The sequence below is a fragment of the uncultured Phascolarctobacterium sp. genome (assembly GCF_937920985.1).
Classification (GTDB): domain Bacteria; phylum Bacillota; class Negativicutes; order Acidaminococcales; family Acidaminococcaceae; genus Phascolarctobacterium_A.
The window spans coordinates 1-57,671 of the sequence record NZ_CALDXR010000019.1; the positions used below are offsets into that span (position 1 = coordinate 1).

General features: G+C 49.2%; 56 protein-coding genes and 1 tRNA gene. 18 read left to right on the top strand and 39 right to left on the bottom strand.

Going from position 1 to position 57,671, the window contains the following annotated elements:
- Positions 1-157 precede the first annotated feature (157 nt).
- From Q0612_RS02960 to Q0612_RS02980, 5 genes are all read right to left on the bottom strand, one after another.
- Positions 158-1,183, bottom strand: coding sequence for a rod shape-determining protein (locus tag Q0612_RS02960; protein ID WP_298880564.1), 1,026 nt, complete (start codon positions 1,181-1,183; stop codon positions 158-160).
- Positions 1,184-1,196: 13 nt separating this feature from the next.
- Positions 1,197-2,462: a UDP-N-acetylglucosamine 1-carboxyvinyltransferase gene (gene murA / locus Q0612_RS02965; RefSeq protein ID WP_021719224.1), complete on the bottom strand. Its 1,266-nt coding sequence runs from the start codon at positions 2,460-2,462 to the stop codon at positions 1,197-1,199.
- Positions 2,463-2,621: 159 nt separating this feature from the next.
- Positions 2,622-2,807, bottom strand: a complete 186-nt coding sequence (locus tag Q0612_RS02970) for a hypothetical protein (RefSeq protein ID WP_021719225.1) — start codon at positions 2,805-2,807, stop codon at positions 2,622-2,624.
- A gap of 171 nt (positions 2,808-2,978) precedes the next feature.
- The gene (locus Q0612_RS02975) at positions 2,979-3,662 is read right to left on the bottom strand and encodes a hypothetical protein (protein ID WP_298880567.1); all 684 of its coding nucleotides are present in this window, start codon (positions 3,660-3,662) and stop codon (positions 2,979-2,981) included.
- On the bottom strand, positions 3,659-5,065 hold the full coding sequence (locus Q0612_RS02980; RefSeq protein ID WP_298880570.1) for an aminopeptidase: 1,407 nt from the start codon (positions 5,063-5,065) through the stop codon (positions 3,659-3,661). Before Q0612_RS02980 ends, Q0612_RS02975 begins: the two co-directional genes overlap by 4 nt.
- A gap of 269 nt (positions 5,066-5,334) precedes the next feature.
- Here Q0612_RS02980 and Q0612_RS02985 point away from each other — a divergent pair, with 269 nt between their 5' ends.
- Both Q0612_RS02985 and Q0612_RS02990 read left to right on the top strand, forming a co-directional pair.
- Positions 5,335-6,345: an alpha/beta hydrolase gene (locus tag Q0612_RS02985; protein ID WP_298880572.1), complete on the top strand. Its 1,011-nt coding sequence runs from the start codon at positions 5,335-5,337 to the stop codon at positions 6,343-6,345.
- Positions 6,342-6,764, top strand: coding sequence for a MarR family winged helix-turn-helix transcriptional regulator (locus Q0612_RS02990; protein WP_298880575.1), 423 nt, complete (start codon positions 6,342-6,344; stop codon positions 6,762-6,764). The genes Q0612_RS02985 and Q0612_RS02990 overlap by 4 nt, the downstream gene beginning before the upstream one ends.
- A 72-nt stretch (positions 6,765-6,836) precedes the next feature.
- Here Q0612_RS02990 and atpC read toward each other — a convergent pair whose 3' ends face one another.
- From atpC to Q0612_RS03050, 12 genes are all read right to left on the bottom strand, one after another.
- Positions 6,837-7,247, bottom strand: coding sequence for an ATP synthase F1 subunit epsilon (gene atpC, locus Q0612_RS02995; RefSeq protein WP_298880578.1), 411 nt, complete (start codon positions 7,245-7,247; stop codon positions 6,837-6,839).
- A 3-nt stretch (positions 7,248-7,250) separates the two neighbouring features.
- Positions 7,251-8,663: a F0F1 ATP synthase subunit beta gene (gene atpD, locus Q0612_RS03000; RefSeq protein ID WP_021719232.1), complete on the bottom strand. Its 1,413-nt coding sequence runs from the start codon at positions 8,661-8,663 to the stop codon at positions 7,251-7,253.
- A 28-nt stretch (positions 8,664-8,691) separates the two neighbouring features.
- Positions 8,692-9,576: an ATP synthase F1 subunit gamma gene (gene atpG, locus Q0612_RS03005; protein ID WP_298880582.1), complete on the bottom strand. Its 885-nt coding sequence runs from the start codon at positions 9,574-9,576 to the stop codon at positions 8,692-8,694.
- Between the two features lie 7 nt (positions 9,577-9,583).
- On the bottom strand, positions 9,584-11,407 hold the full coding sequence (gene atpA / locus Q0612_RS03010) for a F0F1 ATP synthase subunit alpha (protein WP_293390598.1): 1,824 nt from the start codon (positions 11,405-11,407) through the stop codon (positions 9,584-9,586).
- A gap of 90 nt (positions 11,408-11,497) precedes the next feature.
- Positions 11,498-11,977 carry a F0F1 ATP synthase subunit B gene (atpF, locus tag Q0612_RS03015; protein WP_021719235.1) on the bottom strand — a complete coding sequence of 160 codons (480 nt, stop codon included), beginning with the start codon at positions 11,975-11,977 and terminating at the stop codon, positions 11,498-11,500.
- A 40-nt stretch (positions 11,978-12,017) separates the two neighbouring features.
- Complete coding sequence (atpE, locus tag Q0612_RS03020; protein WP_363186368.1) at positions 12,018-12,281, bottom strand: F0F1 ATP synthase subunit C; 264 nt, start codon at positions 12,279-12,281, stop codon at positions 12,018-12,020.
- A gap of 42 nt (positions 12,282-12,323) precedes the next feature.
- Positions 12,324-13,040 carry a F0F1 ATP synthase subunit A gene (gene atpB / locus Q0612_RS03025; RefSeq protein ID WP_021719237.1) on the bottom strand — a complete coding sequence of 239 codons (717 nt, stop codon included), beginning with the start codon at positions 13,038-13,040 and terminating at the stop codon, positions 12,324-12,326.
- 18 nt (positions 13,041-13,058) lie between these two features.
- On the bottom strand, positions 13,059-13,466 hold the full coding sequence (locus Q0612_RS03030; RefSeq protein WP_021719238.1) for a hypothetical protein: 408 nt from the start codon (positions 13,464-13,466) through the stop codon (positions 13,059-13,061).
- Complete coding sequence (locus Q0612_RS03035; protein ID WP_210685052.1) at positions 13,456-13,722, bottom strand: hypothetical protein; 267 nt, start codon at positions 13,720-13,722, stop codon at positions 13,456-13,458. The genes Q0612_RS03030 and Q0612_RS03035 overlap by 11 nt, the downstream gene beginning before the upstream one ends.
- A gap of 77 nt (positions 13,723-13,799) precedes the next feature.
- Positions 13,800-14,960, bottom strand: a complete 1,161-nt coding sequence (wecB, locus tag Q0612_RS03040; RefSeq protein ID WP_337397191.1) for a non-hydrolyzing UDP-N-acetylglucosamine 2-epimerase — start codon at positions 14,958-14,960, stop codon at positions 13,800-13,802.
- A 15-nt stretch (positions 14,961-14,975) separates the two neighbouring features.
- Complete coding sequence (locus Q0612_RS03045; protein ID WP_367181684.1) at positions 14,976-15,995, bottom strand: glycosyltransferase family 4 protein; 1,020 nt, start codon at positions 15,993-15,995, stop codon at positions 14,976-14,978.
- 412 nt (positions 15,996-16,407) lie between these two features.
- Complete coding sequence (locus Q0612_RS03050; RefSeq protein WP_298880591.1) at positions 16,408-17,304, bottom strand: YitT family protein; 897 nt, start codon at positions 17,302-17,304, stop codon at positions 16,408-16,410.
- 190 nt (positions 17,305-17,494) lie between these two features.
- Between Q0612_RS03050 and ispE the strand changes: the two genes are divergently transcribed.
- From ispE to pth, 8 genes are all read left to right on the top strand, one after another.
- A complete protein-coding gene (gene ispE / locus Q0612_RS03055; protein WP_298880592.1) occupies positions 17,495-18,355 on the top strand; it encodes a 4-(cytidine 5'-diphospho)-2-C-methyl-D-erythritol kinase in 861 nt (286 codons plus the stop codon).
- A 2-nt stretch (positions 18,356-18,357) separates the two neighbouring features.
- The gene (locus Q0612_RS03060; protein WP_009144941.1) at positions 18,358-19,050 is read left to right on the top strand and encodes a GntR family transcriptional regulator; all 693 of its coding nucleotides are present in this window, start codon (positions 18,358-18,360) and stop codon (positions 19,048-19,050) included.
- Positions 19,051-19,052: 2 nt separating this feature from the next.
- A complete protein-coding gene (locus Q0612_RS03065; RefSeq protein ID WP_298880598.1) occupies positions 19,053-19,847 on the top strand; it encodes an NTP transferase domain-containing protein in 795 nt (264 codons plus the stop codon).
- Entirely contained in the window at positions 19,825-20,634 is an 810-nt protein-coding gene (gene purR, locus Q0612_RS03070; protein WP_021719245.1) for a pur operon repressor, read from the top strand. Before Q0612_RS03065 ends, purR begins: the two co-directional genes overlap by 23 nt.
- Positions 20,635-20,895: 261 nt before the next feature.
- Positions 20,896-22,272, top strand: a complete 1,377-nt coding sequence (glmU, locus tag Q0612_RS03075; protein ID WP_298880601.1) for a bifunctional UDP-N-acetylglucosamine diphosphorylase/glucosamine-1-phosphate N-acetyltransferase GlmU — start codon at positions 20,896-20,898, stop codon at positions 22,270-22,272.
- A gap of 139 nt (positions 22,273-22,411) precedes the next feature.
- The gene (locus tag Q0612_RS03080) at positions 22,412-23,371 is read left to right on the top strand and encodes a ribose-phosphate pyrophosphokinase (RefSeq protein ID WP_298880604.1); all 960 of its coding nucleotides are present in this window, start codon (positions 22,412-22,414) and stop codon (positions 23,369-23,371) included.
- Between the two features lie 87 nt (positions 23,372-23,458).
- Positions 23,459-24,268, top strand: a complete 810-nt coding sequence (locus Q0612_RS03085) for a polysaccharide deacetylase family protein (protein WP_298880607.1) — start codon at positions 23,459-23,461, stop codon at positions 24,266-24,268.
- Positions 24,265-24,861 carry an aminoacyl-tRNA hydrolase gene (pth, locus tag Q0612_RS03090; protein ID WP_298880611.1) on the top strand — a complete coding sequence of 199 codons (597 nt, stop codon included), beginning with the start codon at positions 24,265-24,267 and terminating at the stop codon, positions 24,859-24,861. Before Q0612_RS03085 ends, pth begins: the two co-directional genes overlap by 4 nt.
- 77 nt (positions 24,862-24,938) lie before the next feature.
- Here the strand turns inward: pth and Q0612_RS03095 are convergent, their stop codons facing one another.
- From Q0612_RS03095 to Q0612_RS03125, 7 genes are all read right to left on the bottom strand, one after another.
- Entirely contained in the window at positions 24,939-25,838 is a 900-nt protein-coding gene (locus Q0612_RS03095) for a hypothetical protein (protein ID WP_298880614.1), read from the bottom strand.
- Positions 25,828-26,292 (bottom strand): hypothetical protein, encoded by a 465-nt coding sequence (locus Q0612_RS03100; RefSeq protein WP_298880617.1) that lies wholly within the window; start codon positions 26,290-26,292, stop codon positions 25,828-25,830. The genes Q0612_RS03095 and Q0612_RS03100 overlap by 11 nt, the downstream gene beginning before the upstream one ends.
- Positions 26,234-26,605, bottom strand: coding sequence for a hypothetical protein (locus Q0612_RS03105; protein ID WP_298880620.1), 372 nt, complete (start codon positions 26,603-26,605; stop codon positions 26,234-26,236). The genes Q0612_RS03100 and Q0612_RS03105 overlap by 59 nt, the downstream gene beginning before the upstream one ends.
- Positions 26,595-27,056, bottom strand: coding sequence for a hypothetical protein (locus Q0612_RS03110; protein ID WP_298880623.1), 462 nt, complete (start codon positions 27,054-27,056; stop codon positions 26,595-26,597). Before Q0612_RS03110 ends, Q0612_RS03105 begins: the two co-directional genes overlap by 11 nt.
- Positions 27,049-27,432 carry a type II secretion system protein gene (locus tag Q0612_RS03115; RefSeq protein ID WP_298880626.1) on the bottom strand — a complete coding sequence of 128 codons (384 nt, stop codon included), beginning with the start codon at positions 27,430-27,432 and terminating at the stop codon, positions 27,049-27,051. The genes Q0612_RS03110 and Q0612_RS03115 overlap by 8 nt, the downstream gene beginning before the upstream one ends.
- Positions 27,433-27,449: 17 nt before the next feature.
- A complete protein-coding gene (locus tag Q0612_RS03120) occupies positions 27,450-28,490 on the bottom strand; it encodes a type II secretion system F family protein (protein WP_298880629.1) in 1,041 nt (346 codons plus the stop codon).
- Between the two features lie 205 nt (positions 28,491-28,695).
- Positions 28,696-29,883, bottom strand: a complete 1,188-nt coding sequence (locus Q0612_RS03125; RefSeq protein ID WP_298880631.1) for an MFS transporter — start codon at positions 29,881-29,883, stop codon at positions 28,696-28,698.
- Positions 29,884-30,141: 258 nt separating this feature from the next.
- Between Q0612_RS03125 and Q0612_RS03130 the strand changes: the two genes are divergently transcribed.
- A complete protein-coding gene (locus Q0612_RS03130; protein WP_298880633.1) occupies positions 30,142-30,330 on the top strand; it encodes a hypothetical protein in 189 nt (62 codons plus the stop codon).
- Positions 30,331-30,437: 107 nt separating this feature from the next.
- Here the strand turns inward: Q0612_RS03130 and ftsH are convergent, their stop codons facing one another.
- Entirely contained in the window at positions 30,438-32,288 is a 1,851-nt protein-coding gene (gene ftsH / locus Q0612_RS03135) for an ATP-dependent zinc metalloprotease FtsH (protein ID WP_367181686.1), read from the bottom strand.
- Positions 32,289-32,514: 226 nt separating this feature from the next.
- Here ftsH and pyc point away from each other — a divergent pair, with 226 nt between their 5' ends.
- Together pyc and Q0612_RS03145 are read left to right on the top strand one after the other, a co-directional pair.
- Entirely contained in the window at positions 32,515-35,955 is a 3,441-nt protein-coding gene (gene pyc, locus Q0612_RS03140) for a pyruvate carboxylase (protein ID WP_298880637.1), read from the top strand.
- A 171-nt stretch (positions 35,956-36,126) separates the two neighbouring features.
- Positions 36,127-37,656: a hypothetical protein gene (locus Q0612_RS03145; RefSeq protein WP_298880642.1), complete on the top strand. Its 1,530-nt coding sequence runs from the start codon at positions 36,127-36,129 to the stop codon at positions 37,654-37,656.
- 120 nt (positions 37,657-37,776) lie between these two features.
- Here the strand turns inward: Q0612_RS03145 and galE are convergent, their stop codons facing one another.
- The 5 genes from galE to Q0612_RS03170 form a co-directional block, all read right to left on the bottom strand.
- Positions 37,777-38,766, bottom strand: coding sequence for a UDP-glucose 4-epimerase GalE (gene galE, locus Q0612_RS03150; RefSeq protein ID WP_298880645.1), 990 nt, complete (start codon positions 38,764-38,766; stop codon positions 37,777-37,779).
- Between the two features lie 3 nt (positions 38,767-38,769).
- Positions 38,770-39,651, bottom strand: coding sequence for a UTP--glucose-1-phosphate uridylyltransferase GalU (galU, locus tag Q0612_RS03155; RefSeq protein WP_298880647.1), 882 nt, complete (start codon positions 39,649-39,651; stop codon positions 38,770-38,772).
- Between the two features lie 95 nt (positions 39,652-39,746).
- Complete coding sequence (locus tag Q0612_RS03160) at positions 39,747-41,117, bottom strand: phosphomannomutase (RefSeq protein ID WP_298880650.1); 1,371 nt, start codon at positions 41,115-41,117, stop codon at positions 39,747-39,749.
- A gap of 117 nt (positions 41,118-41,234) precedes the next feature.
- Positions 41,235-42,014 carry a retron system putative HNH endonuclease gene (locus tag Q0612_RS03165; protein ID WP_298880653.1) on the bottom strand — a complete coding sequence of 260 codons (780 nt, stop codon included), beginning with the start codon at positions 42,012-42,014 and terminating at the stop codon, positions 41,235-41,237.
- The gene (locus Q0612_RS03170) at positions 42,011-43,327 is read right to left on the bottom strand and encodes an AAA family ATPase (protein WP_298880656.1); all 1,317 of its coding nucleotides are present in this window, start codon (positions 43,325-43,327) and stop codon (positions 42,011-42,013) included. The genes Q0612_RS03165 and Q0612_RS03170 overlap by 4 nt, the downstream gene beginning before the upstream one ends.
- 175 nt (positions 43,328-43,502) lie before the next feature.
- Here Q0612_RS03170 and Q0612_RS03175 point away from each other — a divergent pair, with 175 nt between their 5' ends.
- From Q0612_RS03175 to Q0612_RS03195, 5 genes are all read left to right on the top strand, one after another.
- The gene (locus Q0612_RS03175) at positions 43,503-44,714 is read left to right on the top strand and encodes a DUF401 family protein (protein ID WP_298880659.1); all 1,212 of its coding nucleotides are present in this window, start codon (positions 43,503-43,505) and stop codon (positions 44,712-44,714) included.
- A gap of 157 nt (positions 44,715-44,871) precedes the next feature.
- Complete coding sequence (locus tag Q0612_RS03180) at positions 44,872-46,329, top strand: sodium/proline symporter (protein WP_298880663.1); 1,458 nt, start codon at positions 44,872-44,874, stop codon at positions 46,327-46,329.
- 196 nt (positions 46,330-46,525) lie between these two features.
- Positions 46,526-47,119 carry a hypothetical protein gene (locus Q0612_RS03185; protein ID WP_298880666.1) on the top strand — a complete coding sequence of 198 codons (594 nt, stop codon included), beginning with the start codon at positions 46,526-46,528 and terminating at the stop codon, positions 47,117-47,119.
- Positions 47,120-47,348: 229 nt separating this feature from the next.
- On the top strand, positions 47,349-47,543 hold the full coding sequence (locus Q0612_RS03190; protein WP_009144914.1) for a type II toxin-antitoxin system HicA family toxin: 195 nt from the start codon (positions 47,349-47,351) through the stop codon (positions 47,541-47,543).
- A gap of 4 nt (positions 47,544-47,547) precedes the next feature.
- The gene (locus Q0612_RS03195) at positions 47,548-47,961 is read left to right on the top strand and encodes a type II toxin-antitoxin system HicB family antitoxin (RefSeq protein WP_246869418.1); all 414 of its coding nucleotides are present in this window, start codon (positions 47,548-47,550) and stop codon (positions 47,959-47,961) included.
- 62 nt (positions 47,962-48,023) lie between these two features.
- Here the strand turns inward: Q0612_RS03195 and aguB are convergent, their stop codons facing one another.
- From aguB to Q0612_RS03240, 9 genes are all read right to left on the bottom strand, one after another.
- On the bottom strand, positions 48,024-48,902 hold the full coding sequence (gene aguB / locus Q0612_RS03200; RefSeq protein WP_293389777.1) for an N-carbamoylputrescine amidase: 879 nt from the start codon (positions 48,900-48,902) through the stop codon (positions 48,024-48,026).
- On the bottom strand, positions 48,899-50,029 hold the full coding sequence (gene aguA, locus Q0612_RS03205; RefSeq protein WP_367181687.1) for an agmatine deiminase: 1,131 nt from the start codon (positions 50,027-50,029) through the stop codon (positions 48,899-48,901). The genes aguB and aguA overlap by 4 nt, the downstream gene beginning before the upstream one ends.
- Positions 50,029-51,267, bottom strand: a complete 1,239-nt coding sequence (nspC, locus tag Q0612_RS03210) for a carboxynorspermidine decarboxylase (RefSeq protein WP_298880679.1) — start codon at positions 51,265-51,267, stop codon at positions 50,029-50,031. The genes aguA and nspC overlap by 1 nt, the downstream gene beginning before the upstream one ends.
- Before the next feature lies 1 nt (position 51,268).
- Positions 51,269-52,528 carry a saccharopine dehydrogenase family protein gene (locus Q0612_RS03215; protein WP_009144909.1) on the bottom strand — a complete coding sequence of 420 codons (1,260 nt, stop codon included), beginning with the start codon at positions 52,526-52,528 and terminating at the stop codon, positions 51,269-51,271.
- A 36-nt stretch (positions 52,529-52,564) separates the two neighbouring features.
- Positions 52,565-53,419: a polyamine aminopropyltransferase gene (gene speE, locus Q0612_RS03220; protein ID WP_293389766.1), complete on the bottom strand. Its 855-nt coding sequence runs from the start codon at positions 53,417-53,419 to the stop codon at positions 52,565-52,567.
- A gap of 13 nt (positions 53,420-53,432) precedes the next feature.
- Positions 53,433-54,881 (bottom strand): aminotransferase class I/II-fold pyridoxal phosphate-dependent enzyme, encoded by a 1,449-nt coding sequence (locus Q0612_RS03225; RefSeq protein WP_021720419.1) that lies wholly within the window; start codon positions 54,879-54,881, stop codon positions 53,433-53,435.
- 123 nt (positions 54,882-55,004) lie between these two features.
- Positions 55,005-56,666: a biosynthetic-type acetolactate synthase large subunit gene (gene ilvB / locus Q0612_RS03230; RefSeq protein WP_298880687.1), complete on the bottom strand. Its 1,662-nt coding sequence runs from the start codon at positions 56,664-56,666 to the stop codon at positions 55,005-55,007.
- A 31-nt stretch (positions 56,667-56,697) separates the two neighbouring features.
- A complete protein-coding gene (gene ilvN, locus Q0612_RS03235) occupies positions 56,698-57,237 on the bottom strand; it encodes an acetolactate synthase small subunit (protein ID WP_021720421.1) in 540 nt (179 codons plus the stop codon).
- Between the two features lie 321 nt (positions 57,238-57,558).
- Positions 57,559-57,643, bottom strand: a tRNA-Leu gene (locus Q0612_RS03240).
- Positions 57,644-57,671 lie beyond the last annotated feature (28 nt).

The following is a 57,671-nucleotide window of genomic DNA, read 5'->3' on the forward strand; positions in this document are numbered from 1 at the left end:
ATCTCCCCTGAAAGGGGAGGTGGCTGCGAGCTTTTGCGAGCAGACGGAAGGGTTGCAATATATTAATTGCGACACCATATACCCTTCTTCTTCACATCTACACAAAAGGAGCTGCCAACGGCAGCTCCTCCCAAAATCAAAAATCAATACCCAAGCATCAATCAACCAGATTAGACGCAGTATAAACAGTACCAGGATGCAGCTTATCCAGATTCTCCAGCGCCTTACCGGTGCCAAGAGCCACACACTCCAACGGATCATCGGCAATATGCGTAGTAATACCGGTTTCACGCTGCATAATCTCAGCCAGACCGTCAAGCAGCGCACCGCCGCCGGTCAGATAAATACCGTTATCAACAATATCCGCAGCCAGCTCCGGCGGGCATTTTTCCAGAACACCACGCACAGTAGCAATCAAGGAAGCAACAGAATCCTCCAGCGCCACACGGCAATCCTCAGAACTTACGCTGAAGGTAGTCGGCAGACCGGTAACCATATCACGGCCACGCACAGTAATAGACTCATGACGACCATCAGTAATAACAGTAGCAACATTCATCTTGATTTCCTCAGCAGTACGCTCACCGATAAGCACATTATGAACCTTCTTCACATGACGCACAATAGCCTCATCAAAATGGTCACCGCCGATACGGATAGAAGAATCCACAACAATACCGCCAAGGCTCAGCACAGCGATATCGGTAGTACCGCCGCCAATATCAACAACCATGTTGCCGCGCGGTACAGAAATATCAATACCGGCGCCAAGAGCAGCTGCCAGCGGTTCCTCAATCAGATAAGTCTTAGACGCACCACCCTGGGTAGTAGCCTCCATAACAGCACGCTTTTCTACAGAAGTAATGCCGATAGGCACACAAGTCATAACACGCGGTTTGAAAAACAGGCTCTTGCCCGCAACCTTCTCAATAACGTAAGCCAGCAGCTTCTGCGTTACCGTATAATTCGCAATAACGCCTTCCTTAAGCGGACGGATAGCAACGATACTGCCGGGAGCACGTCCCAGCATTTCTCTGGCATCATCGCCCACAGCCAGCACCTTGTTGCGCACCTTGTCAATAGCCACAACAGAAGGCTCCTTCAGGACAACGCCCTTGCCCTTGACATAAACAAGAATGTTAGCGGTACCCAAATCAATACCGATATCCATACTCTTAAACATTAGTCATATCTCCTTAATCTACATCTACGCGTTCAATATCTGCACCCAGATTTTTCAGCTTAGCAACAATGTTCTCGTAGCCACGGTCAATATGGTGCAAATCGCCGATACGTGTTGTACCTTCGGCCACCAGGCCCGCCAGAATCATAGCTGCACCGGCACGCAAATCGGTTGCACGCACATCGCAGCCTGTCAGCTTGCTGGGACCGTCAATAACAGCACTGCGTCCTTCGGTAGAAATCTGCGCACCCATGCGGTTCAGCTCAACCACATGCATGAAACGGTTTTCAAAAACAGTTTCCGTAACCTTGCTGCGGCCTTCGGCAATAACCATCATCGCCATCATCTGCGCCTGCATATCAGTCGGGAAGCCGGGGTAAGGCAAAGTTTTGATAGATACAGCCTTCAGTGGATTCTGTCCGATAACGCGTACCTTATCAATATCCTCTTCAACCACGGCACCTGCCTCGCGCAGCTTGGCAATCAGCGGCTTCTGATGCTCTGGCAGAACATTTTCCACCACAACATCGCCACCAGTCATAGCAGCAGCAATCATATAAGTGCCTGCCTCAATACGGTCCGGAATAATGGTATAATCTGCGCCATGCAGCTTGTCTACACCCTCAATGCGGATAGTATCAGTACCGGCACCGCGGATTTTGGCACCCATCTTATTCAGATAGTTGGCCAAATCAACAATCTCCGGTTCCTCAGCAACATTTTCCAGAATAGTAGTACCCTCAGCCAAGGATGCTGCCATCATAATATTTTCGGTAGCACCTACGCTTGGGAAATCAAAATAAATGCTGGTACCCTTCAGTCCCTCGGGAGCACTTGCTTCAATATAGCCATGTCCCTGTTCGATTTTTACACCCAGAGCCTCAAAGCCCTTGAGATGAATATCAATCGGACGAGCACCGATAGCGCAGCCGCCAGGCATAGAAATACGCGCTTTACCGATGCGTGCCAGCAAAGGTCCCATTACCAGAAAGGACGCACGCATAGTGCGCACCAGCTCATATGGTGCTTCATACGAGGTTATCTCAGTGCTGTCGATATCCAGCACATTCTTTTCCGGACTGCATTCCACGGACAGTCCCAAACATTTTAAAACTTCACTTATAGTATGCACATCTTCCAGCATCGGAACCTCGTCAAGATGACTAGGGGTAGTTCCCAGGATAGAAGCTGCAATAATCGGCAGTACAGCGTTTTTCGCACCGCTGGTCTTAACTGCACCAACGAGGCGGTTTCCGCCCTTCACAATTAGTTTTTCCAAAATAACCCTCCTGCATATGCGAAGTCGGAAAAATTTTTCCGTAACAAATATTTTATCATCAAACACGGGCACTTTTCAAGACTTAATAAAAATCCGGAAAATTTTGCCATAGGCGCCTCTCGCCCGGCCTTATAAGAAAAAGCCGGTACTGCTTCCGGCTCAGAAATTCACCCGCTGGCGGTCTGCTAAAATATTATAATAGGTTTCCTTCTCCATTAATTCCCGGCGGATAGCCTTTTTAGCATCCTCATCAGTGCATTCTGACAGACGCTTACGCAAAAAAGCTATATCCTGCTTCAGCATCAGCATTTTATTTCCTGCCAGACTTTCTACGATATCAGCCATCTTACAGTCACCGTCCTTACTTATATATCAAATTCTTCTCATCTGGAAGTTTGCGGCCTTGCCTAATTCTACATACTATAGTCTACTATAAGCAAGTTTAATATGCAAGGAAAAATGTGTGACAAAACACAAAAACCGCCCGACAGGAGCATCCCGCCAGACGGCTTAACTTTACAGCTTTATGATTTTGTCTTTACCGGCAAACATTTCCGCTAAGGCAACAAGCTGCGCATCCTGCGCCACATCACCCACAAGCACTGCATCCGGTGCCAGCAGGCTGATGCTGATGTCGCAGAACATTTTGCGCAGCTCGTTAATCATCCTGGCGTCACCGTCATTAATTCTGCCAGGAGTACGCTCTGCCAGATGCCAGTAAAGCTGCTTTAAAATATAGCTTTCGTTTTTATTGTACTCTTTGATGTTATCAATAATATTATAAGGATAGACTTCTGCGTCACGCCACGTAGCCTTATACGCATCGAGCACTTTATTTTCATACTCCTGCTTATAAGCTGCCCAGCCCTCGCGGTCGTCAAATTTCAGCATATCTTCCAGCTTATCACGGCAGCTGATAACCTTACGGCAGCGCACAAGCATGGCATAAATCAGCGCCCGTTCTGCTTCCGTCGCCTGCACAGGCTCCGGCGTAATCGTAAAAACCTGTAAGCCTTCATTCAATTTATGGCGACGCTCTGCCTCCAGGCGTGCCATTTTCAGATGCTGCATTGAAAGCAGGCTGTCCTCACAGCTCACAGGCACTCCTTGGGCCTGCAAGCCGGCAATTTCGTTCTCATTGCATAAAACTAAAATACGCTGCTTTTTCTCTGCCTGTGAAAGCTCGTTAAGGGTATTCATTTGCTGCTCCCCAGGAAAGCAGCGAATGCTTTATAGGTGTAATAAACATCCAGCTTAGAGCTCAGCTCGAACGGAGAATGCATACACAGAATAGGCACACCAAGGTCAACTACGTCCATATCCATAGCTGCAACATACAATGCAACGGTACCGCCGCCGCCTTCATCAACAGCGCCCAGCTCGCCAATCTGCCAGAAAACATCAGCCTCATCCATAATGCTGATAACCTTAGCCATAGTTTCGGCACTGGCATCATTGGAGTCGGATTTGCCGCGCGCACCGGTATATTTGGTCAGCACAGGACCTTTGTTGACAAAGCAGCTGTTGCGTTCTTCGTATACGGAAGCAAAGCTCGGGTCATAGGCACCATTGACATCGGAGGAAAGTGCGGTAGTATTGCGCAGCAGCTTGCGGATGTTGGCACCCTGAGTTGCTGCCAGATCCTCCAGATAGTGCAGCACGAAATCGGAATTCAGTCCGGTGTTGCCATAGGAACCAATTTCCTCTTTATCAGCCAAAACGGTAACAGTAGTGTAATACGGCGCTTTGGTATCAATTTCCGCAGTCAGCGCAGTGTAAGCGCAAACCTTGTCGTCCTGGCCATAGGCACCGATCAGGCTGCGGTCCAGGCCCACGTCCTGCGCCTTGGTTGCAGGCACAAATTCAATTTCCGCACGCATAAAGTCATGCTCGGTAATGCCATACATTTCGTTGAGCAGTGCCAGCGCATTCAGCTTCACAGCGTCCTTAACGCCCTCTTCTTCGCTTTCGTCAACAAAAGGCAGGCTGCCGATAACAATATTCAGCTCCTCGCCCTTAATGCCTTCGCCCAACTTGCGCTCATTCTGCTTAGCACCAAGATGCGGCAGCAGGTCCGTCACACAGAAAACAGGATCGCCAGCGTTTTCGCCCACGCATACCTTAACCAGCTCGCCATTCTTTTTGATGATCACGCCATGCATAGCCAGCGGCACAGTCACCCATTGATATTTGCGGATACCGCCGTAATAATGCGTTTTAAAATATGCCATCTCATGGTTTTCGTATACCGGATTCGGTTTTAAATCCAGACGCGGAGAATCGATATGCGCAGCGTTCAGGCGCACGCCTGCCTCCAACGGCGCAGTACCGAAGGTGGACATAGCCAGAGATTTTCCGCGGTTAACAAAGTAAACCTTGTCACCGGGTTTATAGGCCTTGCCTTCCTCGAAGGGCACATAGCCTGCGGCTGCCAGCTTTTCTACAGCCTTGGCGGTAAATTCGCGCTCTGTTTTAGCAGTATTCAAAAATTCCTTATAGCCTTCGCAGTAAGCAAACGCTGCTTCCTTGGCATCAGTGTTTTTCTTAGCGATATGGGGGAATTCCCATGTCAAACTCTTTTGCAATTCCTTTGCAGTTGTCATAATCTATCACTCCTTGTTTAAGCTTTGGTAAGCAGTGTCAAACAACACTATGTAAATAATACCACAAATAGCAGCTTTTGGGGAGAGTTAGGGTGATGTATACAAGACTTTAACTTAAGAAAATTATGTTATACCCATAAACGCCCTGCACTTTTACAGATACAGTCAGCAGCTTTTATTATCAGCTTGACAATTAAGCCAAAGTATTATAGACTATCCTTGAATTTAGTTTGAATTCCAACTAAAATAACAAGAAAGGATTGACTCACATGAACTTTAAAGCTATTTTAAGCTCGCTTGCTTTAAGCACAGCTATGCTGACATTTACTCATAACACTCTTGTCTTTGCCAGCGAACAAAACGCAGCTCCTGCAATCCAAGGTACACCTACTATAAATATAGAGCTGAAAGACACCTCGCGCCCCTTCGTGCAGCTTGTTTCCAACGTAGTCTACGCTCAGGTTCCCGATCGTGGCTACACCAATAAACCGCTGACTATGCACCTTGTAATACCGCAGGACAAAAAGCCGCATCCTGTAATTTTATATATCAACGGCGGCGGCTTTATCAATGCCAACAAGGATGGTTACATGCAGCAATGGCTTGACCTGGCTGAGCATGGCTATGTTGTTGCCAGCATGACCTATCGCGTTGCACCTACCTCCACCTTCCCAGCACCCTTGGAGGATGTAAAATCCGCAGTACGTTTCCTGCGTGCCAATGCCGAAAAATTTCATATCGACGCTAAGCACATCGGTGTTTTCGGCGGCAGTGCAGGCGGTTATCTTGCCGCTATGTCCGGAACGACTAATGGTGTCAAGGGCTTTGACAAAGGCGAAAACTTAAGCTACAGCAGCGATGTACAGGCAGTTGTTGACGTTTACGGTGTATCCGATGTCAATAAAATCGGTGCAGATTACAATGAAGCCGTACAAGCAAAGCACCGCAGTGCTGCAGCAACCGAAGCACTGTGGGTAAACGGCTCACCTGTCTTTGGCGGCAAGGACGGCGGTATTCCGGCCAATCCGGAAGGTGCCAAGGCTGCCAATCCCTTAACCTATATCAGCAAAAAAACCGCTCCCTTCCTTTTGATGCACGGTGATGCCGATTTTCTTGTTTCTCCCAGCCAAACCGAGCTTCTGCGCGCAGAGCTTGCCAAGCACAATATTGAGGCAACACGTTATCTTGTGAAAGGAGCAGCGCATGGCGGTCCGTACTGGGTACAGCCGGAGATTATGGATATCGTCATTGCTTTTTACGATAAGCATTTGAAAAAATGAGTAAGGAAAAATTACATTTATTGCTTTTAGAGGCCTTTTTGCGCTCAAACCGCCGGCTTGCCCAACAATTGCCGCAGGCAGGTTTATTGCCCGGACAACCGAAGATTCTGGAGTTTTTGCTTGAGCACAACACTTCCACGCAAAAAGCTGTCAGCGAAGGCTGCTTCCTTGATAAATCTACTGTAACAACTTTATTAAAGCGTATGGAAAAGGATAATCTGATTTATAAGCAAGCGCATCCTACAGACCAACGCTCCAGCCTGATTTGCCTAACTGAAAAGGGCAATGAAAAAGCTATTTGGGTTCAGCAATCATTAAATGCTATTGATGAAGCAGAATTCGCCTCTATCCCTAGCAACGAACGTGAGCAGTTTTTAGCTACACTCGGTAAAATAATTGCCAATCAGAAAACGTGGTAACTTAAGATTACATAGCAAAAACCCCCGCCCTAACGGACGGGGGTAATTTTTTTGGCATTGTCGCAATGCTTATTACAGCTTGTGAGTAGTACGCAAGCGAGTCAAAGCTCTCTTCAGGGCGTTTTCAGCACGAACAGTGTCAATGTCTTCGCTCTTGGAAGCAAGACGTTGCTCTGCACGTTCTTTAGCTGCTGCTGCACGAGCGGTATCAATATCTGCATCAGCTTCGGCAATAGTTGCCAAAACGGTGCATTTATTGTCTTTCATTTCCAGAAAGCCGCCGCAAACAGCAAATTCTTTAACGCTGCCGTCGGTGAACTCCAGCTTCATCGGTGCAATATCCATGGTCGCAATGATAGGCATATGTCTAGCTTTGAGGCCCAGATTACCGGACAAAGCACGGAAACCCACATAAGTTACTTCTTCAGAAGTGAACAGCATCTTATCCGGCGTGACAATTTCAAAAGAAAACGGAGTAGCCATCTGTTAATCCTTCATAGTTGCAGCCTTGGCAACAGCGTCATCAATGGTACCAACCATGTAGAAAGCACCTTCCGGCAGGTCATCATGCTTGCCTTCGAGGATTTCTTTGAAGCCGCGGATGGTTTCCTTCAGAGGAACATATTGACCGGGGGTACCGGTGAACTGTTCAGCAACGAAGAATGCCTGGCTGAGGAACTTCTGAATCTTACGAGCACGAGCAACAGTTACTTTGTCTTCCTCGCTCAATTCTTCCATACCCAGAATTGCGATGATATCTTGCAATTCTTTGTAACGTTGCAGGATAGCCTGTACGCCACGAGCAACATGATAATGCTCTTCGCCGATTACCAGCGGATCGAGGATACGGCTGGTGGAGTCGAGCGGGTCAACTGCCGGATAAATACCAAGCTCTGCGATTTGACGGGACAATACGGTGGTTGCATCCAAGTGAGCGAAGGTGCCTGCCGGAGCCGGGTCAGTCAAGTCATCTGCAGGTACATATACTGCCTGTACGGATGTGATAGAACCGGTCTTGGTGGAGGTAATACGCTCTTGCAGTGCGCCGATATCGTTTGCCAGGGTAGGTTGGTAACCTACTGCGGAAGGCATACGGCCGAGCAATGCGGATACTTCGGAACCAGCCTGAATGAAACGGAAAATGTTATCGATAAAGAGCAGTACGTCCTGGCCGCCAACATCACGGAAGTATTCTGCCATGGTCAGGCCGGTCAGACCAACACGCATACGTGCTCCAGGAGGCTCGTTCATCTGGCCGTATACAAGAGCAGTCTTGTTGATAACGCCAGACTCTTTCATTTCGCCCCACAGATCGTTGCCTTCACGAGTACGTTCGCCAACGCCTGCGAATACGGAATAGCCGCCGTGTGCAGTAGCAATGTTATGGATAAGCTCCATAATAATAACGGTTTTACCTACGCCAGCACCGCCGAACAGACCGATTTTACCGCCCATTGCATACGGAGCGATAAGGTCAACGACTTTAATGCCGGTTTCCAAAATTTTAGTAGCTGTAGCCTGTTGGTCAAAGCTCGGAGCCGGTCTATGAATAGGCCAGTGATCAGCTGCTTCAACCGGAGTGTCATCATGGTCTACAGTTTCACCTAAAACGTTGAAGATACGGCCCAGTACACCAGGACCAACCGGAACGCTGATAGGAGCGCCGGTATCTACAACTTCCATGCCACGAACCAGACCGTCGGTGGAGCTCATAGCAACAGCGCGGACAATGTTATTGCCGATGTGTTGCATAACTTCTGCGGTCAGGTGGATTTTTACTTTACCCTCATCGGTGGTGCCGTCAATGTGCAGTGCGTTGAGGATAGCAGGCATGCTTTTAGGAGGAAACTCTACGTCGATAACAGGGCCTACAACTTGTACGATTCTACCTGTATTCAAGGTTTTAGCCTCCCTACGAAATATCTAATTAGTTTTGTGCCTGTTTCAGAGCTTCTACGCCGCCAACGATTTCGTTCAGCTCGCGGGTAATGGAAGCCTGACGTGCCTTGTTATAAGACAGCTCCAGGTTTTGTACCAGCTTGCCTGCGTTATCGGTAGCAGAGCTCATAGCAGTCATACGAGAACCTAACTCACTGGCAGCAGATTGTACCAGCGCAGCGTAAACTACAGTTTCCAGATACTTAGGTGCAAGTACCTGCAGAGTTTCGTCTTCATCAGGCTCGAAAATAAAGCTTGCGCTAGCTTTGCCTTTCTCCTTTACAGGAGGCTCTACCGGCAGAATCTTTTCGCTGGTAGGAATTTGGGACAAAGCGGTTTTGAAAAGTGTAAACACAATATGCAGCTCGTCGAAATGCTCGTCAGCAAATTGTTTGATTGCATCCTGAGCAATTTCTACTGCATTTGCGTAAGACGGTCTGTCGGAGTAGCCGAAGTGGCTGCTCAGCACTTTATAGCCGCGGCGTTGGAAGAAATCTCTAGCCTTACGGCCGCTGGTGATAATGACTACGTCATGCTCACATTCAGAGATCTCCGCAACTGCTTTTTTCAAAGCGTTGGAACTATATGCGCCTGCCAGACCTTTATCAGAGGCGAGCACCAGATAACCAACTTTTTTAACATCACGATGTTGAAGCAGCGGGTGTTTTTTGGCACTTAAGCCTGCAAGGATGCTCGGATCGCTCACAACGCTGGATAACACTTCTTTGATCTTGATGGCATACGGACGGCTTGCAGCAGCTTTTTCCTGCGCTCTTCTGAGGCGGGCAGCAGCAACCATTTTCATAGCCTTCGTGATCTTGCCAATGTTACCTACGCTTTTCATGTGGCGATGAATCTCGCGTGCAGTAGCCATTAGTTAATCACCTACCTTCACTAACAAAGGTATCCTTGAACTCGGCGATAGCTTTCTTCAGAGCTTCTTCGTTCTCATCAGTGATTTTCTTGGTTTTGATGATGTCTCCGCCAACTTCCGGATGGTTAGCTTCCATGAAGTCCAGGAATTCTTTTTCGCAGCGGGTTACATCTTTAACTGCTACGTCATCCAGATAGCCTTTGGTACCAAGGTAAATAGCCATAACCTGTTTTTCAACAGACAACGGGCTGTATTGGCCTTGTTTCAGAACCTCGGTCAGACGTTGACCACGGTCCAGCTGTGCTTTGGTAGCTTTATCGAGGTCAGAAGCAAACTGAGCAAATGCTGCCAGCTCGCGGAACTGAGCCAGATCCAGACGTAAGGTACCTGCAACCTGCTTCATAGCTTTAATCTGAGCAGCACCACCTACACGGGATACAGACAGACCGGAGTTGATAGCCGGACGGATACCGGAGTAGAACAGCTCGGATTCAAGGAAGATCTGACCGTCGGTAATAGAAATTACGTTGGTCGGAATGAAGCCGCCTACGTCACCTGCCAGGGTTTCGATGATCGGCAGTGCGGTGATGGAACCGCCCTTCAGTTCATCGTTCAGCTTAGCAGCGCGTTCCAGCAGACGGGAATGCAAATAGAATACGTCGCCAGGGTATGCTTCACGTCCTGGAGGACGACGGAGCAGCAGGGACATTGCACGGTATGCAACAGCGTGTTTAGACAGGTCATCGTATACGCACAGAACGTCTTTGCCCTGATCCATGAAGTATTCAGCCATGGTTACGCCAGCGTACGGAGCCAGGTATTGCAGCGGAGCGGAGTCTGCAGCAGTAGCAGCAACGATGATGGTGTATTCCATAGCGCCGTGTTGTTCCAGAGTACGAACAATACGAGCGATGTTAGAAGCCTTTTGGCCGATAGCTACATAAATGCAGATAACGCCCAGGCCTTTTTGGTTGATAATGGTGTCGATTGCAACTGCAGTCTTACCGGTACCACGGTCGCCGATGATAAGTTCGCGCTGACCACGTCCGATAGGAACAAGTGCGTCGATACATTTAATACCGGTTTGCAGCGGGGTATCAACGGATTTACGATCTGCGATACCATGTGCAGGAGATTCAACCGGACGACGAGCAGCAGCAGCGATTTCGCCTTTGCCGTCGATCGGGTCACCGATAGCGCTAACTACACGGCCCAGCAGGTTTTCACCAACAGGAACCTCCATGATGCGGCCGGTACGGCGAACAACGTCGCCTTCTTTGATTTTGGTCTCGCCGCCCATCAGTACGATACCAACGCTGTCCGGGTTCAGGTTCAGAACCATGCCGGATACGTTGTGGGGCAGTTCAACTAATTCGCCAGCCATAGCGTTTTTCATACCGATAACGGTTGCGATGCCGTCACCGATTTTTTCTACGATACCAACTTCTTCCAGATCAGCATCCACATTGTAATTCTCCAGCTTATTGCTGAGAGCATCACCCAGGGCTTCCGGTTTGGTGTACTCGTGAACGTCGATGCCGTTCAGAGCAACTTCCATTTTCTTCAGCTTGCGCAGTGCGGAAGCGTCGAATACCTTATCGCCAACTTGTACGATGATGCCGCCGAGGATGGACGGGTCAACTTTCTTGTTCAGGAAAATCTCACGGCCCAGTTTCTCGGTCAGGATTACAGAAATGGATTGATACTCGTCAGCCGACAATTTCTTGGCGGTAGTAACGTTTACATCTAACAGCTCTTTAATGGAGCCCAGATCGATTTTGAAGTCGGACAATTGTTGCTTAATTAAAGCAATATTTTCTTCTGTCTTCATATTGTACCAATCACCTCCGAATACCGGGGTTTTGCCTGCTGTTTCGCATTTCAGCGGCATACTTCCGGCTTAATAGGGAAAGCAGCAAAATTATTTCATGATAGAATCAACGATTTTGCTAGCCATTTTTTTGTCTTCTTCAGAACCTAACTTTTGTTCTACGATCTTGCTAGCAGCAATCATGGACAGGTTGATAACTTGTGCACGAACTTCGTCCATAGCTTTCTTCTGTTCCAGTGCGATTGCTTCTTTAGCAGTTGCAATAACCTGATCTTGTTCAGCTTTGGTGTCTGCCATGATCTTGTCATGAGCAGCCTGAGCAGTTTTGCGGGCAGCATCAACAATAGCTTGAGCTTCTTGTTTAGCTTCAGCCAGCTTTGCAGCGTATTCAGCTTTAACTGCTTCTGCGTCAGTCTTAGCCTTTTCTGCAGCTTCCAGATCGCTTGCAATTTTGTTCTTACGCTCTTCCATAATGTTGCATACGGGTTTGTAAGCGAATTTTGCAAGAACGAAAACTAAAACCAAAAAGTTCAGGATCTGCGCGATAAGTGTTGCATTGAAGTTAACCAATTATAGCACGCTCCTTTTTGTAATATCTTGCAAAATTAAATTATTTAATGAACGGGTTAGCGAATACCAGAACGATAGCGATTACATAGCACAGAATAGGCATGGATTCGATCAAGCCTACGCAAACCAGCATGTTGGTAAAGATTTTACCAGCTTCTTCCGGTTGACGAGCCATGGATTCAATAGATTTGCCGCACATGTTGCCGTTACCGATACCAGCGCCAGCAGCAGCACCCAAGCAAACAAGGCCTGCACCGATTACAGATGCAGCAGTAATGATTGCATTTTCAGACATTTGTTTCATCCTTTCGAAATTGTGATTTTAAATTTTTTTTGCTTAAAAAGCTTAGTGTTCGTCGTGGCTAGCAAATGCCAGTGCATAGCTGCCCAAAGACAAAATGGTAAAGATAAAAGCCTGAACGAAGCCAATGAACAGGGAGAACATTACCCACAGTTCAGGAACTACCCACGGAGCCAGCTGATACAGTACGATCAACAGGATTTCGCCTGCCAGGATGTTACCAAAGAGACGAAGAGCCATGGTCAGCGGTTTAGTCACTGCATCCAAAAGATGCAACGGCAGGAATGCCGGACTCGGGCTGATGAAATGTTTAAAGTGGCCGATACCTTGTTTCGCCACACCAACGCAGTACGCGCTAAACGCAATTAGCAAAGAAAGCGCAAAGCAGGTATTAATGTCATTGGTAGGTGAAGTCCAGTGAACGCCAATCTGCGGAAGCAAAATGCCCAGTTCGTTTGCTACCAGGATAAACATAAACAAGGTAACGATGAACGGTGCCATAAATTTACGGCCTTTGGATCCCAGGTTGTCTTCCATCAGACCATTTAAGAAATCAAGAATGATTTCCATTGCATTCTGCAGTCCGGAAGGAACCATTTTCGGGTTCTTACAAACCAGAAGGAACAGTACGAAGACGATTGCCATGGTTACCCAGGTCATGTACATGGTTTGCATGTTGACTTCACCTAAAAAGGTAGATTGGGTAAGGTAATGGATAATCTCTCCGGATTTTTCTGCACCTTCAGCTGCTGCATTTCCCATTTTTACACACTCCTTTCTTCACGCCCTCTCATTTTGATGTTGGTACGCGATAAATAATAGATTTAAAATAAAGAATATATGTATCAGAAGAAACCCGCCAAATGCGCCATGCACAGCAAGCTTCATCCTTAACATCGTAATAATAAACGCAGCCGCAGCGGCCAGACGGGCCCAACGGAAACGCTTCATGATTTTCAGTCCCTGCTTTGGCACCTCTACGTAAGGCAGAGATTTTTTGATGCCTAAAAACAGAATGGACAGATCTATCGTGCCGGCCAGCACGCCGCAAAGCACGCCGTGGGCAAAGGCACTGCGCTGCCATAACCAGAGCGGCACCGCTACGAGCAGCGCACACATACAGATGCGCGCTACAAAGGCGTTCGCGCCGTTTCTCGCTATGGGAGTCAAATCAAAATTACTTTTCATCCTTCTTATGTTCAGTGTCCCGTGAAAGGACGCTCCTCTGAATCAGATTATAGTAGGTCATAACAAGTGAAACTATTGCCAGACCGATGCAGATGCCCCGCATCGTATGGTCGCCGGTTTCCAGATGACGGTCGAGCCAGTCGCCGCCGAAGTACGCCAGCAGGAAATCAATCACGGCCATAAACGCCAGAGAGGACACAGTAGCCAAAGCTTCAAGCATCCGCATATGCTCCTTATCGGGTGTTTTGTTAGTCATGATTTTTTCACCACAGCACGAATTCACAAATTAATCATATTTACTCTTTTAATTTTAATATTTTTCACAGTTTCTGTCTACGCTTTAGACGCAAATTCCGGCAAATTTTCTACATCAAAGCCATTTTTTCTTAAAATAGCATGGATAATACGCTCGCAGGCCTTGCCGTCACCGTAAGGATTGGCAGCCTCAGCCATGGAGCGATAATGCTCGGCATCATCCAAAAGCAGATTGGTTTCGCGCAGCACATCATCATAAGCGGTGCCTACGAGCTTAACCGTACCGGCCTCAACAGCCTCCGGACGTTCGGTGGTATCACGCAGAACCAGTACAGGCTTGCCTAAGGCAGGAGCCTCCTCCTGAATTCCGCCGCTGTCTGTGAGCACGATATCAACCTTGGCCATCAGATTGGCAAACGGTTCATATTCCATAGGCTCAATCAGATGCACTCTGTCTAAATGTCCCAGCTCCTCGCGGACGATTTCACGCACCTTGGGGTTTTTGTGTACCGGGAAGATTGCTTCCACATCGGGATGCGCTTCCAGCACGCTCTTCAAAGCGCGGTAAACATGACGCATAGGCTCGCCCAGGTTTTCACGGCGGTGGGTAGTCATCAGAATCAGACGATGACCGCTGGCAAACACCTTGTTGAACTCTTCGTCCTCAAAGCGGTAGCCTTCCTTCACCGTAGTCTGCAGAGCATCGATAACAGTGTTGCCTGTTACCAGAATCTGCTCGGGGCAGATGTTTTCCTTCAGCAGGTTAGCCTTGCTGGTAGAAGTCGGCGCAAAATGCATATCGGCAATCGCACCTGTCAGCTTGCGGTTCATTTCCTCCGGGTAAGGAGAATATTTATTACCGGTACGCAGGCCTGCTTCCACATGGCCTACAGGAATCTGCGCATAAAAGGCAGCCAGAGCCCCGGCAAAGGTAGTCGAGGTATCGCCATGCACCAGCACCATATCGGGCTTTGCTTCCTCCATTACGGATTTCAGGCCCATCAGCGCGCGGGTAGTAACATCATACAGGGTTTGACCTGCCGACATAATGTTCAAATCATAATCAGGCGTAATGCCAAACAAATCCAGTACCTGGTCAAGCATCTCGCGATGCTGTGCGGTAACTGCCACAATCGGCTGGATATATTCGGGATATTTACGCATTGCCAGCACCAGCGGGCACATTTTGATAGCCTCCGGACGAGTGCCGAAAACTGTCATTAACTTTATCTTCTCCACGGTTCTTCCTCCCCCTTATCTGTCGTTCAGAATACCGATTTTCTTAGCACCAACGGCAACTGCCGTAATAATCACCGCTATAATAAGTGCGGCGTAAAAGCCGTCGAACTCTGCCCACAGCACAGCTGCGATACCGAGCACGGCTGTAATAGCATACATCAGCAGCACTGCCTGCTTCTGGTTCATGCCCATCGCCAGCAGGCGGTGATGCAGATGGCCCTTATCGGGCTGGAAAATCGGGCGGCCGTTGCTGTAGCGGCGCATAATCGCAAAGGCTGTATCCATAATCGGCAGGCCCAGTGCAATCGCCGGTACAATCAGCGCTACGGTAGCAGCAGTCTTGACTGCGCCGTAAACCGAAATAGCTGCCAGCATATAGCCGATGAACATACTGCCTGTATCGCCCATGAAAATAGTAGCGGGATTAAAATTATAGCGGATAAAACCGATAATGCCGCCGGCCAGAGCCGCAGTCATTACCGCTATATGGTAATAGCCCATCTGAACCGCAACCAGAATAACCGTCATGGAAGCAATTGCTGATACGCCTGCTGCCAGGCCGTCCAGACCGTCAATCAGGTTGACTACGTTCGTAAAGCTGATAACCCAGAAAATAGTCAGCGGTACGGAAATAAACCATTCATTGAGGTAAAAATAGCCGCCAAAGGGGTTGTTCACCCATTCGATACGGATGTCGAAGGCAACAAGTACGCAGGCAGCAAAAATTTGCCCCAGCAGCTTGACCTTTGCCGGCAGCTGATATTTGTCATCCAGTACACCTACGATGGCAATCACGCTGCCGCCAAGCAGAATACCGACAATATCCTTCGTCATTTCCAAGCTTGCCACTGCGGCAATCATAAAGGCAATATAAATAGCCAGACCGCCAAGACGTGGCATAATCTTCTTATGCACCTTGCGGTTATCGGGCTTGTCAATTGCGCCGATTTTAAAGGCTAACGTTTTAATATAAGGGGTCAATATATAGCTCACCAAAGCGGCAAGCAAAAAGGGAAAACCATAAGCACTTAACATTTATTTCTTTCTCCACTGGAATCTGAATCTTTGCACACGAAAAACACTAAACTACTCATTCCTTATATAGTATAACATTTTTGACACTTGCGTCAATTACTTTTATTACAAAAATGATGAAACAAGCCATTTTTTCCGCAAAACTCTCCCGAATTATTCCCATTTATTATAGCATAATATCATTAAGGGAATATATCCTTTTGGCATAACTTGTATGTTGTTTTGCAGAACCATTATTGACTGCCGGGTTTTTTACAGATTTATCTTACGATTCCATGCTGTTTTGACAGCTCTTTTTCAAAAAACAATCGCTGTTACGGCTCCTTCAATGCTAGAATCCTCCGTACCGGCTTAAAAATAAAAAAGCTTCCAGGCTATCATCTGATAGTTTGGAAGCTTTTTCACGTTAACTTTATTCTTCTTTTTCCGGAAATTTAGGTCTTGGGAAGTTAGGCCCGGACGGCTTAAGCGTAAAGCCACGGCCGAAGACATCGTTGACATCACTGATAATCATAAAAGCACTGGGGTCAATCTCGCGCACAATGGAGCGTACCTTCGCCAACTGCGTCAGCTTGATGACTACAAAAACCAGCTCGCGGTGACGATGCGTAAAGCAGCCCTCGCCGCTGATATAGGTAACACCGCGGCCGACGATTTTAATAATCGCTTCCGCAATCTCCTCGTGATGCTCACTAATGATGATAACCTTCTTTTTATAATCAAAGCCTGTCGTAAACGCATTACAGGTTTTGGTCATCACAAAAAAGGTAAGCAAGGTATACAGCACCGGCTCGATACCGAATAAGGAAACACTGGCCAGCAGCAGACAAATATTGAAAGCAAAACCAGTTGTACTGATAGAGATAGAATAATTTTTCTGGATAATAGCGCCGATAATATCCGTACCGCCGCTGGAGCCGCCCACACGATACATGCACGCAGCACCGATGCCGTAAAGCACACCGCCGGCAATGCAGGCCAGCAGCTTGTCATGCACTACAGTATAGGTCGACAAAAAATGAAAGAAATCCAGGGATACAGAAAAAGCAATAATACCATACAGCGCGCTGATAGTATATTCCCTGTCCATATACTTATAGGCTAAAAAGAACAGCGGCACGTTGCAGATTAAGCTCGTAGCACCCATCGGCAGACCGGCAACGTAATAAGCCAGCACGGCCACGCCGCCGATGCCGCCGCTGAGCATCTTGTTAGGCATGTAAAAGGTATTCATCGCAATGCCCATAATCGCACAGGCCAAGGTCACCATAGCATAATGGTAGATTTTTTTCTTCAAAGCGGGATTCATACAATACTCCTTTGCAAGCAAAATATTCAGAATTTGTTTTTTATGTATATATTGTAACACTTTAACGCAGAAAGGCAACAACTAAATATTTTTCTCGCCAAAATCCCGAACGTTCGAAAAAAATTCTTGCTATGCAGGCTTAAGCAGTATAAAATAATACTGTATACAATATTAGGCAGGTGAACTTATAATGAAGCAAATAAAAGAAACGGCATATGCCAAAATAAATCTGGGACTTGATATTCTCGGCAAGCGCGAGGACGGCTACCACGAGGTAAGTATGGTTATGCAGAGCGTCGGTCTGAGCGACGAGGTTGTTATCAGCAAGGGTAACGGCATTCAAATCAGCTGCAATCTGCACAACCTCAGCTGCGGTCCTGATAACCTGGCCTACAGAGCAGCTGCCCTGCTCGCAGGTCACTGCAATATTATTCCGAACGTTCACATCGCCTTGAACAAAAAAATTTTTCTGGCAGCAGGACTGGCAGGCGGCAGCAGTGATGCGGCAGCAGTTTTGCGCGGCCTGAACCGTTATTGGGAGCTTAACCTGGAAAATTATGAGCTGGAACAGCTAGCCGCTCAATTGGGCAGCGATATCCCCTTCTGCATCGAAGGCGGCACCATGCTGGCAACAGGACGCGGCGAAGTCCTCACCAAGCTGGAGGCCATGCCCGAAACATGGCTGGTACTGGCCAAGCCACGCAGTCTGGAGGTTTCCACCGCCTGGGTTTACCAGCATTTTGACCGCGGTCGTGTAGTCCATGCTCCCTGCATCTGGCAGCTGGAAGCATACCTGCGCCAAGGCGGACAGGCCATCACCCCCTACATGGGCAATGTTTTAGAAACTGCCACCATCCCGGCACACCCCGTTATAGCCTCTATTAAGGCTGCTATGCTGGGAGCAGGTGCCTACTACGCCCTCATGAGCGGCAGCGGCCCGACCGTCTTCGGCCTTACCGCTGACAAAGAAGCTGCCGAGCGCGTACAGCAGGCACTGACAGATTTTGATGTAGAAACAGCAATTACGACAACTATCGGAAGGAGAAAATAAATATGTCCGGACATTTGCAGCCTATAAAACTAGACAGCTACAAGCCTCTGCGTGAGCTTGTCTGTGAAAATATCCGTCAAGCTATTATTGACGGCACCTTCAGCCCCGGTGAACGCCTCATGGAAATCCAGCTGGCTGACGAAATGGGCGTAAGCCGTACGCCCGTGCGTGAAGCTATCCGTAAGCTGGAGCTGGAAGGCTTTGTAGTTATGATTCCCCGTCGCGGCACCTATGTTGCCGATATTTCCATTAAGGATATCACCGAAATTTACGAAATCCGTATCAGCCTTGATATTCTGGCTGCCGGCCTGGCCGCCGAGCGTATTACGGATGAGGAGCTTGAACAGCTTAACGGTTATCTTATTGAAATCGGCCAGCATATCGCCAACAACGATATGGATAAAATCGTCGAAGTAGATACTGCTTTCCACGATATGTTATACACTGCCAGCCGCAACGAGCGTCTGCGCAGCATCATCAATAACCTGCGCGAGCAGATGACTACTATCCGCGGCCGTTCTATGAGCTATCCGGGACGTTTAGTGGAAACCATGGACGAACACCGTAACCTTGTAGAAGCTATTGCTGCACATGATGTAGAACGTGCACAATACGCAGCCCGTATCCATCTGGAAAACGCCGAGCACACCCTCATGCGTTCCCTCAGCGAGCATCTGCCGCAGAAGAAGGCGTAAGCATGACAACTGCTAATATAGATGCTTTTATTGCAGCAGGCGGCCTCAGTCCCTGGCTGAAGTCCTATGCCGGCACCGAACACCGCTGCCTGGCACCGCTTGGCGATAAGCGCCTCATAGACTATATCATTGCAGCCCTGCAGGGAAGCGGACGCATCCGCCGCATTGTTGTAGCTGCCCGCCCCGAAGCCTTGGCGCTTTTAGAGGGTACGTTGCCGGCCGACGTTCTGCTGTGTGAAGCCGCAGGCGACCTGCCGGCTACAGCCGCCGCTGCAGCCCAGGCCTTAGGCCCCGATGCCAGTGAAAAGCTGCTTGGAGTATGCGATGACATTCCGTTGCTGACTTCGCTTGCAGTGCGCGACTTTCTTGCCGCCTGCAATGCCTCTCCTAAAGGCCAGCTTTATTATCCCATCATCCCCAAGGATGCCTGCCTGAGTGCTTATCCCGATGCCAAACGCACCTACGGCAAGCTGCGCGACGGCATCTTTACCGGCGGCAATATGATGCTGATGGCCAAAGAGATTATTCCCGGCGGTCAGCAAAAAGCACGCGAAATCTTTGCCCGCCGCAAATCACCGCTTAAGCTGTGCAACTGGCTCGGATGGGGCTTTTTGCTAAAGCTCCTGTGCCATCGCCTGACAGTGGCTGATGCGGAAGCACGCACCTCCGCACTTCTGGAAATGCGCTGCAAAGCCATCATCACCCGTCATGCATGTATCGGCATGGATATAGACAAACCAAGTGATTTAGAACTTGCAAGGGGGACGCTTACATATGGTAAAAGCCAAAAGAATTGAACGCGTAGCAGCGTTAAGTAAACTTTTAGCCGATCATCCATATCGGCTGTTTTCATTTTCATATTTCTGCAAAAAATTTGCTATCGCCAAATCCACCCTCAGCGAGGATGTTTTAGCCGTAAAATCCGGATTGGAGCTTTACGGCCTGGGCAAGGTAGAAACCGTTTCCGGCGCTGCCGGCGGCGTGCGCTTTATCCCCGGCCATCTGCCGGAGGATGACGCAGCCTTTTTAGAAGAGCTTGCTGCCCGCCTCACCTCCCCGGACCGCATCCTGCCCGGCGGTATGCTTTATACTACCGACATTCTCTGCCATCCGGAAACCGTAGTGCGTCTGGGTGAAATCTTTATGCTCCGCCTGCAGGAGCTGGCACCGGACTGCATCATGACGGTTGAAACAAGCGGTATTCCGCTTGCTATGCAGACAGCGCGTGCGTTTAACGTGCCTCTTGTTATCGCCCGTCACACCAGTGATATTACCGAAGGCAGCACCGTCAACATCAATTACGTCAGCGGCTCCACCAAGGTTATCCAAAACATGGCCATGCCCAAGCGCGCATTGCAGCCCGGCAGCCGTGTGCTAATTGTGGATGATGTTATGAAGGGCGGCGGCACCGCCAAGGGCATGATTGCTTTAGCGCACGAAGTCGGCGCTCAGGTTGTAGGCAAAGCCTTTTTAATCGCCACTGCCGCACCGGAACGCAAGCTGGTAGAAGATTACACTGCCTTCTTCACCCTGCATAATGTAGACGAAGAACAGCAGAAGGTAACATTGGAAGTAAATAAATAATATATAATACGTCAGGCTGACTATAAGTTATCAGATGCTAAACGAAGTTGACGACGGCGTACTACTTGTACGTCCAGGAACCGTTGTGACGCAGATGATGCCTTATGGACAGCCAGGAATTTTAGTAACTTTAAACTACGTCAGGCTGGCTAGAAGGTACCAGATGCTAAACGATGGTGACGACGGCGTACTCCTTGTACGTCTAGGAGCCGTCGTGACGCAGATGGTGCCTTATAGACGGCCAGGAAAGGAAGAACTCACATGTCAGAATTAGTAGCAATCATCCTCGCCGCAGGCAAAGGAACAAGAATGCGCAGCAAATACCCCAAGGTACTGCACAAGGTAGGCGGCAAGCCCATGCTGCAGCACGTAATTGACGCTGCAAGCGCTGCCGGCGCAGACAAAAAGGTGGTTATCGTCGGCCACGAGGCAGAGCTGGTAGAAGCAATGGTAGGTAATCAGGGAACCATCGCCCTGCAGGCCGAGCAGCTTGGCACCGGCCACGCTGTAATGCAGACTGCCGACGCCCTGAAGGACTTCCACGGCACTGCACTCATCCTGTGCGGCGACACTCCGCTGCTGGATGGTGAAGAGCTTAAAAAGTTTTGTGAAGCACATCAGGAAAGCGGCGCTGCTGCTACCGTACTTACGGCAATTATGGATGACCCGTTCGGCTACGGCCGCATTGTCCGCGATGCTGACGGCAATGTACAGGGCATCGTAGAGCAAAAGGATGCTACCGAAGAGCAAAAGGCTATCAAAGAAATCAACACCGGCATTTACTGCATGGAATGCCCGCAAATGTTTGACGTGCTGGCTACCCTGACCAACGACAATGCGCAGGGCGAATATTACCTGACCGACGTACTGCAAAAGCTCAACGAAGCAGGCGCTAAGGTCGGCGGTATTTCCACTGATGACAGCGATATGGTTATGGGCATCAACTCCCGCAAGCAGCTTTCCGTTGCCGAAGGCGTTATGCGCCAGCGCATTTTGGATAAGCTGATGGACGCAGGCGTAACCATCATGGATCCCGCCAGCACCTTCATCGAAGCAAGCGTAAAAATCGGCCGCGATACCGTTATTTATCCCTACACCTGGCTGGAAGGTACAACTGAAATCGGCGAAGACTGCGAAATCGGACCTAACGCCCGCTTCACTAATGTAAAAATTGGTGACGACAACCATCTGCAATTCATCTACGGCCATGACTGCGAGGTTAAAAACCACGTTACCGCCGGTCCGTATGTGCATCTGCGTCCCGACACCGTTATCAGCGACCACGTTAAAATCGGTAACTATGTAGAGGTTAAAAACTCTAACGTAGGCGAAGGCACCAAGCTGCCACATCTCACCTACATCGGTGACAGCGACATCGGCAGCGGCGTTAATATGGGCTGCGGCTGCATCACTGTAAACTACGACGGCAAGAAGAAGCATCGTACCGTTATCGGTGACAACGCCTTCGTCGGCTGCAACACCAATCTTGTTGCTCCTGTTACTGTGCAGGCCAACACTTACATCGGTGCCGGCAGCACCATTACCAAGGAAGTACCCGAAAACGCTCTTGGTATCGCACGTGCCCGCCAGAAAAATATTGAAGGCTGGGCCGAAAAATACCGTAACGAAGGTAAATAAGCTTTTATAGTCACATATGTGTCAAAAAGTTTACAAAAAACTTGTGATTTACGTGTTTTTTGTGTATAATTAAATTTAAGTAAAGTTTTGCTCATCGCACCAGCAAACTACAACAAGGTAATTTTGGAGGGATTTGGACATGTTGTCTGACGAGAATAAGTTAAGAATATTTACCGGTAATGCAAACCCTGATCTGGCACGCGAAATCGCTGCTTACCTCGGAACCACCGTTGGTGATTCCGTAGTTAACCGTTTCAACAACGGCGAAGTTCAGGTAATGATTAACGAAAGTGTACGCGGCAAGGATATTTTCATTGTACAACCTACCTGCGGCCCTATCGTTAATGACAACGTAATGGAGCTTTTGATTATGGCTGATGCCTTCAAACGCGCCAGCGCTAACCACATCACTGCTGTTATTCCTTACTATGGCTATGCACGCCAGGACCGCAAAGCACGCGGCCGTGAGCCTATCACTGCTAAGCTGATGGCAGACCTGCTGGAAACCGCAGGCATTACCCGTGTAGTAACCATCGACCTGCACGCTGCACAAATTCAAGGCTTCTTCAACATCCCCTTTGACCATATGCCCGGCGGCCCGCTGATGGCAGAATACATTAAATCCAAGCATCTGGAAGACATGGTTGTTATCTCTCCGGACCTTGGTGGCGTAAGCCGTGCCCGCAATTTCGCTGAAATGCTGAATGCACCGCTGGCTATCATCGACAAACGTCGTCCGGAACCCGGCGTTGCTGAGGTTATGAACCTGATCGGCGACGTTAAAGGCAAAACCTGCATCATGGTAGACGACATGGTTGATACCGCAGGCTCCCTGACCGAAGGCGCTCGCGCTCTGAAGAAATTCGGTGCTAAAGAAGTATATGCATGCTGCACTCACCCGATTCTGACCGATCCGGCACTGTCCCGCATTGCACAATCCGATATCACCGAGCTGGTTGTTACCAACACCATTCCTCTGGCTCCTTCCAAAAAGCACCCGAAAATTAAGGTGCTCTCCATTGCGCCGATTCTGGCAGAAACCATTCTGCGCATCTACAATGACTGGTCTGTAAGCCAATTATTCGATACCAAACACTAAGCGTAATATAAAAAGGCTTGCCTCTGGCAAGCCTTTTTGTTATGATTAAAGCCGGCAAAACTACCGGCTTTAATATTTGGAGTAATTATGCGTATCATTTATCTTCTTATCATCTGTTCCCTTGCCAGCGTACTGCTGCTGTGGCTGGGGATATACAAAAAAATCAGCAGAAAAACCGCAGCTGTCGGCGCTGCTCTCAGCCTTGCGCTTGCAGGCGCGCTGCTCTTGCTCGCCGTACTTCCGGGCAACAGCTTTTATGGCAAGGTTATAACACATGCGGAAAATACCCACGGGCGCAAGCTCATTGCCCTCACCTTTGACGACGGCCCTTATCCGCCCTATACCCAGAAGCTGCTCAAGCTTTTGGCTGCCAAAAATGTGCATGCCACCTTCTTTATGGTTGGCGAAAACGCTGCCAAGCATCCGGAAACAGTAAAGCTCGTCCAGGCACAAGGACACCTGATTGCTCTGCATGCAGGCTATCACAAGGATTTGCTTAAGCTCAGCAGCAGTGAGGCTGCCGCCAACATCGCCTACGGCAAGGAAACGCTGCAAAGCATCACCGGTACTGCACCACAATATATGCGTCCGCCACACGGCTTCAAGGACTGGAGCACTGTCAAGGCTATCAATGATGCAGGTATGCAGATAGTAAACTGGAGCATCATTCCCCGCGACTGGACGAACCCCGGCGTGCAGGTAATCGCCGACAGAGTCTGCGAGAACGCAGCCCCCGGTGCTATTGTCCTGCTGCATGATGGTGACAGTCCCAAAAACTCCGCACCGCGCGACCAGACGATTGAGGCAGTCGGCTTCATCATCGACCGCCTGCGTGCAGAGGGATATGAATTCGTCACCATCGAAGAACTTAATAAACAAAAAGGAGCAACAATATGAAACTAATTGTCGGCCTTGGCAATATCGGCCGCGAATACGAAAATACCCGTCACAACATCGGCTTTATGGTAGTTGACGAGCTGGCACGCCGTCTTGGTGTGAGCTTCGGCAAGGAGGACCGCAATGCTTATATGGCAGAATACCGCGCTCCCGAAAAAATCCTCATCATCAAGCCTACCACCTACATGAACCTCAGCGGTGTTGCCGTAGGTGCCTACGCCAACTTCTATCACATCGACCCGGATGATATCGCTGTTATTCAGGATGATATGGATATGCCCGTAGGCCAGCTGCGCATCCGCCGCAAGGGCAGCGCCGGCGGTCACAATGGTATCAAATCCATTACCGAGCATTTGGGAACCGACGCCTACCCGCGCTTTAAAATCGGCATCGGCCACCCGGCACGCAACAACAAGGCAGTTGTCAACCATGTACTGCATGCCTTCCAGGGCGAGGACAAAACCGCTATCGAAGCGGCAGTAGCAGAAATGGCCACTGCGCTGGAGGAATGGATTAAATCCGACGACATCGAAGAGGTTATGCAGGCCCACAACAAGAAAAAGCCTAAGGCTGAAAAACCTGCGGCTGAATAAGCAATGCAAAAGAACTAGCTGGAGCTTATAAAAAGCTCAGGCTAGTTCTTTTTGATTATGCAATGTATTCAGCAAAATTATAAGTAGTTAAAGTATGGTGTCAGCATCGGTTCAACGGCACCTGTATCAGGAGTAAGGTCCGCACTTCCCTCAATGACTATTTTATCTGCCATAACAAAGCCATTCAGCTGACAGCCCTCGCAAATAGTTACCTTTCCCTTCGCCAGCACCAGCGCCTGCGCCATCCTTGTGCCAGCACCCAGCTTAATATTACCATTTTCGCTGATAAGCACCAAACGGTCAGGATAATAGGAGCCTTCGGCAGTAGTAATCGAATAAGGATTTACTATCATCGTAGGACCATGCAAGCCTTCCGTACCCAAAGAGAGAGAGTTGTTATTCCTCAGATAGTAAAAGCGGGCACTGAGGCCAACTTCCGCCACCGCCTTCTTATTCAGCACACCGGGACATTTATTCCGCAAAAAGCTCATCTGCGGCAGCCTTACTTCTTCTGTGCTTGTATATAACGCTGCCTGCTGCAGATATTCGCCGCCTGTCAGCGAGCGTCCTGCAAGGACGCTCTTAGCTGCCAGAGCCTGCATTTGCGGACCAAAGCTCACCCTGATACGATGCAGCCGCTGTACTGCGCCAGCATGATTAGCGGCTGCTGCTGTAACCTTCAGGTAATCTATAAATCCGTCTGAGCTGTAAATGCTTTCACTTGTCACCGTCACCGGTTCACTGTCCGGCTGCAGCTCTCCCTCATAGCAAAGCTGCTTGCCTGCCGGCCGCGGCTCCTGCCCTATGGCCTGCAATACGGAGCTGCACAACAGCCTTAGCTGCTGTTCCCGCAGATAATCCTTCTCTGATTCATAACCCCTGACTGCATAAAGCAGGCTTAGCTGAGCACTGACTGCCAAAAGCAGCGCTGCCAACAGGCAGGGTAGTGATATACTGCCCTTAGCGCTATACATCATCTGCTATCCTCGCATTATAACAAATAAGATAACGCTTCACCTGCAGCTGTCGCCCATTCCTGCTCAGCTTAAAGCTTATGCACAGTAGCTGCGGCGAACACCGCTGTATCCGCCAATCAGTAACGACTACGCCCTCTAAAGAAACAGGATTTACGCCCGTGCCGTTATTTTTACGCGTCTTTTTGTACAAGCCCTGCTTATCGCTGTAAATAGTAACACGTTTGCAGGCATCAATCATCGTACAGGTTATCTGGCCATTCTCCTGCAGTCTGATGAGTCGCTGTGCATCATAACAAATAATCTTTTCCAGCTGCGTCAAAATATGACGTTTCGCTTCCTGCAGCTGCAATTCATCCTGCAAGCGTCCAAAGCTATAGGCAATGGCGCCTGTTGCTCTAAAAACGAGCGTCGCCAGTGCCACCGTCAACAGCAGTCCCAGCAGCACCTCCAGCAACAGATAGCCTCTCTGCCGTCGGCATCGCCCGTATAAGCTTAACCTTGACCTTGCCATAGACTGCCTGCACCTCCTGCATCGTTAAACCATCTATACTGCCAGTTTCCAGCTTTTGTGTCACTACAAACCTGCCACTGTACTCCTCGCCTGCCAGCACCTGCCAGGAAGCAAGCGCAGCCTGCTGATGCTCCCTGCTTTGCTGCAGCAGCCAGCTGCTGCGGTAAAAGCACTGCACCGCTGAAGCAAGTAATAATGCCGTCAGGCAAAAGCACACCAACTCCTGCACCAGACAAAAGCCCCTGCTATTTTTCATAAACAGTCACCCTGCCTGTAACCGGCTGAACTGTCAGCCAAAAAAGCACACCCGGAAGCTGCTGATGCTCCAGGCTATAGCCACCACTGACACTAGGACTGCCATTTTCATCATAGCTTAACGACTTCATCTGTGCTTCGCACGTCAGACTGATTGTCGGCTCTAACCTTACACGCTTCCAGACCTTCTGTTCACGGTAAATCCTGTAACCATGCTTATCATTACCGCTTACTTTCAAAGTATAAGCATAATTTTCCGGCTGGAATATCGTGCGCTGCTGCACCTGCCTGATATCAGCAGACAACAGATAGGCAGCATAGCGCAGCTGCTGCTTGTAGTACTGCCGCTGCAGCATCTGGCTGCCAGGATAGAGCATTGCAGCAAAAGCTCCCAGGCACCCTATAGCCAGCAAAAGCTCTAGTAATAAATAGCCGCCGGCCTTATTATTCACCGCTACCAGCTTTGCTGCCCGGGGAGGTTACGGCCTCACCCTTGCTGTTCTTGCCGCTGAGCGTATAAGTACCGTCAGTTGTATTAGGTGTATATGTCAGAGTTTCACCCTTGGCATCCTTGAATTCCAGCTTGCCGCCCAGATATTCACTGTCCAATGTAGTCAGCTCTGCCGGCACCGTGCCTGCATCCATCTTATACAGCTGAATTGCCTGGTCAATGGTTACCAGATCATTTTGCAGACGGGCATTCTTCACTCTGTCATTAGCACCTGAAAGTGAAGGCAGCAGCATTGTCGCCATAATACCAATCAGAGCGGCCGCCGCCACTACCTCAATCAAAGTAAAGCCACCTTGTTTACGCATTGTCTTTAACACTATCGCACCTCCTGAATTTACTCCGGCATTGCCGAAAGCATCTCAAATAGCGGACCGATAACTATGCAGACGATTCCCGCTATGATAATCGCTGCCACCAGAAGCAGTAATGGCACCAACAGCTCCTGCAGCCTGCCAAGCTGCTGCTGCAGACGCTGCTCACCGGCCGTTACTGCTTCCTGCAGCATTTGCGGCAGATAACCTGTAGACGCGCCCACGCACACCAGCTCCAGCATCAGCGGCGAAAAAAGCTCCTTGGCGCCGCCTGCAGCCTGCTCAATGGCAATGCCGCGCTGCAGCCTGCTGTTCAGCAGGCGCAGCTGCTGGGCATATTGCTCATCTTCTATGGTATCTGTCACAATTGCTACCGCTCTTGTTATGCCAACACCGCTTTCCAAAAGCAGTGCCAGCAATCTGCAAAAGCGTACTTCTAATAAAAGGCCATGAAAATTACCGCTCAGACGACTACGTAAAAACCAGCGCAGCAACTTGCGTCCCATTAGCAGCAGAATGCCTGTTACCGCTGCCGCACAGAGCACCGCCAACAGTGGCTGCTGCAGCAAGCCGTCCTTCAGCGCCAGCAATAAAGCTAACGTGCCCCTCGGACGCACGCCCATAGCGCTGTAGGTATCGGCAAGTACCGGCAGGATATATAGCAAAAACAGCAGCAGCACACCAACGGAAGCTACCAGCAAAAATGCCGGATAGGTCACAGCCCGCTGCACAAAACGCCGCAGTTGCAGTTGCCTGCTGTAATAAGCGTCCAGCTGCTCCAGCAGTGTGGCCAGCTCACCGCTCTCCTCGCCCACAGCCACCAGCGTAACTGCCAGGTGACTGCAGCAGGCAGGTTCTGCTGCTAAAGCCTGCGCCAGGCTGCTGCCACGGCGCAGCCTTTGCTGCAGGCGGTAGCAAAGCAGCATCTGCTTAGCGCTGCCATGCTTTTGCAAAAGCTGCAGCGCATGCAGCAGCGGCAGGCCGCTGCGCAGGATAACTGCTAACTGACGGTAGAAGCTGATTTGCTCTGCCAGGCTCACGCCTCCTCTAAGCTTAATTTTCATCACCTCCACATGGCCGATTATAGTCTATTAGCGAATTTTCTGTCTAATTTGTTTTGTCACATATGTGAAATCTGCGCATCAAAGCAATGGCTATTTTGTGAATTTAAGCAAAAAAAACTCTGTAAGCCCCTTAATTCAAGGCTTACAGAGTTTCGTAAACTAATAAAAATATAAGATTTTTTGTGGTCCTTCAGACGAAAATGGCCTATACAATAGCATTCTGCTCATGACCATGACGCAGCCAAACGCTGACACTGATGGCAAAAAGGATAACGCCTGCTACAACAAAAAGGCTTTGCAGCGGTGCATAGGTAGCAATGGCTCCGCCAATCAAAGGACCTACCATAGAGCCGAACTGCTGCGCACTGAACATAAAGCCAAAAACGCGTCCGCGCTGGTCGGTAGATGTATTGCTGGCCAAAATAGCACTCAGCGAAGGCTGAATACCGGCACAGCACAATCCGTAGCAAAAATTGCAGACGCAGAACAAAAGCAAGGTCTGCGGTAATGCTACTAACGCACTCATCAGACCGGAAAGCAGCGTAGCAGCGCACAACGCTTTATAAAAGCCGTGCTCCTGCCCGAAGCGTCCCCAGCTTGGAGCAGTAATAGCGCTGGCAACACCTACGAGTGAAAAGGCCACACCAGAAAGAAACATAATATTGCCATCACCATGGCTCAGCTCTGCCACATAAAGGCTCAAAATCGGCTGAATCAGCAGAATAACCATCTGAGCTACAGCAATATAAACCAGCGTTTCACGAATTACAGGCTGCTGCAAAAGCTGTACCTGCGGCTTGTCCGCAAGCTTTTTTGGCTCCGCCTTCGGTGGCTCGGGAATGTAGAACATAAATACCAGCGTAATAATCGTCAGCAACCCACCTGCAACGAAGAATGAAGCACGCATGCCAAACAGTGTTGCCAGTGAACCGCCGACTAGCGGACCGATGACATTGCCACAGGTCAGTCCCGCCTGCATAATGCCTAGGCTCACGCCCAGCTTTTCCATCGGCACCAGGCTTGTAGCAATCGCCAGGCACGCACTCCACAATCCGGCAGCAAAGCCCTGCAGCACACGCACGCCAAACATCTGCTCCGGTGTGGTTACTATGCCGCCCAGAAAGTATGACAGCGCCAGGCCTGCACCCGCACGCACCGCCATCATCTTTTTGCCGCGCGTATCAGCCATTTTGCCCCAGATAGGTGCCATGATACCGCCAATCAGAAAGGTTATGGAAAAAATCGCGCCGTTCCACATTTTTACATCATCCGCGCTCACTCCCAGCTCGTTCATCAGATACATCGGCAAAAAGGGAATGAGCATGGTATAGCCTGCGGCCATCAGCACGACATTAGCCGTGAGGATAGCCAGAATAAGCTTCCAGTTTTTCATAAAAATCCACCTCAAAACAAAAACCAAATCATACAATAGTAATAAATTATTATAACGCTAAGGCCGTTTTTATGCAAATAAAAATCTGTAATACAGCCTTAATTGTATAATAAAATTACGCTTAGGGAAATTAGCTCTGCCTCAACAGAAAAAATATATAAAAGTGTACCAAAACAGTATCAACACAACAAAACAGAACGCCGAAACCCGCTTGCCTAACGGATTTTCAGCGTTCTGTCTGTTTTTGGAGGAGAAAATATGAATTTGCTTAAAAAGCAAATAGCAGCTTGTTTAAAAGTAGAGGAGCTAACCAATGCACTTAAGGAAATTGTCAAGGTCAAAGGTCAAGGCTGCAATGCAAAATCAGGAAGGGACGATATACATTGGTTAGCCATCACTAACTTCATGATTATTGTAGCACATATTTCTATAGTTAGCAATAGCTAATTTTAATTTTTTTTATTTTTTTCCGCGATTAATGCCGCTTGCAAAAAAAACAACGCAGTCACGTTGCCGTTTTACGGAATACATAACTGCGTTTAAGCTTGTAATTGTTATACTTCCGGAGTTTTCTCCTCTGCATCTTCCTTAGCCTGCTCCTGCTGCAGCAAAGCCATAAACTGCTCACCGGTAATAGTTTCCTTTTCCAGCAGGTACTGCGCCAGGACATCAAGCTTTTCCCTGTTGTCCTGCAAAATAATACGCGCCTTTGCGTGCGCCTCCTTAATCAACGCCAAAACCTTGGCATCAATCTTGCCGGCCGTCATTTCACTGCACTGCAGGGCAGCGTCACCGCCCAGATAACGGTTGGCCACAACCTCGGTAGCCATCATATCAAATTCTTCCGTCATACCCAGACGTGTTACCATGCTGCGTGCCAGCTTGGTTGCCTGCTCAATATCATTGGAAGCACCGCTGGTAATGCTGCCGAAAACAACCTCCTCGGCACTGCGGCCGCCGGTCATGGTTACAATCTTGTTGAACAGCTCTTCCTTGGTCATCAGCACGCTATCGTTTTCGCTGATTTGCATGGTGTAGCCCAAAGCGCCGTTAGTACGCGGAATAATAGTAATCTTATGCACCGGAGCACTGTGCTTCTGCATAGCAGCAACAAGTGCATGGCCAATTTCGTGGTAGGCAATAACTTTTTTCTCTGCGGGAGAAATTACCGCACCCTTACGCTGATAACCGGCGATAACGGTTTCAATGGATTCCTCCAGATCTTCCTGCTCCACTACGTTACGATGCATTTTTACGGCGCGCAACGCACCTTCATTGATAATATTGGCAAGCTCCGCACCGCTGGCTCCGGCTGTTGCCCGCGCCAACGTGCCATAGTCGATATTGTCTGCCATATGCACGTTACGTGCATGAACCTTCAGGATAGCCTCACGGCCCTTAAGATCAGGCAGCTCAACAGGAATACGGCGGTCAAAACGTCCCGGACGCAGCAGCGCCTTGTCCAAAGATTCCGGACGGTTGGTAGCTGCTAAGATGACTACGCCCTTGCTGCCGTCAAAGCCGTCCATTTCGCTCAGCAGCTGATTCAACGTCTGCTCGCGTTCATCATTGCCGCCGAACTGACCGTTATCACGGCGTTTACCGATAGCATCAATTTCATCGATAAATACTATGCAAGGTGCCTTTTCCTGCGCCTGTTTGAACAAATCGCGCACACGGGCAGCGCCCATGCCGACGAACATTTCTACAAATTCACTGCCGCTGATGCTGAAGAACGGCACCTTGGCTTCGCCTGCTACCGCACGCGCCAGCAAGGTTTTACCCGTACCGGGAGGGCCTACCAGCAATGCACCCTTCGGCATGTTGGCACCGATATCCTTGTACTTGCCGGGATTATGCAGAAAATCTACCAGCTCCATCAGCGCTTCTTTGGCCTCATCCTGACCTGCTACATCGGCAAAGCTTTTGCCAGTCTGCGCTTCCACATAGACCTTGGCATTACTCTTGCCGAAGCTCATAGCGTTACCGCCCATACGCTTGCCCATGAAGTACATAAATAACTGTCCCAAGCCAAAGAAAATCAGAATCGGCAGTACCCAATTTGTGAAAAATGTTACAAGCGGACTTTGTTCCTTAGGCACAACCTGCGTAAATTCTACCTTACTCTTCATCAGGCGGTTGGCCAGCTCCGGGTCCTCCACCCTGCCGGTAACATAAATTTCCTTTTCGTTGTTCTTATCAACCGCAGCCAGACGCTTATCGGTAATTTCTACCTTAGATACCTTGCCTTCATCCACCATCTGAAGAAAATTATTATAGGAAACCTCCTTCATTTTCGGGTTGAAGAACATTGGCATGATTACGGAATTGAATACCAGAATCAAAACCAGCATCAGCATATAATAATACGTCAATGGCCGTTTTTTATCATTGTTATCGTTCATCATTTCATCTCCTCGCTATGCTTTATAAGTATTATTGTATACCTATTTATAGCAATAAACAAACGAAAAAAATGTGAAGCTGATTGTATAGTCAACACAAAAAGTGTTAAAAAATCACACTCTCCCAGTCCCCTGCAAGAATACTTGTATACATGCGTCCTATCCCTTGAATTTACATGCCGTTTTCTATACAATTAGCATGTAACTATCTAAGGAGGTCAAACTTATGCCTAAAATCAATACAGTTTTAGTTGCTAACCGCGGCGAAATCGCCATCCGTGTTTTTCGCGCCTGCAACGAATTAGGAATCCGTACTGTTGCTATATATTCCAAGGAGGACACCCTGTCCCTGCATCGCAACAAAGCCGACGAGGCCTACATGGTAGGCGAAGGCAAAAGTCCGACCGACGCTTATCTTGATATCGAAGACATTCTGCGCGTAGCTAAGGAACACGACGTAGATGCCATCCATCCAGGTTATGGCTTTTTATCTGAAAACAGCAATTTAGCTCGCCGCTGTGCTGAGGAAGGACTGATTTTCATAGGCCCCCGTCTGGAGCACCTGGTAATGTTCGGCGACAAAATCAACGCCCGTAAACAGGCCGAGCTGGCAGGCATCCCCATGATTCCCGGCAGCAAGGGCACAGTAAACAGCCTCGATGAGGTACTGGCCTTTGGTGAAAAATGCGGCTATCCTATCATCATTAAAGCAGTCAACGGCGGCGGCGGCCGTGGTATGCGCGTTGTTCACAGCGCCGAAGAGGCTGTAACTGCCTACGACATGGCTAAAAGTGAAGCTAAAAAAGCCTTTGGCAATGATGAAATATATCTGGAAAAATATCTGCAGAACCCCAAGCACATTGAAGTGCAGATCATCGGTGATACCCACGGCAATTTAATGCATCTGTTCGAGCGCGACTGCTCCGTACAGCGCCGCCACCAGAAGCTGGTTGAAATTGCTCCGGCCTTCGCTCTGCCTATAGAACAACGCAAAGCTATCTGCGCCGCTGCTGTCAAGCTGATGAAAAATGTTGACTACATCAGCGCCGGCACTGTAGAATTTTTGGCTACGCCTGACGGCAAGTTCTACTTCATTGAGGTTAATCCCCGCATTCAGGTTGAGCACACCGTTACCGAGCAGATTACCGGTATAGACATTGTGCAGACACAAATCAAGATTGCCGAGGGCTACAACCTGCACGGTCTGGAAATCGCCCTGCCGCAGCAAGATGAGCTGACCACTATCGGCCATGCTATCCAATGCCGTATTACCACTGAGGACCCGTCCAACAACTTTATGCCAGATACCGGCAAGCTGATTACCTACCGCAGCGGCGGCGGCTTCGGCATCCGTCTGGACGGTGGCAATGCCTTCACCGGCTCCGTCATTACTCCGTACTACGATTCTCTGCTGGTTAAGGCTACCACCTGGGGCCTTACGCACCAGATTGCAATTACCAAGATGCTACGCTGCTTAAAAGAATTCCGTATCCGCGGCGTTAAGACTAATATCAAATTTTTGGAAAATGTACTGCAGAACCCGCATTTCATCAAGGGCGATTACACAACCGACTTTGTTGACAATACACCGGAGCTGTTCGTCTTCGAAAAAACACTGGACCGTGGTAATAAGCTGCTGAACTATATTGCTGATATCACCGTCAACGGCTATTCCAACGTCGGCGTACAGCCGAAGCCGGACTTCGCCCCTCTGAATATGCCCAAACCCTACAACGGCATTCTGGCGTTGGGTGCTAAGCACGTTCTGGATACCCGCGGACCTGAAGGTCTGGCTGAATGGGTACTGGCACAGCAGGAGGTTCTGCTCACCGACACCACCTTCCGTGATGCGCATCAGTCCCTCTTTGCAACCCGTCTGCGTACTGCCGATATGCTGCGCGTTATGCGCGACACCGCCGGCAAACTGCCCGGACTCTTCTCCTTTGAATGCTGGGGCGGCGCTACCTTTGACGTAGCATATCGCTTCCTCGATGAAAGCCCCTGGCAGCGTCTGGCACAGTTCCGTCAGGCTGCACCGAACATTCTCTTCCAGATGCTGCTGCGCGGTGCCAACGCCGTAGGCTACACCAGCTATCCGGATAATGTTGTTAAGCAGTTCATCAAGCTGGCAGCCAAGAACGGTATCGACGTTTTCCGTATCTTCGACAGCCTCAACGGTCTGGACAATATGCGCCTGTCCATTGACACCGTCCGCGAATGCGGTAAGGTGGCAGAGGCAGCACTGTGCTACACCGGTGATATTCTCGACCCCAACCGCGATAAATACGATTTGCATTACTACATCAATATGGCTAAGGAGCTGGAAAAAGCCGGCGCCAACATCATCGCCATCAAGGATATGGCCGGCCTGCTGAAACCGGAAGCAGCTTACCGCCTTGTAAGCAGCCTCAAATCCTATGTCAACGTGCCTATTCATCTGCACACCCACGAGGGCAGCGGCAACGCTATCTACACCTACGCGCGTGCAATTGATGCCGGCGTTGATATCGTAGATACTGCTATGAGCGCTATGAGCAACGGTACCTCCCAACCCAGCGGCAGCAGCCTGTACTACGCTCTCAGCGGCCATCCGCGCCAACCGCGTCTTGATGTAGATGCTATGAACGAGCTGTCCCGTTATTGGGAAACCGTGCGCCCCTACTACAAGGCAGCCGACAGAACCGAAAACTTCCCCAACCCCGAGGTCTACGTACACGAAATGCCTGGCGGACAATATACCAACCTCAAGCAGCAGGCGCAGGCTCTGGGCCTCATCCATCGCTGGGAGGAAATCAAGGATATGTATCACCGCGTATCCATGATGTTCGGCGATTTAATCAAGGTTACTCCGTCCTCCAAGGTTGTCGGTGATATGGCACTCTTCATGGTGCAGAACGACCTGACGGAAGAAGACGTTTACGCTAAGGGCGATATTCTGGACTTCCCGGCCTCCGTTGTGGAATTCTTCGAAGGACGCATCGGCACTCCGTACCAGGGCTTCCCCGAAAAGCTGCAGAAGCTGGTGCTCAAGGGACGCACTCCCATCAGCGAGCGTCCGGGCGCTGTCCTGCCTCCGGTAGATTTTGAGGATGTACGTGCTAAGCTCAAGGAGCTGGATGCACCTACTACGGACGAAGCAGTGAGCGCTTACTGCCTCTATCCGAAAGTATTCACCGACTGGGTAAACCGTTACAACCAATTCGGTGATGTATCCGTTCTCGATACTCCTACCTTCTTCTTCGGCATGACGCCGGGCGAGGTTATCAAGGTTGAGATTGAACAGGGCAAAGTGCTCGTTATCAAGCTGGACCACATCTCCGAAGCCAACGCTGCCGGTATGCGTACCGTCTTCTTCGAATTCAACGGTCTGCCGCGTGAAATCGAAATCAAGGACCGCAACGCCAAAACTACCACTGTTACCCGCAAGAAAGCCGAAAAAGGCAATATGGGTGAAATCGGCGCTTCCCTTTCCGGCTCCGTTGTCAAGGTGCTGGTAGAAAAGGGCCAGTCCGTTACCAAAGGCACTCCGCTGATTGTTACCGAAGCTATGAAGATGGAAACCACGCTTTCGGCACCGATTTCCGGCATCGTCAGCGCTATCCATGTAGCTGCAGGCGAACGCGTAGAAAGCGGCGACTGCCTCCTGGAAATCAAAACTCAAATGTAAATTATATACGCTTAAAATTAAGGCTGCTGACGTGGTGGATTTCCACCACTACAGCAGCCTTATTTTTTTGCTGGTCATTATTTTTGCTCTATGTTATGATATAGTTATTCTTTGCTTTTTTAAGAACAGCATTATTTGCTGCAAGACATATTTTTATTACGAGGTGAGCACATGAAACAGACAATCTATCAATTCGTAAACAGCCATCTGGACGAGCATGGCCGCTTTACAGCTACTGACCTGTGCGATGACCGCTACGCCACCATTCCCCGTCCCCTTGGCTCCGAAGATGCCTTTCACTATACAATGGGCAACCTGCCCAATCCCAATTCCGCCAGTGTGCTGCTCAAGCTTCTGCAAGCTTATATGCAGGAGCCTACAACCCAGCAACGCAGCAGACTGTACAATGAGCTGAAGGGCATGGCCTTCGCGGAATATTGCGACCCCTTTATTGAAGCCTTAGACCAAAATGACATTAACGCCGTAGCCTATGACCTGGCGCGCCGCTTTTTCTACAACGCAGATGGACGTGAGCAGGTAAAATTTGCTATCTTGATTTTCGGTATGTACGGCATGGAAAAAATTTGTCATCAGGATCAGAAGCTTTGGCAGGATTTGCTGCGCATAGCACACTGCGAAGAATTTACCTTCGCCTTTTTATATGCCTGCCGCATAACCAACTTTAACCCGCAAAACGCTATTTGGGAGCTTATCCACTGCACCAGCGGCTGGGGTAAGGTTTTCAGCATTATCGACTGCCACTGCCGCGATGAGGAAGAACGCCTCTGGCTATTGCAAAACGGACCGGACATCGACGTAGAATATCCACCGCTCTCCGTAAAATTCATCCGTGAAACACATTTGGAAGAACTGGTAGCGCAACCGCTCAGCTACGAGAATTATAAAAATGCAATTTTCATCGTAGGCAATTATCTGGTTATGCTTAACCACTTCCCGGCAGAGGTGATTGAAGAGCAGTTCAATATCAGCGACATCCATCTGAACAAGCTGCTTACCTGTCTGCTTGACCAGGCTGAAGCGCATGTCAGCAAGCCGGAAGACGTGCTTGATTTAATCAGCTATGTTACAACACTGCAGGACCTTTGCAAAGAACAGAATCATATGCAGTTGACCTTCAACCAATGTCAGGAGCAGATTGCAGCCTGCGAAAAAATCATCTACAGCAAGGACTGGCAGCCAGAAATTGACAGCGATTTAATCAAGGACGATAAGCTTGATTATCAGCTGTGCAATCTGGCAGTAGAGCTGGATATAGACGTATGGCCAAGGCTTTTCGATTTTTGGCTGGCGCATCCGGATGAAACACCGCTGTTCCCCTACCTGCTTTCCTACGAGGGCGAAGGGCGTTCCGAGCGTGTGCTGCGGCAAATTGAAGCAGATCTGCCGCGCTACTGCGTAGAGCAAAACGACCTGCTGGTACCGCTGCGCTATCTCAACACACATCCCGGCCAGAGTGATGCCATTATCTGCGCTGCCTTGGAATCCATCTTCGATTTGCCACGTGGCATCGCCTGCGGCATCATCGATGACTGGGGCCAGGAATTCATCACGCCTGCCATCCGCCACTCGCTGCTTAAGGCACGTCAGCTCAGCAACAATGAGGTGGTCACTGCACGTATCGACTGCCTGCTGGCAGGCAAGCATTTCGACATCGGCAAATTTCTCCACAACCGCAAATAAGCAAACTACAGCCCAAAAGCTGCCTATCCAGACAATAAAACTGCAGCGCATAAAGCAAAACCGGTTTCCTACTAGCTTAAAAGCCAAGGAAACCGGTTTTTTATATGCACTTATTTACTTTTAGCCGCAATAGCCATGCGGATGGCCCTTATGCCACTTCCACGCAGTGCTGATAACCTCATCTACACTGCTGTGCTGCGGCTCCCAACCCAGCTCCTCACGAATTTTAGCCGAAGAAGCAATGAGCACTGCGGGATCACCGGCACGACGCGCCTCCTCCACAACGGGGAAGTCAACGCCGGTAACCTTTTTGGCGCTGTCAATCATCTGGCGTACACTGAAGCCGTTTTCACTGCCCAGATTATACACACGGCTGCTGCCGCCGCTCAAAAGATGTTTGAGTGCCAGCACATGTGCCTTCGCCAAATCGCAGACATGAATATAATCACGCACGCATGTACCGTCAGCCGTCGGATAGTCGGTACCGAAGATAGAAACCTGCTTACGCACGCCCTGCGCTGTTTTCAGAATCAGCGGAATCAGATGGCTTTCGGGACTGTGGTCCTCGCCGATATCGCGCGTCGGGGAAGCACCTGCAGCGTTAAAATAACGCAAAGCCACATAACGCATATCATAGGCATTGTCATAATCCGCCAGCATGCCTTCAATCGCCAGTTTGGTACGGCCGTAAACGTTGGTCGGTGCCAGACGGCTGTCCTCGGTAATAGGTACTGCTTCCGGCTCACCGTAAACAGCTGCGGTAGAAGAAAATACCATGCGGTCCACACCGGCACCACGCATAGCCTCTAAAAGATGCAGGCTGCCTTCAACATTGTTAAAATAATATTTCGCCGGGTCGGTCATAGATTCACCTACCAGACTGCTGGCAGCAAAATGAATTACCGCGTCAATTTTAAACTGCTCCATGATATGCTTGGCAAAACGCACATCATGGATATCACCCTCTACCAGCTGCACCTCGTCCGGCACAGCTGCCTCATGGCCGGTAGAAAAATTATCATAAACAATAGGAGTAAAGCCGCTCTTTTGCAGCTCCTCCACTACATGGGAGCCAATATAACCTGCTCCGCCGGTAACAAGGATATTCATCGCTTATTTGCTCTCCTTGGCAACGATTCCCTGCAGATAATCCAGAAACTTGTCACGCAGGTCAGGACGCTTCAGCGCCATTTCTACAGTTGCCTCCAAGAAGCCCTGCTTATCACCCACATCATAGCGACGTCCTTCAAAATCATAAGCATACATTGCCTGCTCTTTAGCCAAAACCTTGAGTGCATCAGTCAATTGGATTTCATTACCGCGACCAGGCTCAGTTTTTTCCAGAATCGGGAAAATTTCCGGGGTAATTACATAACGTCCCAAAACAGCCAGACGGGAAGGCGCTTCTTCTACCGCAGGCTTTTCTACCATATCATTTACCTTAACAGTGCGTGCTTCACCAGTCGGTTCACCGGCAACAATGCCATAAGCAGATACTTTCTCCTGCGGCACCTCCTGCACACCTAAAACGCTGGCACCGGTTTTATCATAGACATCGATCAGCTGCTTCAGCGCAGGCACCTGGCTGTCAACAACGTCGTCACCCAGCAATACAGCAAAGGGTTCATCGCCCACAAAATGCTTAGCGCACAAAATAGCATGGCCAAGTCCACGCGGTTCCTTTTGGCGGATATAGTGAATGCGAATATCAGAAATTTTGCGAACCAGCTCCAGCTCCTTGATTTTGCCGCTGGCCTCCAGGTTCAGCTCCAGCTCGATGCTGCGGTCGAAATGGTCTTCAATGGCACGCTTGCTGCGGCCGGTAATAATCAGGATATCCTCAATGCCGGAAGCAAGAGCCTCTTCGATAATATATTGGATGGTCGGTTTATCAACAATAGGCAGCATCTCCTTCGGAGTTGCTTTGGTAGCAGGCAAAAAGCGTGTGCCCAGGCCTGCTGCCGGAATAACGGCTTTACGTACAGGTTTAAACATTTAATCTTATCTCCTTTACAGACTCAAATGAAATATATGCATAGCAGCAACGCTGCAGGCAGTGCTTTACGAAAAAACACGGATACTCAGGAAAGTTAAGCTTCTTCGCCGCCAATAACTTCCAATAATTCTGCTGTCTTCGCAGCAAGCAGCTCCTTATCACCCTTAGTTTCTACGTTCAGGCGCATTACAGGCTCCGTATTGGATACACGCACATTAAAGCGCCAGTTATCATAAGCAACGCTCAGGCCGTCCAGGTGATCCTGCTCGCCGTCAGCATATTTTTTGCCCAGCTCTGCCAGTACTGCTGCGGAATCAGCAACCTTGCGGTTTATTTCACCGCTGCAGGGATACATAGCAACGCGCTCGCCTACCAGCTCGCTGAGCTTTTTACCGCTGCGGCACATCAGCTCAGTTACCAGTAGCCAGGGAATCATGCCGCTGTCGCAGCAGGAGAAATCGCGGAAATAATGATGCGCGCTCATTTCGCCACCGTACAGAACGTCATTATTACGCATGCATTCCTTCATAAAGGCATGCCCGCTCTTGCAGCGCACAGGCACACCGCCGTCACGCTGTAAAATAGCTTCGGTGTTCCAGGTCAGGCGCGGGTCGAACATAATCTTTGCGCCCGGCTCCTTGTGCAGGAAAACCTCCGCCAGCAGGCCGACAATGTAATAGCCTTCGATAAAATCTGCCTTCTCGTCAAAGAGGAAGCAGCGGTCGAAATCACCGTCCCAGGCAATACCCAAATCAGCACCGCTCTCACGCACAACCTTCGCTGTAGCCTCACGGTTGGGCAGCAGCAGCGGGTTGGGTACACCATTGGGGAAGGTGCCGTCCGGCGTTTCGTTCAGCGTAATAAATTCAAACGGCAAATGCTTTGCCAGCTCCTTTAAAATCGGACCAGCTCCGCCGTTGCCGGGGTTAGCAACAATCTTCATCGGTTTGAGCACACTCGTATCAACGTAGGTCAGCAAATGCTCAATATAAGCAGGCATAATATCCAGCTGCTCCAAAGCACCCATAGTCTTGCCTGCTACCACCTGATGCGCAAACTCTTTAGTTGTCGCAACCATCTCGCCAATTTCCTTCAGACCGGTATCACTGGAAACAGGACGTGCATCACGACGCACCAGCTTCATGCCATTGTATTCCTTAGGATTATGGCTGGCAGTAACCATAATACCGCCATCTGCTTTCAGATGCGCGGTAGCAAAATAAATCATTTCCGTACCACACTGACCGATATCAATAACCCTGGTGCCGCCATGGCGCAGACCTTCTGTCAGCGCATCAACCAATGCTCTGCCGCTCAGGCGGATATCATGGCCGACAACAACAGTTTCTGCAGCAAACATTGCTGAAAAAATGCGTCCCATACGGTAAGCCATTTCCTCATTAACCTCTGTAGGGTAAACGCCGCGTACATCGTAGGCCTTAAAAGCCTTATTCGTAACTTGCATTTGTCTATACTCCTTTTTTACATTGTATTTAGCAAAATTTCATTGTTCAAGAACCATTTTATATTATTCTTCATCCAACAAAAAAATCCTGCCTGCATTGCAGACAGGATTTAAACGCTACAGCTTAGCACCACTCGAACGGATAACTTCTTCCGCTGCCTCTCCCAGATACCAACGGATAACAGAAAAGAACGGCAGCGTCACGCCATTATAATCAGGCAGCAGACAGATAGTTGCCAGCATTTCCAGCACTTCATCCAGTTCACGGCCCTTACTAAGCTCCTCACTTATCTGGTCCTCCAGCGTATGGATAACCTCTCGGCGCATGCGCATCAAACGCGGCGCGTTCAAGTTCAGCTCGCGGATAGTGCTGCGCGCCTTGTTTTGCAGCTCCTTCGGGCAGGTATCTTCGTCTACATACATCCGCCCGCTATGCTCGGCATAACGGAACAGGCGGATTTTGCCGGGAATCTTCAGCGGATTGAGAATATAGTTTGTAATTTCACGCCCACCCTTGGGCACATCGCAGCTGCGGTCACGCTTCTGGCTGGAATAGCGCCACTCGGGATCAGGCACGTAAGGCTGACTGCCGCCGTGGCACACGCCCAACAGATTGCGCCAATCCAGATGATAGTTGTGTCCATGCTCCTGCGTGGCATTTTTCGGATAAAAATGCTCTACGCGGAAGTCGTCAACCTCGCCTTCCTCCTCCGCCAGCTTAATGCCTACCTCACAATAGGCGCAAAGGCCGTGCTGGTCACGCAAGATTGCTTCCCGCACCTGTTTGTAGCCCTTGCGGCAGCGACGACGGAAATGCTCCCAGGTTTCCTCGGGATTACGCAGGCGATACTGCCTAAGCATCTCCGGCTCTTCCTTGCTTTTATAAACACGTTTCATGAGCGCCTCCTGCGGAACTGACGCATACGGATATCCATATCCGCACGCAGCAGAGCAGGCTCCTTGCCTTTAGACCATTTATCTAGTTTTTTACGCAGCTCCAGCGCCTCCGGCGTATCCCAGGCATCCTCGCTCACCAGCTGCAGATAACGCTTTAAATCCTGCACAATCGGCAGAGCTTGCGGACGCGGGCTCACATTCTGGATATCCTGCAGCAGCTGATAGCTGTTGGCTCCTAAAGAAAAATCTACGTGACGCACTCCTTCAAACTGCTTGCCCCAGGCCAGCACGCGGATGCTCTCGGCCGGCACGCTGCTAAGCACCTGCGGACTATGCGTAGTAACAACAAACTGCACCATCGGGAATGTTTTCTGCAAATCAAGCAGCACCGTCTGCTGCCACAGAGGGTGCAGGTGCATTTCTACCTCATCAATCAATACAAGGCCCTGGGTCTTGGTTACCGCATCCTCACGCAGCTGCGGATTCAGACGCGCCATGCGATAGGCCAAATCAGCCACCATACTGATAATGCTGCGGAAGCCGTCGCTCAATTCATCTACCACCATCTCACCCATATCGGGATGGCTGACAACAAAGCATTTCAAGCGATAATTATAATACAAATCACGCAGACCGGTGCTTTCCAGACACACATCTACAGCGTTCTGAATAGCATTCTTCAGCATCACATTGCGCTTCACCTCTGCGCTATACTGCTGTTCTGTCTGCGCACATTTGGTAACGTACTCAAACCATTTGCCAAAGGTGCTGTAGGAAGAAGACGGCTCCAGGCATTCCTCGTAGCCTACATTGCGTTCTGTCAGCGACTTGTGAAAATTCGTCATCAGCTTGCTGTCTACCCAAATGCGCTGAGTACCGTAATAGGCCAGCACCGGCAGCAGCCTGTTGCCGTTCTCCTTAGCATCGTGCGCCAATGCGCAACCACGCTCGCACAGCTCATTAGCATCATCCTCGGGCACATTGCCCTCCAGCAGGCGGCGGGTACAGGTAAGCTTTTTGCCGTAAACCTCACCCTCCAGCTTAATTTCTACCGGATAATGACACTCCATACCTTCAATATGACGCATATCCTTTTTATAAACAGGCACACGCCGCACATCCTGGGGGGTAATGTGCCGACCACTGGCATCAAAGCTGCGCAGGTAAGGCTCCAGAGCAATTGCCAGCGCATCAAAAATCGCCGTCTTGCCCTTGCCGTTTTCACCTACAATAACTGTCAGCCTAGGTTCAAAATCAATATCAAGCTCATCGTAACAACGGAAATTCTTCAGCCTTAATCTTTCTATCTGCATAACCTGACCTCCGTTTCTGTATCTCTGCTTACATTATAGCATTATTTGCATCCCATACTAAGATTTTTTACAGTTTTATTATGATTTTTTTGTGGCAGGGTGTATAATAAATAAACATCATCAGCAATTACTTGGTACTTGCCAACAATTACGCAACCGAAAGGAAAAACTGTTTATGAATATATTTCTTCTGCTTACAATCGCCATGCTCATGATTATCCTCATGCTGCGGCGACACATCCCCATCGGCCCCTGTATGCTCACCAGCGGTATTTTTATCTGGCTGATGAAAGCACCGGAGCTGCCGTATCTGGTGCAGGCATTACGCGAAACATTAACAATGCCGCGCACCTATGATATTCTTTTTGCCCTCTATTTTGTCATGTGCCTGGAAATCGAGCTGCGCACCAGCGGTGCACTGGCCGGTATGGTGCAGGCGCTGCAACGCATCTTTTCCAGCGCTAAGGTAACCCTGGCCGTGATGCCTGCCTTCTTAGGCCTGCTACCGTCATTGGGCGGCGCGCGCTTTTCGGCTCCCATTGTAGAGGAAGCCAGCAAAAATATCCCTATCGAACAGGACCACAAGGCAGCCATCAATTTCTGGTTCCGCCATATCTTTGAATTTTCCAGCCCGATTATCCCCGGTATGATAATGGCCTGCAACATCGCCGGTGTCAGCTACAGTGAATTCATCCTGCATCTGGCCTGGCTTACCGTACTAGCCTTCGCCGCCGGCTGGTTTGTCCTCATCCGCCCGATTAAAGCAGATAATAACCGTACCGAAACAATTGCCAATGACAGTCAGGGAATGCAGGATTTGTGGCTGGCGCTTTCGCCTGTCATTATCACCTTTATCCTGGTAGTCTTCTGCGGCTTTAATGCCTCAGCCGGCATGGGATTGGTAACAGCCTGCCTGTTTCTGGTACTTCGCTTTACTAAACGCGAGGTCGGCCTCAAGGATGTTGTCATCGGTGCGCTGGATATCAAAATGTTTCTCAATGTGCTCTGCATCCTCTACTTCATTCAGATTCTGACTGTCACCCATGTGCTGCAGGAAATCGTTGTAGCCTTTCAAAGCTCACCGCTGCCGGTGCCTGTCATCATCGCCTGCGTCAGCTTCATCATCGGCGTGCTCACCGGTATGTCGCAGGGACACGTGGCCATTGTCATGCCTATCGTCGCCGCTATGCAGACAGGCAGCCTGAACCTTGCCGGCGTTGCCATGGCCTTTGGTATTGCGGGGCAGATGCTCACACCGACGCATATGTGTCTTGTTATCACCGTCGATTATTTTAAAGCCAACTTTTTCAAAACTCTTAAGCCGGTCCTGCTTTGCGAAATAATCATTTTGACTATCTTTACAGTTTATACTTATTTTACATGGTGAATTTTTTGTGCTTGCTTAGCAACAGGAAATCTGTAGTTCAGACCTAAAAACGCTGTTATTTACAGATTAAACACTTTATTTTTATTATTTGCTTGCAGTAGCACAAAGATTAAGTGTATAATAATGTTATCTATTCTTAAATTTTGGAGGGGTGTTTGTGAATTATACAGAAATGGTAGTCTTCATTATCTACCTGCTATTCATGCTATCAATCGGTATCTGGTTCTTCTATAAAAATCGTCAGGGTGGTGAAAAGACCTACTTCCTCGGCGGCCGTCAGATGGGACCGTGGGTAACCGCTCTTTCTGCCGGTGCTTCTGATATGAGCGCCTGGGTGCTCATGGGCTTGCCGACATCTATCTACGCTCTCGGCCTCGGTCAGGCCTGGATCAGTATCGGCCTGCTCACCGGCTATTCCTTAAGCTGGATTTTTCAGGCACCGCGCCTGCGCCGTTTTTCCATTGTGGCCAACGATGCCATCACTATTCCGCAGTACCTCAGCAACCGCTTTTTATCTAAGTCCCACGTGCTGCAGGTAATCTGTGCAATCGTCTTCCTCATTGCCTACACTATTTATTCCGCTTCCAGCATCAAGGCTTGCGGTACTCTGTTCAACACTGTTATCGGTATTGACCAGACCTACACCATGTATGTGGCAGCCTTCATCATCATCGGCTACACCTTCTTGGGTGGCTTTTCTGCCGTTTGCTGGACCGACTTCTATCAGGGCCTGATGATTTTAGGTTCTCTCCTGATTGCACCTATCTTCGCAGTATCCTTAATCAATCCGCAGGCTGTTGCCGGCATTCCTCCCGATTACTGGAATCCGGTTGCCAAAACCTCTGATATCATCTCCGGCTTCGGCTGGGGCCTGGGCTACTTCGGTATGCCGCATATCATCATCCGCTTCATGTCCCTCAAATCTCAAAAGGAAATGAAGAAATCCGCTGTTATCGCTATCAGCTGGACCGCCCTCATCTGCTTCTTCGCTACTATGGTAGGCGTTGTTGGCCGTATGTATCTGGGCATGGATGAAAACATCAACCAAAACTCTCTGGTATTCATCGCCATGGTTCGCAGCATTTTCCCGGCTCTGATGAGCGGTATCCTGCTCTCCGGCGTATTGGCAGCTTCCATGAGTACTGCTTCCAGTCAGCTGCTCGCTTCCGCTTCTGCCTTTGCCAGCGACGTTTATAAGCCTGTAATCCGCAAATACCAGTCCGGTGACAAGGAAATGCTTTGGGCAGGCCGCATCGTCGTACTCGTTATCTCCTTCGTTGCTCTGCTTATTGCCGATTCTCCGCGTGCAGGCAGCATTATGGAGCTTGTTGCCAACGCCTGGGGCGTATTCGGTGCAGCCTTCGGTTCTGCTATCATGCTCAGCCTTTTCTGGCGCGGCTTCACCTTCCAGGGTGCGGTAGCCTGCATCATCGTCGGTGCTGTTGTCGATATCGGCTGGTACCTGACTATGGCAGCCTCCACCGGCATCTACGAAATTATCCCCGGCTTTTTTGCCAGCCTTGTAGCAGGTGTCATTGTTTCCCTGCTCAGCGGCGGTCCTTCCAAAGAGGTTGCTGCGCTTTATGATAAAGCCAACAACTACGTTGAGGAATAATTGTATAAGCCTAAAAAATTAGCCACATAAAAAAGTCCGATTTGTCATCACAGACGAATCGGACTTTTTATATTCTCAGCAAAATTTCAAGCTAATTTTACCCAAAGAGGCAAAAGCATAGCATTTTCCTCTCAATCATATTATAATAAAAGTGACCAATAAATTTGCTTAATACATTATGTGAGGAGGTTCTGCCATGCGTACTTTTCTGCCATTAGCCTTTTGGTACTGGCTCTATAATCAGCTCTTCTTCTTTTTGGGGGCATTGGGCTTTTTTGTAATTCATTTTCTTGTTGCTTTCATCGGCTTCGGCGGCATGGATACTCTTGCCAGCGCTATTTTGACAACACTTTATGCATTTATTCTTTACAAGCTCTTCGGGCGTTTTCTCTGGCGCAACAGGCTACAGCAATATAGTTTTAGCAGTACCACTCTCATATATGCCTCATTGCTGCCGCTGATTTTAGGCAGCGTCGTTCTCACCGCCAGCTTTGCCATAGCAGACGGCAAAATCTATAACACCATGACCGCTATGCCTGTGCTCGCAGCCATCAATCTCAGCCTTTCCTACCTGCCGCTTGCCAAAAGCGTCTGGACAATGCTCATTCTAGGCAGCATCTTCAACCTCTTTACGCTTATCTGCTTCTGGCGCTACTGCCGCAAGTATCTGCAGCAGGAAATTCCCTGGCTGAGGCTACTCATACCACTGGCTATCTGTCTGGTAATCTGCACCATCATTATCTATGGCATAACGATTACGTATCTGCCTGATGATAAAGCGGGAAGATGAGATAGTCAAAATTTTATCATCATTAATCCAAACATCTTATGAAATTTTTGCAAATATACCTCTAACCATATTTTCTATGATATAATAAGTCTAACATACAAATTTAATACTGTTGTCGTTCTCTTAGGAGTATTGTAGTACCAACTGCAATACTCCTTTTTTAATAGCATCATCAATACGTATTGTTTTTATACGTGTTAAATGATACAATTATGAAAGGAGCAATATCATGAAATTTAAAGAACTGGAAAAGCTACTGAAAAAAGCCGGTTGGACATTATATTCTACCAGAGGCTCCCACTTTTATTACGTACATCCACGCCAACCTAATAAAGTAACTGTTCCTAACCATAAGGGAGATATTCCCATAGGCACAGTTAAAGCTATTTTCAAACAAGCCGGTTTAGATTTTCAGAAAGGGTGATTTTATGTTATCAATGTATCCTGCGTGCTTTTATAAAGAAAAAGACGGACAATACACCGTAATTTTTCCTGACCTTAACCACCTCGCAACCTGTGGTACGGATTTACAAGATGCTATGAAAATGGCAACAGACTGCCTTGCCGGCTTTCTTTACGAAGCAAAGCTCAGCAATGAAGCTGTTCCGGAACCATCTGAATTAAACACTATTGACGTTAACGAAGAATATAGCGATTACGCAGAAGCCTTTGTTAATATAGTAAGTGTTGATGTAGAAGCATATGCCAAAGAGCACTTTACCAAAGCAGTCAAAAAAACTCTCACCATCCCCAAATGGTTAAATGATGCGGCGATTGCCAAAAAGCTGAACTTCTCCAAAATTTTACAGGATGCTCTCAAGCACGAGCTCAATATCGGATAAAGCAAAAATCACAACCGGTTACATATATAACCGATTGTGATTTTTTATTATAGTTTCAATATTTACTTACCGGCAATTTTACCGTAGCATTCCGGTCTGCGATCGCGGAACAATCCCCAGCTCAGTCTGTCCTCAGCCAAGGCTGCCAAGTCATACTCCGCATAAAGAATCTCTTCCTGATCACGCGATGCGTCCTGCACAAGCGCACCGGTACCGTCGGTCATAAAGGAAGAGCCGTAGAACAGCAGTGAGGACTGCTGGCCTGCATTGCCTTCGCAGGGCTCCACAGTTTCCAGACCGATGCGGTTTGCTGCTACCACAGGCATCAGATTGGCTGCGCTATGGCCTTGCATAACACGGCGCCAATGCGGCATGCTGTCGCAGTCTAAGATAGGCTCGGAGCCAATCGCCGTCGGATAGAACAAAAGCTCTGCTCCGTTCAGCGCCAGGCAACGTGCTGTCTCAGGGAACCATTGGTCCCAACAGATACCGATACCGACACGGCCATACTTGGTATTGAAAACCGTAAAGCCGCTGTTACCCGGTTTAAAGTAAAATTTTTCCTGATAAAAATGATCGTCAGGAATATGTGTTTTGCGATAAACGCCTAAAATCTCACCGTCAGCATCAATGCAGGCGATGGAATTATATAATTCGTTGACATCACGCTCAAAGAAGCTGATAGGCAGAACGATATTCAGCTCCTTTGCCAAACGCTTGCCCATCTGCACCGCAGGATTTTCTTCCGTAGGCAGTGCATACTGATAGAAATCATAGCGACGCTGCTGGCAGAAATACGGACGCTCCCACAGCTCCGGCAGCAGAATAATCTGCGCACCGTTCGCTGCAGCTTCGCGTACCAGCGCTTCAGCGTGCTGCAAATTTTCTTCTACGGTCGGCGCACAGCGCATCTGCACTGCTGCCACCTTTACCTTGCTCATAAGCACACTCCCTTCGGAATTTGCTGTGTAATGCAGTGAATATTGCCGCCACCGGTCAAAATTGCCCGCGCCGGTATCTGCACTACCTTACGCTCCGGACAGAGCTTGGCAAGAATTTCCGCCGCCAGCGCATCGCTGCCCGCATTCTCACCGCCAAAGGCAGGCACTACAACACTGTCATTACTGAAATAAAAGTTTACATACGAAGCTGCCAGACGTTCACCTGCTTCGCGCATATCCTCGCCTTCAACAAAGTCGAAGCCTGCTACCTCGTCTTCTGTGATGCACACCGGCACCGCAGGAACAGGCAGCTTATGCACGATGATTTTGCGCCCCTTAGCATCCGTCAGCTGCTCCAAAGCATCCAGGCTTGCCTTGCTCAAAGCATACTGCGGATCAGCCTCGTTATCGGTCCAAGCCAGAATTACTTCACCCGGACGTATAAATGCACACACATTATCTACATGCTCGTTGGTTTCATCGTTATAAATACCGCGCGGAATCCACAAAACCTTTTCCACGCCCAGGTAAGTCTTAAGCTTTTGTTCAATCTGCTCCTTCGACAGGTCAGGATTGCGTCCTGCACTCAGCAGGCAGGCCTCCGTCACCAATGCCGTACCCTCGCCGTCGCAGTGAATAGAACCGCCCTCCAGCACGAAGGGAACAGCATCATACAGGGCAGTACCATAATGCTCCGCAAACTTTTCCGCAAAAGCATCGTCCTGCTCATAATCGGGATACAGGCCGTCTACCTCGCCGCCCCAGGCATTGAAGCGCCAGTTCACACCGCGCAGCTCGCGTCCCTGTGCGCCGTCGCGCACAACAAAAGTCGGGCCGATGTCACGCGCCCAGCTGTCATCCGTTTCCATAGCAACCAGCTCAACATTGGCGACACCTGCAAGATATTTCTGCGCCACAGCAAAGTGCTTAGCACCGCAGATAACATAAACCTTTTCGCTCGCCGCAATCGCCTTAATCACAGCCGTAAACGCTTCGCAGGCCGCCACTGCGCCAAAGCTCCAGGAGCCCGGACGCTGCGGCCACACGATAATGCAGCCGTCATGCGATTCGTATTCGCCGGGCATGTGAAAGCCGTCAGCAGCGGGAGTAAAGTTTTTCTCTAACATCATGACAAACGTCCTTTAAAATCTTCATAACCGAAACGGCGCACCAGCTCCGTAGTACCGTCCTTGTGCAGCAGCACAATATCAGGCAGCGGAATGCCGTTAAAGGTATTATTTTTAACCATGGAATAAATCGCCATATCCTCAAAAATCAGCTTATCGCCAACCTTGATTTCCTTGTCAAAGCTGTAATCGCCAATCACGTCACCGGCCAGACAGGTCATCGAGGATAAACGGTATTTATATTGCTTTTCGTCAGCCTCATAACCGCCGCGCAGAGGCGGACGGTAAGGCATCTCCAGCACGTCAGGCATATGGCAGGCAGCCGAGGCATCAAGGATAAGAATATCCAGACCGTTATGCACAATATCCAACACCTCGGTCACAAGATAGCCGGCATTGAGCGCCACAGCCTCACCTGGCTCCAGATATACCTCAACATGATAGGTATTACGAATATATTTCACTAAATCAATCAGCGCTTCCACATCATAATCACTGCGCGTAATATGATGCCCGCCGCCCAGATTCAGCCATTTAAGTTGCTTAAAGTACTTGCTGAACTTCGCTTCGAACGCCTTCCATGTCGTCAGCAGATCATCAGAGTTCTGCTCACACAGCGTATGGAAATGCAGGCCTTCGATTTCCGGCGGCAAATCCTCCGGAAAGTTTGCCAGCGTTACGCCCAGACGTGAGCCATAGGCACAGGGGTCATAAATTGCATGCTCACCCTCTTGCGTCGAGCATTCCGGGTTTACGCGGATACCCACGCTCACACCGGCCTGAGCGCAGACAGCCTTATGCTTTTCAAACTGCGCAAAGCTGTTGAAAATGATATGGTCGCAGATTTGCACCAGCTCCTGCATATCCTGCTCCTTAAAAGCAGGTGCAAAAACATGGTTCTCCTTGCCCATCTCCTCATGACCGAGGCGCGCTTCATAAATGCCGCTTGCCGTCGTGCCTGCCAAATATTCGCCCATCAGCGGATACAGGCGGAACATAGAAAAGCATTTCTGTGCCAGCAGAATATGCGCACCGCTTTCATGCTGCACACGCTGTAAAAGGCGCAGATTATTCAGCAGCTTAGCCTCATCAACCACATAGCAGGGAGTCGGCAGCGCCTTCAGCGCCGCCTCCTCACGCTCTGCGCGCAAATTCTTCTGCAAATCAGCCAGACGGGAAGCACCCTCAGCCTTGTCGACAACATATGCCGGCATCACAGTTTTCTTGGCGTCCGTCATCTTATTCTACCGTAGCCGGGTTTTCGTCAACAACCCAAGGCAGGCCGAACTTATTCAGCATATCCATGTACGGATCCGGATCGAATTCTTCCACATTGAATACGCCTTTGCCCTGCCATTGCTTAGTAATAACCAGAGCAGTACCGATCATTGCAGGAACGCCGGTGGTGTAGCTGATAGCCTGAGAGCCGACCTCTTTGTAGCATTCCTGATGGTCGCAGACATTATAAATATAAATGGTCTTTTTCTTGCCATCTTTGGTACCGGTGAAGATACAGCCGATGTTGGTTTTGCCTACGGTGCGAGGACCGAGGGAAGCAGGATCCGGCAGCAGTGCTTTGAGGAACTGAATAGGAACGATCTCCTTGCCTTCATAGTTAATCGGCTTGGTGGACAGCATGCCAACGTTCTCCAGGCACTTCATATGTGTCAGATAGCTTTGACCGAAGGTCATGAAGAAGCGGATGCGTTTTACGCCGGGAATATTCTTCGCCAGAGATTCAATTTCCTCATGGTGCAGCAGATACATATCCTTCATGCCTACCTCAGGGAAATCATACTCGCGTTTGATAGCCATAGCCGGGATTTCTACCCAATGGCCGTTTTCCCAATAGGAGCCGGGAGCAGAAACCTCACGCAGGTTAATTTCGGGGTTGAAGTTGGTAGCAAACGGATAACCGTGGTCGCCGCCGTTGCAGTCCAGAATATCAATAGTTTCGATTTCATCAAAATAATGCTTCAGTGCATAAGCAGAGAAAACACTGGTAACACCGGGGTCAAAGCCGGTGCCGAGCAGAGCCATGATGCCGGCCTGCTCAAATTTTTCTTTATAAGCCCATTGCCAGGAATAATCGAAGTAAGCAGAGAAGCCCTCTTCCTTGCAGCGCTTGTCATAAACTGCACGCCATGCAGGATCGTCAATGTTTTCCGGCTCATAGTTAGCGGTATCGATGTAATCAACCTTGCATTCCAGGCAGGCATCCATAATAGTCAGGTCCTGATAAGGCAGAGCAACATTCAGCACTGCGTCTGGCTGGTAAGCCTTAATCAGCTGTACAAGCTGTTCCTTGCTGTCAGCGTCAACCTGTGCTGTAGTAATCACAGTAGAGGTCGTGGGCTGCAGCTTTTCCTTAACTGCGTCACATTTGGACTTCGTACGGCTGGCAATACACAGCTCGGTGAAAACATCACTGTTTTGGCAGCATTTTGCGATAGCTACGCCGGCAACACCGCCGCAGCCGATTACTAATAATTTACTCATAATTCAAATCATCTCCTGTTCATAAATTTAAATCAATTATTTTTCTTCTTCTTCCAGCATATCTTCCACATACTTCGGCAGCATAAACGCTCCCTTATGCAGATGCTCGGAATAATACCATGTTTTAATACCACGCTCCAGCCACTTCTTGGCATCAAAATCCTTCAGCGGATGATATTTCTTAGAAGCAAAGCCAAACAGCCAGTAGCCGGAAGGACAGGTTGGAATATGCGCCTGATATACACGGCTGATAGGGAAGCTGTGGCTGGCCTTGCGGTGCATTGCTCGGCAGGTTTCCTCATCCTCATCGTAGAAGGGACTGCCATGCTGATAAACCATGATGCCGTCCTCTTTGAGTGCGCGGAAACAGTTACCATAAAATTCCTTGGTAAACAGGCCCGCTGCATGACCTAAGGGATCAATAGCATCACTGATAATCAGATCGTATTCATCAACCTTAGTACGCAAAAAACGCAGACCGTTAGCGTTGAAAACAGTTACGCGCGGGTCATCAAGACCGCAGGCGTTGTCTGGAAAATAGTCACGGCAGACATCGATAAAAACATGGTCCGTTTCTACTACGTCGATTTCCTCTATTTCATCATAATGCGTCAGCTCGCGCGCTACACCGCCGTCGCCGCCGCCGATTACCAGTACCTTGCGCACATGCGGATGCACTGCCATAGGCACATGGACAATCATTTCGTCATAAACAAATTCGTCCTTTTCCGAAAAGACTATGGTACCGTCACAGCTGATAAAGCGACCGAATTCCTTGGATTCAAAAACGTCTATTCTTTGGAAATCCGTATCCGCACCGAAAAGCTGCTTTTCGATTTTGATATCCAGCTTCACATCTTCTGTATGATAGTCAGAAAACCATAGCTCCATTTAATCACGTCCTTTATACTAGTACATTGATATTATTAACATCCGGATCTTCAGGTCCCTGCATGGAGCAACCCTTTTCCTTAGCGTAAATAATATAATCGATAATATCCTTGGTAATAACCTCACCCGGCGCCAAAATAGGAATTCCCGGCGGGTAGCACATTACAAACTCACTGCAGATGCGTCCCGCAGTTTCGCGTATAGGCAAAGATTCGTCCTTGGCATAAAAAGCCTTCTGCGGCGAAACAACAACCTTAGGCGCGATATATTCGGTATTGAGCATTTGCGACGGATCCTTGGAATACAGGCGCTTGATATCCGCCAAAGCACCTACAAGACGTTCAATATCCTGAATACGGTCACCGATAGAAATATAAGCAAGAATATTGGCGATATCACCGAACTCAATCTGGATATCATATTCATCGCGCAGCAAATCATAAACCTCGATGCCTGCAAGACCAATATCACGCGTATAGACCGAAAGCTTGGTAACATCAAAATCATAAATACTGCTGCCGTTTTTCAGCTCGCGTCCGTAAGCATAAAAGCCGCCGATAGAATTGATTTCCTCACGGGCATATTCCGCCATCTCCTGCACTTTGCCGAAGGATGCCTCACCGCGCATATACAGGTTACGGCGGGAAATATCCAAGCTGGAAAGCAGAAGATACGAAGCACTGGTAGTCTGCGTCAGATTAATAATCTGGCTTACATACTCCCAGTTAACATTCGGGCCCGTCAGCAAAAGGCTGCTCTGCGTCAGGCTGCCGCCTGATTTGTGCATGGAAACAGATGCCATGTCAGCGCCGGCCGCCATCGCATTAACAGGCATATTTTTTCCGAAATAAAAATGTGTACCGTGTGCCTCATCTACCAGGCAAAGCATGTTATGCTCATGCGCCAGCTTGACGATAGAACGCAAATCCGAACAGATACCATAATAAGTAGGATTGTTTACGAGCACTGCCGTAGCATCGGGATTTGCCTTAATCGCCTTAGCTACCTCGCCGATCTCCATCCCCAGAGAAATTCCCAGCTTACTGTCAACCTGCGGATTGATATAAACCGGAATCGCGCCATTAAGCACCAGCGCGTTAATCACACTTTTGTGTACATTGCGCGGCAGGATAATTTTATCGCCTGCCTTGCAGGAGGACAACACCATGCTTTGCACGGACGAGGTCGTACCTCCTACCATAAAGAATGCGTGTGCCGCACCGAAGGCCTCCGCTGCCAGCTCCTCTGCGTCACGGATTACCGAAACAGGATGGCAGAGATTATCAAGAGGCTTCATGGAATTGACATCCAGGTTTACGCATTTTTCTCCCAGCAGCTCGCGAAGCTCCGGGTTGCCACGACCGCGCTTATGACCTGGTACATCAAATGGTACAACGCGTTTTTTACGAAAACGCTCCAGTGCCTCGTACACCGGAGCAGAAGTTTGTGATAAATTTCCCATTTTCTTCTCCAAAGCATAAAAAAATAAAAGGACAGATGATATTTTCTTCTGTCCCTTTATCGTAACATTTTTAACCTGTTTCAGCAAGAGTTTTAAGAGTAACTAAGCAAAATCTTAGCCAATTCAGTTTATCTCATCGTTAGCGAATTTTACAAAATCATTAATTCCCAGTCCCGGAGCTACCATCGGGAGCACCATATTTTTAGGATTAATGCAAACCTCTATAAGATAAGGCTTCCTGCATTCCCACGCCTTGGTCACTGCCTGAGCCAAAGCCTCCGGCGTATCCGCATGCTCACCTTCAATTCCGAAGGCAGCAGCATATTTTACAAAGTCAACATAGCCCGGCAGCTCGCAGGACGTAAAGCGTTTGGCAAACTGCACCGTCTGCAGCTGGCGTATCATTCCCAGTCCGCTATTATTGAACACTATAGCGATAACAGGCACATTATTGCTTGCAATAGTAAAAAGCTCGCTGCCTGTCATCTTAAAGCCGCCGTCACCGCTTATACTGATGACACGGCTCTGCGGACGCGCCAGCTGTGCGCCCAACGCAGCAGGCAGACCGAATCCCATCGTTCCCAATCCGCCGCTTGTCAGCCACTGGCGGGCAAACTGTATCTTCAAATGCTGCGCTGCCCACATCTGATGCTGGCCTACGTCCGTAGTAATAATATAATCCTTGTCCTTGAGCACCGGATTCAATGCTTTAAAAAACTTGGGCGCCTCCTCATTTCCAAAATCATCGTCCATCCCCGGCCAGGAGTTTATTTTGTCCCACCACGAGCTCAAATCGTGCGGCTGCGCTGCCTTTTCCAACGCATTCAGCGTTGCCACCATATCTCCAGTGATTCCTATGCCCGAATCAATATTTTTATCTACCTCAGCAGGGTCGATATCCAAATGGATAATAAGCTTGTTGGCACTATAGCTGCTGCGCTCGCCTGTAACGCGGTCATTAAAGCGGCTGCCAACAGCCAAAATCAGGTCGGCTTCCTTAACGGCATTATTGGCACGTTCATGTCCATGCAGGCCTGTCATTCCCAAAAACAGCTGTCTGTAGGCACTAATCGCACCAAGCCCCATCAACGTGCTGACAACCGGAATATGCAGCTTTTCACACAAATGCATGGCATCATATTCTGCATTGGCATTGATAACGCCACCGCCGACCAGCATTACCGGACGCTGTGCCTTATTGATAGCCGCTGCAGCCGCTGCCACACGTTCAGCATCAGGCTCCAACGGCTGCAACTCCGCCAAACGGGCTTCCTCAAAATCTATCAGCGCCGTCTGCACATCGCGCGGCACATCTACCAACACCGGTCCAGGGCGTCCTTCACGCGCCAGCTGGAAGGCAAGACGCAATGTCTGCGCCAGGTTTTCCGGCTTTTTAACTAAAAAATTATGCTTGGTAATAGGCATTGTAATACCGGTGATATCTACCTCCTGGAACGCGTCATGGCCGATAAGCGCCCTGTTTACCTGACCTGTAATGGCCACCACCGGTACGGAATCCAAAAATGCCGTTGCCAGGCCTGTGACCAGGTTGGTTGCACCGGGACCTGATGTAGCTATACACACGCCCACCTTACCTGAAGCACGCGCAAAGCCGTCTGCCGCATGCGCAGCACCCTGCTCATGCGCCGTTAATATGTGTTGTATCGGACTTTGCCGCAATGCATCATAAAAAGGGAGAATCGCACCCCCGGGATATCCGAAAACCGTTGTTACCCCTTCTTCTGCCAGTATTCTGCACATAATCTCTGCGCCGCTTAACTGCATATGCTCACTTCCTTCCGCAAATCTATCTCTCTTATATTGCCGCATGCCCATCATCCAAAGGCGGCCATTCAAAACGCGATTTTTCCACAGCCAATGACGTATCGCCGCGCTCTAAAGCAACAAGGCCGGTCTGCACCATTTCGGTTACGCCGTACGGGCGCATGACATCAACAAAAGCCCGCAGCTTGCCTTCATCACCTGTAGCAACAAATATCAATGACTCACCGGTTACATCCACTGCATGCGCACGGAACACTTCCGCCAGCTGCAGCAGCTCCGGACGTTTATTACCGGCCTTTACCTTAACCAGAATCATACTGCGGGTAGCACTGGATTTAGGAGGCAGTACCTTGACACGCTCTACCTCAACCAGCTTCGCCAGCTGTTTGGTAACTTGGATAATGGTCGGCTCGTCAGCCTCCATCGTCACTGTCATACGTGAGAACTCCGGGTTTTGCGTCGTGCCTACAGCCAAGCTGTCAATATTGAAGCCACGGCGTGAAAACATACCTGCTACACGCATCAGTACGCCAGGCTGATTACGTACAACAATCGATAAAATCTGCTCCATATCTTTCCCTCCTGCAATAACATGTCTACAGTTCTGATGCTCTTACAAATCTGTCAGGCTTGCCGGCATCATCTAATCAGTGTTTTTTTATTATTTCAGCAAGCAGTTTTTTTGTCAACAGAAAGTGTAATATTTGCAAATTATTTTTCGATTGCAGCTTATTAGTGTAAACACTATTACAGATTTCAGTGTACAAAAAAGCCCACGTAGCTATTACTACGTGAGCAGTAAAACCTCCAACAGCATTCTTTTGTTTAACAGTTGGACCAAATAATCAAAAAGCTCACGCAGCAAATTCCACGTGAGCCTGATTTATAAAGTTGGTGCGAGTGACAGGAATCGAACCTGCACGCCGAAAGGCGCTAGATCCTAAGTCTAGTGCGTCTGCCAGTTCCGCCACACTCGCATATAGAATATTATATCATAACAAGAAC

Bases quoted from the DNA above. Each gene is read 5' to 3' on its own strand.
- Q0612_RS02960 (WP_298880564.1), bottom strand. From the start codon at position 1,183: ATGTTTAAGAGTATGGATATCGGTATTGATTTGGGTACCGCTAACATT.
- Q0612_RS02970 (WP_021719225.1), bottom strand. From the start codon at position 2,807: ATGGCTGATATCGTAGAAAGTCTGGCAGGAAATAAAATGCTGATGCTG.
- Q0612_RS02975 (WP_298880567.1), bottom strand. From the start codon at position 3,662: ATGAATACCCTTAACGAGCTTTCACAGGCAGAGAAAAAGCAGCGTATT.
- Q0612_RS02980 (WP_298880570.1), bottom strand. From the start codon at position 5,065: ATGACAACTGCAAAGGAATTGCAAAAGAGTTTGACATGGGAATTCCCC.
- Q0612_RS02985 (WP_298880572.1), top strand. From the start codon at position 5,335: ATGAACTTTAAAGCTATTTTAAGCTCGCTTGCTTTAAGCACAGCTATG.
- Q0612_RS02990 (WP_298880575.1), top strand. From the start codon at position 6,342: ATGAGTAAGGAAAAATTACATTTATTGCTTTTAGAGGCCTTTTTGCGC.
- atpC (WP_298880578.1), bottom strand. From the start codon at position 7,247: ATGGCTACTCCGTTTTCTTTTGAAATTGTCACGCCGGATAAGATGCTG.
- atpG (WP_298880582.1), bottom strand. From the start codon at position 9,576: ATGGCTACTGCACGCGAGATTCATCGCCACATGAAAAGCGTAGGTAAC.
- atpA (WP_293390598.1), bottom strand. From the start codon at position 11,407: ATGAAGACAGAAGAAAATATTGCTTTAATTAAGCAACAATTGTCCGAC.
- atpE (WP_363186368.1), bottom strand. From the start codon at position 12,281: ATGAAACAAATGTCTGAAAATGCAATCATTACTGCTGCATCTGTAATC.
- atpB (WP_021719237.1), bottom strand. From the start codon at position 13,040: ATGGGAAATGCAGCAGCTGAAGGTGCAGAAAAATCCGGAGAGATTATC.
- Q0612_RS03030 (WP_021719238.1), bottom strand. From the start codon at position 13,466: ATGAAAAGTAATTTTGATTTGACTCCCATAGCGAGAAACGGCGCGAAC.
- Q0612_RS03035 (WP_210685052.1), bottom strand. From the start codon at position 13,722: ATGACTAACAAAACACCCGATAAGGAGCATATGCGGATGCTTGAAGCT.
- Q0612_RS03045 (WP_367181684.1), bottom strand. From the start codon at position 15,995: ATGTTAAGTGCTTATGGTTTTCCCTTTTTGCTTGCCGCTTTGGTGAGC.
- Q0612_RS03050 (WP_298880591.1), bottom strand. From the start codon at position 17,304: ATGAATCCCGCTTTGAAGAAAAAAATCTACCATTATGCTATGGTGACC.
- ispE (WP_298880592.1), top strand. From the start codon at position 17,495: ATGAAGCAAATAAAAGAAACGGCATATGCCAAAATAAATCTGGGACTT.
- Q0612_RS03060 (WP_009144941.1), top strand. From the start codon at position 18,358: ATGTCCGGACATTTGCAGCCTATAAAACTAGACAGCTACAAGCCTCTG.
- Q0612_RS03065 (WP_298880598.1), top strand. From the start codon at position 19,053: ATGACAACTGCTAATATAGATGCTTTTATTGCAGCAGGCGGCCTCAGT.
- purR (WP_021719245.1), top strand. From the start codon at position 19,825: ATGGTAAAAGCCAAAAGAATTGAACGCGTAGCAGCGTTAAGTAAACTT.
- glmU (WP_298880601.1), top strand. From the start codon at position 20,896: ATGTCAGAATTAGTAGCAATCATCCTCGCCGCAGGCAAAGGAACAAGA.
- Q0612_RS03080 (WP_298880604.1), top strand. From the start codon at position 22,412: ATGTTGTCTGACGAGAATAAGTTAAGAATATTTACCGGTAATGCAAAC.
- Q0612_RS03085 (WP_298880607.1), top strand. From the start codon at position 23,459: ATGCGTATCATTTATCTTCTTATCATCTGTTCCCTTGCCAGCGTACTG.
- pth (WP_298880611.1), top strand. From the start codon at position 24,265: ATGAAACTAATTGTCGGCCTTGGCAATATCGGCCGCGAATACGAAAAT.
- Q0612_RS03095 (WP_298880614.1), bottom strand. From the start codon at position 25,838: ATGATGTATAGCGCTAAGGGCAGTATATCACTACCCTGCCTGTTGGCA.
- Q0612_RS03105 (WP_298880620.1), bottom strand. From the start codon at position 26,605: ATGAAAAATAGCAGGGGCTTTTGTCTGGTGCAGGAGTTGGTGTGCTTT.
- Q0612_RS03120 (WP_298880629.1), bottom strand. From the start codon at position 28,490: ATGAAAATTAAGCTTAGAGGAGGCGTGAGCCTGGCAGAGCAAATCAGC.
- Q0612_RS03125 (WP_298880631.1), bottom strand. From the start codon at position 29,883: ATGAAAAACTGGAAGCTTATTCTGGCTATCCTCACGGCTAATGTCGTG.
- Q0612_RS03130 (WP_298880633.1), top strand. From the start codon at position 30,142: ATGAATTTGCTTAAAAAGCAAATAGCAGCTTGTTTAAAAGTAGAGGAG.
- ftsH (WP_367181686.1), bottom strand. From the start codon at position 32,288: ATGAACGATAACAATGATAAAAAACGGCCATTGACGTATTATTATATG.
- pyc (WP_298880637.1), top strand. From the start codon at position 32,515: ATGCCTAAAATCAATACAGTTTTAGTTGCTAACCGCGGCGAAATCGCC.
- Q0612_RS03145 (WP_298880642.1), top strand. From the start codon at position 36,127: ATGAAACAGACAATCTATCAATTCGTAAACAGCCATCTGGACGAGCAT.
- galE (WP_298880645.1), bottom strand. From the start codon at position 38,766: ATGAATATCCTTGTTACCGGCGGAGCAGGTTATATTGGCTCCCATGTA.
- galU (WP_298880647.1), bottom strand. From the start codon at position 39,651: ATGTTTAAACCTGTACGTAAAGCCGTTATTCCGGCAGCAGGCCTGGGC.
- Q0612_RS03160 (WP_298880650.1), bottom strand. From the start codon at position 41,117: ATGCAAGTTACGAATAAGGCTTTTAAGGCCTACGATGTACGCGGCGTT.
- Q0612_RS03165 (WP_298880653.1), bottom strand. From the start codon at position 42,014: ATGAAACGTGTTTATAAAAGCAAGGAAGAGCCGGAGATGCTTAGGCAG.
- Q0612_RS03170 (WP_298880656.1), bottom strand. From the start codon at position 43,327: ATGCAGATAGAAAGATTAAGGCTGAAGAATTTCCGTTGTTACGATGAG.
- Q0612_RS03175 (WP_298880659.1), top strand. From the start codon at position 43,503: ATGAATATATTTCTTCTGCTTACAATCGCCATGCTCATGATTATCCTC.
- Q0612_RS03185 (WP_298880666.1), top strand. From the start codon at position 46,526: ATGCGTACTTTTCTGCCATTAGCCTTTTGGTACTGGCTCTATAATCAG.
- Q0612_RS03190 (WP_009144914.1), top strand. From the start codon at position 47,349: ATGAAATTTAAAGAACTGGAAAAGCTACTGAAAAAAGCCGGTTGGACA.
- Q0612_RS03195 (WP_246869418.1), top strand. From the start codon at position 47,548: ATGTTATCAATGTATCCTGCGTGCTTTTATAAAGAAAAAGACGGACAA.
- aguB (WP_293389777.1), bottom strand. From the start codon at position 48,902: ATGAGCAAGGTAAAGGTGGCAGCAGTGCAGATGCGCTGTGCGCCGACC.
- aguA (WP_367181687.1), bottom strand. From the start codon at position 50,029: ATGTTAGAGAAAAACTTTACTCCCGCTGCTGACGGCTTTCACATGCCC.
- nspC (WP_298880679.1), bottom strand. From the start codon at position 51,267: ATGACGGACGCCAAGAAAACTGTGATGCCGGCATATGTTGTCGACAAG.
- Q0612_RS03215 (WP_009144909.1), bottom strand. From the start codon at position 52,528: ATGAGTAAATTATTAGTAATCGGCTGCGGCGGTGTTGCCGGCGTAGCT.
- speE (WP_293389766.1), bottom strand. From the start codon at position 53,419: ATGGAGCTATGGTTTTCTGACTATCATACAGAAGATGTGAAGCTGGAT.
- Q0612_RS03225 (WP_021720419.1), bottom strand. From the start codon at position 54,881: ATGGGAAATTTATCACAAACTTCTGCTCCGGTGTACGAGGCACTGGAG.
- ilvB (WP_298880687.1), bottom strand. From the start codon at position 56,666: ATGCAGTTAAGCGGCGCAGAGATTATGTGCAGAATACTGGCAGAAGAA.
- ilvN (WP_021720421.1), bottom strand. From the start codon at position 57,237: ATGGAGCAGATTTTATCGATTGTTGTACGTAATCAGCCTGGCGTACTG.